Raw genomic sequence first — 57,671 nt, forward strand, 5'->3', positions numbered from 1 at the left:
CCGATCTATCGTGATGGTGTTACTACGATGAATGATTTACAGGAAATTATGCTTGGATACTCAGATAGTAATAAAGATGGTGGAGCGGTAACTGCGAACTGGGAACTACGTGTAGCATTGAAACAAATCACAGCAGCAGCTGATGAATTCAATGTGAAACTTAAGTTTTTTCATGGGCGTGGAGGTGCACTAGGACGTGGAGGAATGCCACTTAACCGAAGTATCTTGGCTCAACCTGCATCCACTGTCGGCGGTGGAATAAAGATTACTGAGCAGGGTGAAGTTATATCATCACGTTATTCACTACAAGGTATTGCATATCGTAGCTTAGAGCAGGCGACATCAGCTTTGGTAACGGCAGCCATTAATGGTCGTTGTCCTCATGATGAAGCTTATACGAAGGAAGAAGAAGCATGGGATATGATTGCAAAAGGAATCTCTGAGGTTTCTCTTACGAAATATCAGGATTTAATATTCCGTGATCCGGATTTCCTAACCTTCTTTAAAGAATCAACACCACTAGCCGAGGTTGGAGAACTGAATATCGGCTCACGTCCTTCTAAACGCAAGAACAGTGACCGATTTGAGGATCTTCGGGCAATTCCATGGGTATTCGCTTGGACTCAAAGCCGTTACTTACTACCTGCTTGGTACGCTGCGGGAACAGGCTTGCAAAGCTACTATCAGGATAATGAAGAGAATCTACATGTTCTTCAGGAGATGTATCGTAGATTCCCATTCTTTACATCACTTATTGACACATTACAAATGGCTATGGCTAAGGCAGATCTATTGATCTCCAAAGAATATGCTAACATGACTAAGGATGAATCATATCGTGATCGTATCTTTAACCTGATAGAGGAAGAATATAAATTAACGACGGATCTGATTCTCAAAATAACAGGGCAAAGGGAATTACTGGATAATGTTCCAGTAATTCAGGAATCGATTCGACTTCGTAATCCGTATGTTGATCCACTTAGCTATCTTCAAGTTCAACTCATTAGTGAACTACGTGAATTCCGCGAGCAAGGTAAGGATGATACGGAATTACTACGCGAAGTTTTACTTACGATCAATGGAATAGCTGCAGGTCTGCGTAATACGGGCTGATATAAGAGATTATAAAGGTATTAAAATAGGTTACAAAAGTCGAGTGTTCTTTGCGGAACCTCGACTTTTGTTTGTTTTATATGATAATGTAAATGAAGTGGTATTGCATTTTGGACAGACATGAATTACGATTCAAGTGATGTTCTAATAACCTATTAATACCCAACAGCAAGTCTGGGGGAATCGTGTTGGATCAAATAGAAAAAAGATTAACGAAGCTTGCTCTAAAAGGTGATCAGCAGGCATTCGCTGAAATTGTTGGGTTGTATAAAGATAAAATATACCATTTAGGGTATAGAATGCTGAATAATCGTCATGAAGCAGAAGATATTGTTCAGGAGACTTTTTTACGTGTGTTTAAAAGCATGGATCGCTATGATCCAAACCAGAAATTTTCTACGTGGATCTATAGGATTGCCACAAATTTATGTATTGATCGATTGAGAAAAAGAAAACCGGTATACTCGTTAGATGCAGATATGAATGATCAAGAAGGTTTAGATGGGTATTCATTAATCCCAAGTGATGATCGTACACCTGAGAGTGAATTAATGATCTCCGAGACTAAGCAACTTATTTATGATGCCATTGAAAGTTTGCCAGTTAAGTACAAATCAGTGATGATTCTGAGATACCTACAGGATATGTCTCTACAAGAGATAAGCGATGTACTTGGTATGCCAGTGACAACGATAAAAACACGAGTTCATCGGGGAAGAGAATTTTTACGTAAAAAGTTAGAAACTAAATTTTAATTTTGCATTTTTTTTTGAAACAATTAAAGAACTCCTACGTATGTAACTTATCCAGATTAGAATTTTAGCTATTAATAATTGGACATTATATGATTGATTGAAAGGACTGGCTCATATGGATTGCAAATTAGCCGTCTCTTTAATGCATGATTACCTAGATGATGACTTAGCCAAGGAGCAAAATATGATGCTGAAGGCACATTTGCAGTCCTGCGCTGATTGTCACATGCGTTTTAAAGAACTTGAACAGACTGAGATGGCGTTGTATTCACTTCCTCGACATATCCCTACTGCATCCAAGGAACTAACAGAGCGCATTCTGAATACTCTTCCTAAACACAAGGAACCGCAGATATGGGTTAAATGGATGAAGAGACATCCAGCAGCAACAGCTGCCGCATTGTTCTTGGTAGTTATGCTCCTTAGTGTTATAAATGTTTTTAATCAAGACAGTCAATTAGTGGTGCAAGGGAATAACTTGGATCAAATTGTGATTGAGGGCAATACAGTGATTGTACCTGAAGGTAATGTTGTCTCTGGTGATTTAACGATTGAGAACGGTAAGGCAGAAATATTCGGAGATGTTGAAGGCAACTTAACTGTTATCGACGGCTCGTTGTATACTGCTTCTACTGCTCAAATATCAGGACAGGTTAAGAGTGTTGATCAGGCACTAGATTGGATTTGGTTCAAACTATCGAATGTGTTCTCTGAAATAGCGTACCGTTAATGTTCTGAAGGTGCCTCTTTATATAAAGATGGCATTTTTTTTTGAAAAAATATTAATTTAGTGAATATTGGAAATTATAGTCGCTTTTTGTGAACCTTTGCTTGCATCATGAGGTAGATCGTTATAACCTATATATTAGGGACATTATAAAGAGAGAACTACCTTATTGAAGGAATTAAACGGGGGCCAAAGGATGAGTTATTTTACAGACATGTCTTGGAAAGATTCCTTGAAGGATATTATTGATATCGCAATAGTCTCTTATATTATATACCATGCCATTTTACTGGTTAGAGGTACAAGAGCGATTCAGCTATTAAAAGGGATTCTGGTGTTAGTTATTATTTGGGCTCTTAGCACTTGGTTTAATTTATATACACTCAAGTGGCTAATGAATCAAATGTTTACGTTTGGTGTCTTGGCGATCTTTATTATCTTTCAACCAGAATTACGTCGTGCTCTAGAGCAATTAGGGCGAGGCAAATTCCTTGGACGATCATCTGCTGAGGATGAAAAATTCACGAAGTTAATTAGTGAGGTTATTAAGGCTGTTAATTATTTAGCACGTAGAAAAATAGGGGCGTTAATTGTTTTTGAACGTGAGACAGGTCTAAATGAATATACTGAATCTGGAATACCTATGCATTCAATGATAAGTTCTGAACTTATTATTAATGTGTTCATTCCTAATACACCATTACATGATGGGGCCATGATTATACAATCTAATCAAATAGCTGCCGCAGCGTGTTATTTACCACTGTCGGAGAATCCTTTTATCAGTAAAGAGCTGGGAACTCGTCATCGTGCAGCTATAGGGATCAGCGAGGTAGGGGATGCGGTGTCTGTCATTGTATCAGAAGAAACGGGGCAGATATCATTAGCCATTGATGGCCAAGTGGTAAGGGATATTAAAGAAGAATCATTGATATCGAAGTTATATGAAGAATTACGTCCTAAATCCAATAGTAAAGAAAAGCGTCCTGCATTCTGGAAACGGAAGGGGGATGGTAATCGTGGAGAGATGGATTAAGAATAATACAGTAGTCAAAATTCTTGCCATTGCTGTAAGTATATTGTTATGGGGCATGGTACATATAGAGGATGATACAACTACGCCCACCTCATCTATGGATTCAACTATAATTGAGAATGTAAAAGTACAGCATTATGGCTTGGATGAATCATTATATGTTTTGAATGCTATAGACACAGAGCGTGTTAGGATTGAAGTCGAGGGTAAGCGTTCGGCCATTACGTCTATCTTTAATGATGATTACAAAGTAATGTTGGATCTTACTGAAATGAAAGAGGGGACATTTACAGTACCTCTCTCTTACGAACTTCCTTCAGGTGTACAACTTGTATCAATGAGTCCATCTAAAGTAACTGTAACCATTGAAAAGCAAACACAAGCTTCATTTCCAGTGACTATAGTAACTACGGGATCAGTAGCTGACAATTATGTCATGGGTGAACCGATTATTGAACCTAATCAGGTGAAAGTGACTTTACCTGATAGTGAATTGGATGGTGTTATTAAAGTACAAGGAAAGATAAAACTTGAAGGATCCACGGAAACTATCAGTGATAAGAAGGTCACCTTAATAGCTCTGGATAGTAATGGACAGCAAGTAAAAGATGCTCTTATTGAACCTTCTGAGGTTTCAGTTCAAATCCCAATCATTCCCCCATCAAAAATTGTTCCATTGAATATTCAATATAGTGGTAGCCTGCCAGATGGATTGGTACTATCGAGTACACAGCCTAGTGTAAATAAAGTCACAGTGTATGGTCCTATGGATACTCTGTCAAAGATCGAATCATATGATGCTGCAACTGTCGACCTTAGTCAAATAGACGCAGTAGGTAGCTTTACGTTAGATGTGGAATTAGTCTTACCAACGGGTGTCGTAAAGATTGAGCCTAATCCCATTCAGGTGGTATTCGAGGTAGTAGCTGTTGGAGAGGTTACATTAGACAATATTCCTGTTGAGATTGAAGGTGTGAGTGAAGATACGGTGGTAACTGTCGTGAAGCCAGAGGGAAAGATGGTTAGTCTGACTTTATCAGGTGCATACACATTACTGAATAATCTAGAAATTTCAGATATTCATGTATCAATAAATGCTGAGAATTTAAAGCCAGGCGTACAAGAGGTGCCTCTGATAGTCTCCCTCCCACAGTTCATTACACTTGGAAGTGAACAAGTGATGACTGCGACAATTGAAGTGACGGATAAGAACGCTACACCGACAATAAATGATACAGTATTACCAAATGATGATGACATTGAACCGGTTGAAGAGGGAGAAATGGGTGAAATGGTGGATCCTACGGATCCAGTAAAAGATAGCATAGATGAAGTGGAATCCTCTGAAACACAAACCGGCACGGATATAGATAAGGCAGATCCTAATACTGAAACTATTCCGTGAACAGGACATTACATGGTGAAATATAAATAGATGAGACAACTTAATTCAGAAGAGTTGATACAAAAGGAGAAAATCATGGGGAAATATTTTGGTACAGATGGTGTACGTGGAGTTGCTAATAAAGAATTAACAGCTGAAATGGCTTATAGCATTGGTCGATGTGGTGGTTATGTGCTTACAGGGAATGTCGAGAAGCCAACAGTTGTTATTGGTATGGATACTCGAATCTCTGGGCTTATGTTGGAGTCAGCATTAATAGCAGGTCTATTGTCGATTGGAGCTCATGTGATTCGTTTAGGGGTTGTGACTACACCCGCAGTAGCATATATAACAAGATTATTAAAAGCGGATGCAGGTGTTATGATCTCTGCTTCGCATAATCCCGTTGAAGATAATGGTATTAAGTTTTTTGGAGGAGATGGGTTTAAGCTATCCGATGAAACAGAACTAGAAATCGAAGCATTAATGGATGCAGAAGTGGATTCTTTACCACGTCCAGTGGGCGCAGATTTAGGGAATGTTATCGTAGATAATGAAGCGAAATATAAGTATTTAGAATTCTTGAAAACAACGGTTGATCATTCATTCGCGGGACTTAAAATCGTCTTAGATAATGCAAATGGTGCCGCATATGAGCTTGCTCCGCAATTGTTCCGTGATCTTGGTGCTGAAGTTATTACTATAGGATCAGAGCCGAACGGACTGAATATTAATGATCATTGTGGTTCAACACATCCAGAGAAACTTAGAGAAGCCGTATTGATTCACAAGGCAGATCTTGGGTTAGCCTTCGATGGCGATGCAGATAGACTTATTGCTATAGATGATCTAGGTGAGGAAGTCGATGGAGATTTCATTCTGTGCATCTGTGGAGAATCTATGAATCGTAATGGGAAATTAAAAGATAATACGATTGTTTCAACGGTCATGAGTAATATTGGGTTCTATAAAGCATGTGAAAAATTACAATTGAAAACCTCTAAGACAGCTGTAGGAGACCGTTATGTCATGGAAGAGATGCGAAGAGGTGGGTATAACTTAGGAGGAGAACAGTCTGGACATGTTATTTTCTTAGATTATAATACAACAGGTGACGGCCTACTTACGGGGATTCAGCTTGTGAATACATTGAAGCAGTCAGGTAAGAAACTTAGTCAGACTAAGATCATGATGAAGAAATATCCACAGGTATTGGTAAATGTACGTGTAGAGGATAAGAGTAATTATGAAAGCAATAAAGCGATCCAAGAAATCATTGCCTCTGTAGAGAAAGAATTGGCAGACAATGGCCGCGTTCTAGTGCGTGCATCGGGTACGGAATCATTGATTCGTGTAATGGCTGAAGGACCTGATAAAGTAAGTCTCGATCGTTACGTAGCTGAAATTGTTGAAGTTGTGAAGCGGGAATTGGTATAAACTATCCACAATACGACAAATGTTAAGCCCGATGAGACGAGAAATTATGCGTAACATCGGCCTTAACAGTATTATAAAAAGCTAATTATCATTGCCAAATCGTCATAAGATGCATATAATAAACAAATGTTATTCAAAAATAGAAAGTGAGGGTTGGGTGGTTAACTTTTTATTAAGCGCCAGAACTTGACTAGCGCGGGATGTGTGAAGATTAAACACAACGGCAGATCAAGTTGACGAGGTGGAGGTGTTCGAAATGTTCGGCGGGGGCCTCCCGGTGATACACCAGAGCCGTGAATCAATAACGGAAAATGAGTGGGCGACTGTTCATACAATGTTATGATGGGTGTAATTTAGACTAAAATTCATGAGTGTACGAGATTTGGGATTACGGTAGTGAACTGGAATGTATATTTGTGAGTGAACCTTGTATAACTTAATACAGAGTTAGTTTGTTGTGCATTCTCGAACATACCTAACACAAAACTCGTACACTTTTCAACCAAAAAAGTAGAAGTGAACGGGAGGATTTAAATATGTGTGGTATCGTTGGATATATTGGAAATGGAAGTACTCAATCCGTCTTAGTTGAGGGACTAAAGAAATTAGAATATCGTGGGTATGATTCAGCAGGAATTGCTGTATTTACAAATAAAGGACTTGAAGTTGTTAAAGCACAGGGCCGTCTAGTTAATTTGGAAGCGAAGCTAGAGGATGAGCCATTAGTAGGTACAGCTGGAATTGGTCATACACGTTGGGCGACTCACGGAAAACCATCGGATGCCAATTCACATCCGCACACGGATGAAAGCCAGAAATTCTCCGTTGTTCATAACGGGATTGTTGAGAATTATCTGGATTTGAAAGATGAATTGATTGCTCAAGGTCATACCTTCACTTCAGAGACAGACACCGAGATTATTGCACATCTTATTGCACGTGCCTATGATGGTGATATTGTTAAAGCAGTACGAGAAGCAATTACTCATATGCGTGGTGCTTTTGCATTAGGCGTATTAACAGAGTATGAACCAACTAAATTAGTTGCCGTTCGACAAGCAAGCCCATTAATTATCGGTCTTGGAGATGGAGAGAATTTTATCGGTTCTGATATTCCAGCTATTCTCGAATATACGCGTAATGTGTATATTCTGAATGATGGTGAAATGGCCGTATTGACCCAAGATTCCGTCGAATTAATGACTATTGAAGGGAATTTTATTTCTCGGGAAATGATTCATGTCGATTGGGATGCTGTAACAGCAGAAAAGGGCGGCTTCGAGTATTTCATGTTGAAGGAAATTCATGAACAACCCAAAGCTTACCGTGATACTATGCTTGGCCGGATTGATGAACAAGGGGAGAAAGTTATTCTTCCTGAGTTGAAATTAACACCGGACCAGATTATGAATATACGTAACATACAGATTATTGGCTGTGGAACTGCTTATCATGCAGGTCTTGTCGGACGTAATGTGATTGAGACATTGGTACGTATTCCTGTGGAGACAGATGTAGCTTCAGAATACCGTTATCGCTCTCCAATCGTTTCACCTGATACTTTAGTTATTGTTGTTAGCCAATCAGGAGAAACAGCAGATACACTTGCGGCATTACGTGAAGCAAAAGCGAATGGTGCTCATGTATTAGCTATTACTAACGTTGTAGGTAGCTCTATAGCGCGTGACGCAGATGATGTGATTGCGACATTGGCTGGACCTGAAATTGCCGTCGCTTCGACAAAAGCTTATACATCCCAATTGATTGCATTCTACTTATTGGGACTATATTTAGCTGAAGTTCGTGGCACACAGACGCCAGAAGCGGTTAAGGAAATGATTCAAGCAATGCAAGCATTGCCTGAACAATTAGATATGATGTTGGAGCAATCCGAGTCTATTAAAGCCTATGCAGAACAAATTTCACATCATGAACATTTATTCTTCATTGGCCGCGGGTTGGATTTTGCAGTAGCGCAAGAAGGATCCTTGAAACTCAAGGAAATCTCATACATTCACTCTGAGGCATACCCAGCGGGTGAATTGAAACATGGAACGCTAGCGTTGATTGAAGACGGAACACCTGTTATTGCTTTGGTAACTCAAGAATCTGTTCTGGAAAAAACGGTTAGCAATATTAAGGAAGTAAGTGCTCGTGGAGCGGATATCATGGTAATTACGTATGAAGAGCACGCAGCGACCCTTCTGAAGTCCGTAGATCAAGTCTTTGTCATTCCTAAGACATTGCCACTCCTAAGCCCAGCATTAGCTGTAGTATCACTACAACTGCTGTCTTACTACGCATCCCTTGCACTAGGTAATGATGTAGATAAACCACGTAACTTGGCGAAGAGCGTGACTGTAGAGTAGTAGAGTTGGAATCGACAACATGTTGTGTTCAGAGACATTAATGTTGGTACCTAAACATTATAGTTAGTGTCTTTACACAAGAGTTAGTACCTTTACAATAAAGTTAGTATCTGGTGTTCGGTGTTAAAATAGACGCAAACCGTTTGCGATGGTTTAATTCAAGGTACTAAGAAGATAATTAACAGCAATTTAATACACTTAGAAAAGTCCCGATGATAATGTCGGGGCTTTTCTTTTTTTTGAATGGTGACGAAAAGATAGTTGGTGGAAATATTTTTAATATGCAATATATGATAAGGATGAGATTTGAAAATAAAGTGTTAGACTCATCATTAAGCTCACGGGCAGGATAGTTAATAGATAAATTTTCTCTTTTCCTAAATCTTAAGATAAATGCTAATCTAATATGGCTTCGTGATTAAACGGGAGTGATTCGAGTAGGATTTTATGGGGCATATTATTGGTCAACTGATAGGGTATTAAGTGATATAGTAAATATAGAAAGAATGGTACGAGTTATTGAATATCTCATTGAGGAGGGGAATCTATGGATGATGAAAAACCCACTGATCATATTAAAAATAATGAGGTTCAATTTTATTATGACAGAATATTGCAAAAGGTTTCTTCAAATATAAGACACAAATACAATTCTAGTGACTACATCTATTTAGGACAAGAGGGCAAGTATATAGCATTAGTTATGTTTGATGACTACAAAATTTAATTTTATAGTGCTATATCTTTGACTTATAGATGTACTCAAAATCCGTTAAATCAGTTTGAATATCTTGATATAGCATCTATACATAAAATTCTTATACAAGTTTAATGTTATTATATAATCACTACGCAAATTCGGATAAATTCAGTAAAGAATCAATGCTTGTTCAATTATTTGAATTTAATTTACCGCAGTTTTAGTCAATAACTATGTAAAGCTTATGAAATTGCTTTGTTAACTGAATTTTATACACTTGCTCTTAAAAATCCGACTGACACTATTTTATAGTACAATGTCTCAACTAACGGGCAGCTTAGTTTAAGATCATACTCGGTGAACTGTATCACAAGTTGTGGTAAATCAGAAAGTTGAGTTGAGAGTAAAAGCAGCAATGTTAAAAATTGCAGATTGTTGTTTAAGTTACGGGAGTCGACACACATTGAATGCTACGTGAGGATTGAAAGGCTGAAAGATTGATGAATAAAGGGATGCAGGCGATTCGCAAAGCAAATAAGCGATCCTAATAAAAGATGAGGTATATGTGATGCCAAAAAACGATAATATGCTGGCAATCCTATGGATGCTGAATTCGGGCGTTAAAATGACCGCAAAAAAAATATCCGAAAAGTTAGAAATAAATATAAGGACAGTCTATCGGTATATTGATGCGCTAGGTGCCAGTGGAGTGCCTATAATATCCGACACTGGTCATAATGGCGGGTATAGCTTGCTGAATAATTTTATCAGAGCACCTCTGCTATTTGATATTGAAGAAAAAAAAGCACTTCTTCAAGCTGCTGTTTTTGCAAAAGAAGCCGGATATCCTTTGAGTGAGGCATTAGATAATGCGACATCCAAATTGAAAATGTATTCGAATCAGGAACAGGAAAGTGTTCTCAGCCGTCATTTAGCCGGATTTGAAGTTATAAACCGTATGGGAGACCCATCTATTCAGCCAGTATTGGCGGAATTGGAGCAAGCTGTAGCAAACGAATTCTCTGTAGAAATTGATTATCGCACACGTCGTGATGATCAACCCAAGACTAGGGTGATAGATCCCTATGGAATGGTTTACTGGAACAATAAATGGTATATTGTTGCCTTTTGCCACCTGAGAAATGAGATCCGCAGCTTTCGGGTAGAACGGATTTTACAAATCAAGCGTACTCAAAACATATTTAAGCGTTCCGAAGCTTTTTTGGCTCGGGAATTTTTTTTGCGAAATCTATTACCTGATTTAGTCGGCAAGGACGGGTTAATTGCTTTAATTATCGAAGGTAGGTCAGAGGCGTTGGATGACTTATGCCTGCATTGGTTTTTGGGGCATCATCTGAAAGAGCGTACATCAAATCAAGCAATCTTTTTACTTGAGGAAAAATCAATTCATACCTATGTTCCTAATTTTCTCTTATCCTACGGGAAATCTATTCAAGTAATCGAACCACAGAGTTTGAAGGAAAAACTTGTTGGTGTCGTGTCGGAGTTAATGGAATATTATCAACTTTAATAGCTTCACTGACAGCGGATGTCAGTGAAGTCGTTTTATAATGATGATAATCATTGATTACCGATGGATGGTTGGTATCACTTGATGAATTGTAAAATAAGGAGAACTTGCAAATGAATAATACGGTATATCTTTATGTGTTTGACACAATGGCAGACTGGGAAATAGGCTACTTAACTGCCGAACTGAACTCGGGAAGATATTATAAAAAGGGGCTGGCCCCATCAAAAATAGTTACCGTGGGAATTGATAAGACTCCAGTAACTACAATGGGCGGATTGAAAATACTGCCTGACATCAAATTGGATGAGTGCAGCATTGAAAGATCAGATCTATTGATTTTACCCGGTGGAGATACATGGACAGAAACCATTCACCACCCTCTCTTAAAAATCGCTGAGAGGTGTTTAAGGGAAGGTATATGGGTTGCAGCGATTTGTGGTGCTACAATGGGACTTGCCCAGACAGGATTGCTGAATTCACGTGGGCATACAAGCAATGATCTGGAATACCTTAAAATGATCTGTCCCACTTATACAGGAGAAAAGTATTACAAAATGGAGTCTGCTGTAACTGATGGAAAACTGATCACTGCATCTGGAATAGCTCCGTTGGAGTTTTCTGTACACGTCTTGAAAGCTCTGGGTGTGTTTTCTTCAAAAACATTAGATGCCTGGTATAGTCTTAATAAGACTCATGAATCCAAATATTTCTATGAGTTGATGAATTCAATCCAATGAAGGTAAGGATATTACTGAATATCCTGATGGAAATGGCAATAAAATAAGTGTCATGCGGAATTAGATTTTGGGAGGTGTAAAATGATCTATTTAGAAACCTCGAGATTGCAATTACGTGACTGGGAAGAAACCGATTTAGAGCCATTTAGTCGACTAAATGCGGATGAAAAGGTTATGAGGTATTTTCCTAAAACCTTATCAATCGAAGAAACAAATGTGTTCTATAAATCAATTATATCCGAGTTTAAAGAATGTGGGTTTGGGTTGTATGCAATTGAAGCAAAGGAAAATAAAGAGTTTATAGGGTTTATAGGATTTCATAGGGCAACATTTGAGGCTGATTTTACACCGTGTATAGAAATTGCATGGCGACTGAAAAAAGAAGCTTGGGGAAAAGGATATGCAACTGAGGGGGCGACAGCCTGTTTACATTATGGATTTAAAGAATTGGGTTTTAATGATATTTATAGTTTTACAGCCGATGTTAATCAGCCTTCGAAAAACGTAATGATAAAAATTGGTATGAAATTTATTAAAACTTTCAATCACCCGAAAGTTAAGAAAGATAGCCTATTAAGAAAACACGTTCTATTTCATATAAATCAAAAATAAATTTGCTAAAGGGAAACCTTGGTTTAAGAAAGGTATTGTGTCGTAGTTCGAACATGTTGTTCAATAAATATAAACCTTTTCTTTCTTAATCGGGCCTTTAATGAAGTAATGAAAAAGCCTAATTTCTCTATTAATTGGTTTATTCTGATGAGTTTTTATGTCCATAGTAGAGGGTGTTATGTCTTCTTCAACTATGGGTGATTTAGTGAAACAAGACAATCTAAAAAAAGTCGGATCCTTAGCGTATGGGAATTCGACTTTTTTAGGCTAAAATTTGCTTAGCGTACAAAAATTCCACACTTGCAACATACGTAATTGCACTAGATTAATATACAATTGATGATTTTACAACACAAAGGAAACATAATAGACTCCTTAGAAAGAAGGGTATATGACTACTTATAAATCGGAAAAGAAATTGGAGTATGGTCAAATTGTTGACCCAGCCATAAACCTCCTGCCGAATCATTTGGAAATGGCTATTAAACATGTATATGAAGCTATTGGAATGACAGTGACGAAAGAGGCTATTCGAGAACCAGAATGTGCTGAGTATGGTGCTTGCAGTCTTGAAATCGAAGGTAAAGATATCGTTTTTCGTGAAGCAAAGACAACACCAGTTAAAATAGGTCAATTCGTAACAATATGGAAACGTCCGATCGATGAAATTATTCCGTTTGATAGCACTGATAATGTGGATTTTATCGTGATAGGTGTGAGTGATTCACAAAATCAAGGCCAGTTTGTTTTTGATAAAAGAATACTCATCGAGAAGGGGATTATGTCTCATAATGGAAAAAAAGGAAAGACGGCTTTTCGTGTCTATCCGCCGTGGACTAAACCTGTAGTCAAACAGGCTGTTAAGACACAGCAATGGCAACTCCGTTATTTTTTTCCTTTTGGATCAAATGTAGCTATTGATCAAGAAAGCATACGTAAACTTTTTAATCCCTAATGGTTTAATTCTCCGCTGCTTGCAGCGTAACCAAGTAAATTGAATTTCTTAGCGTAGGAAAAATCGGCTTTCTCCATGTCGAAATTTGCTTAGCATACGTTATCAAGACCTAAATTGTATAAAGTCATAGAAAATAAAGGATGATACATATTAGTCATGTACAATATGTATCATCCTTTAGCTTCCGTTCAATAAGTTCAACAAAAAGAAGCGTTAATCCTTTTTGAATTAACGCTACCCTTTAACACCATATTATTATAGAGGTGGATTTTCCACCCCAAATTGAATCCAATCTTCTTTTGGCGGTCCATAAACTCCGAAAGGTTTTATTCCTGCTTGGCGCATAAGAACAGTAACTTGTCCACGGTGATGAACGATGTGCTTGATAAGTCCCATAATAATCGTAGCATTTGATTGTTCTCTTCGAAATGCAGTTTGTACTTCCTTTAAGGATTCGTCAGTCCATTGTTGTTCAATGACTTTGGTTGCATTTGAACTTACATTTTTAAAGGTTTCAGCAATTTCTTTAGCAGATGTTGGGACATCTTCTGCATTTTTTACTACATCTATCTTCAACCCGAATTCAGCCAAGTATTCTGGAATACTTGTTGTTAAATGCCATGCAATTCTTCCTAGTGTACGACCTTCTGAATAAACTTGTTGTTTCAATGAGTCATCTGTCAAACCATCTAAAACGTTTTGAGTTAATATAGCTTCCTTGTTCCATTCATTAATGAAATTTGAAATTGTTACATACATATATAATCCCTCCATAATTTATTTCCAAAGACCTTTAATGAAACGTTTTTCCTCCTTATTCTTTATCTATTTTTCATTATATATTATAATAGTGACAATCTTTGTCACTGTTATTTATTAGGAGGTATGCATGTCTAAAGCAAAAAGATTAAATGAAATGATCATGATGGTTAATCGAAAAAAAAGATTTACAGTTAGAGAATTAGCACAAGAGTTTGGGGTATCAAAAAGAACTATTTTAAGAGACTTGCAAGAATTGAGTGAGATGGGGGTACCATTATACTCTGAAGTAGGTCCACATGGAGGTTATCAAGTCTTAAATGAAAGAATTCTTCCTCCCATCGTATTTAGTGAGGATGAAACTGTTTCGATATTTTTTGCCATTCATGCATTAAGACATTATATTTCTCTTCCATTTGATATTGAGTATGAATCAATAAAAAAGAAATTTTATTTAAATCTTTCCGGTGATATTAGAGACACAATTGATCGAATGCAAGATAGAATTGATTTTGTATCTATACATCAACAAGAAAAAATCCCATTTTTAAAACAGCTATTAGATGCGGCAATTCAACAAGACCGTCTAATAATTAGTTATGAAACAAATGGAAAGACTAGCATAAGAAGTATTCAACCGATTGGTATTTATGCAAATGAAGGAAAGTGGTATTGTCCATCTTATTGTTTTTTTAGAAAAGAATATCGAGTTTTCAGATGTGATCGTATAAAATCGGTAGAACGTGATGAAAAAAATGATCCCATTGACTTATCGAATATTAATTTAAAGAATCGTTTTTCAATTATTAATCAGAGTAAGGAAACGATGGAAATATATGTGGAGTTAACTGAAAGTGGAGTAGAAAAATTTCAATCTGTTAATTGGCCAAATATTCATTTAAGAAAAAGGGAAGATGGATCAGGATTTATAAAAGGTATGATTGCAAAACATGATATTAACTTTTTATCAAATTACTTTATCGCATATGGAGAAAATGCGATTATTAAGGAGCCTTTTGAATTAATTGAAAGTACAAAAGAAATATTAAACAAAGTATTAAATCTGTATAACTAATTCAGTTCCTAAATTACACTTAGAATAAAAAGTTTGATTTAAATTCAAAAATAAAAGAAAAAACTTGTGAGGTGCAAAAATTTAGCTTTGCTAATTCCTGCTTCTTCTGCAACACTATTAAAGTTAATTTTACCATTGGCTCAGATGAGCCTTTGAATCGCATCATCAACTGTTTTACGAGTCTTTACTTTTCTTGCTTCATATACTTGTTTCAAATGCTCTATACGGTCATATTTAGTGACTGCTATATGGATTCCGTAACCATCCGATAAACTCTGCTAGGTCGTGTAAGATAATCTCCATGTAATCGAACCATCGATTCAATATGGCGAATAGAGTCCGCAAAGCTTACCTGTTCTTCTCATGGATCAGAACCGGGCCGAGTGGGATCAATTGCTAATTCGCCGTAGATTAACGGCTCTCGAGCGAAGCCAGAAGCTTGGACGACCACTCGGACCTTACTCGATGCAGGCTGCGATTTCGGCTTGTCATGCACAGGCACATACCGCGACAGAGACTGATTGGATCCGTATTGCAGCCCTTTATGAAGCACTATCGAGAGTTGCACTTTCGCCAATCATCGAATAAAACAGGGCAGTTGCCGTATCTATGGCGTTTGGTCCGGCCATTGGGCTTCAGATTATCGACGAGCTCTATGCCGAATCTTCCTTAAAGGGATATCATCTACTACCGAGTGTTCGTGGGGATCTCCTAGTGAAGCTTGGGAGAGTTGACGAAGCCCGTAAAGAATTTGAATACACTGCATCTATGACAAGGAATGAGCGTGAACGTGAACGTGAACTTCTACTGAACCGGGTAGCTGAATGTGATTCTCGCACATCGAAATAATTTTTTTTACCGCATTGTCGATTACAGAGTTGCCCAATCGTCTTTATAGTAAGGGAAGAGTTGTGGCAGCTAATTGCCCTTAAGTGATCTTCCCCATGAGAAGGGAAACAGTAATGCGATTTATGTTCATTGTCAAGGCGACCGGGTAATCGGAAGCAGGGGTAAATTGTAGCCGCTCCATCCAAGCTCAACCGGGATAAGGATAACGTATCCAACGGATAGTGGAAAACCGGAATTACTAGTCGGTCCGTTTCCGGTAGATCAAGAGCTTATTGCGGAGTATACCGTAATCGAGGTCAACTCAGAAGTTGAGGCGCTCAATTGGGCTCTACAGATACCGGTTTGGATTGGTCGAGGCGAGTGTAAAATCGAAGTTCGGAAGCTGAAATTGGATTGGGGTTTCTTACGAGACTTAGGAACTCTGGTCATGGAAGCCGATTTAGAGGACCAACTCAACATGCTAAAAAAGTTTTTTCCTTTGTCGATTTCACCAATGTATATTCGTCGTATTTATAGAAGGACAAATTAAAATGGAATGGTTGTTGAAAAATGGGAGCACAATTAGGGGGCAATTCTGCAAAATAAGTGCAGTACCACTTCTGCCTAACGATTTACCATTATCGGGCGCTTTAATGACATAAGGATCACAGAAATGATCGAACTTTATTTCAAAATTACAACAAAATGTTTGTTATCGTAAAAAATAATCGTTGCCAAGTAAAATAACTTGTTCTCTGGGCAAATATAACTGTTTCCTAACACGAGTCGAAATTGGATTATCCATCCAGTTCTCCTCGTGTTCTTTGTTTTAAAAAGCGAGGAAAAATCCTGAAAAGAGCCTGAGAAAGGCATGAATAAATGCGGGAGTAAAAGCCCGATAAAGCAACGATTTGAAGAAAGAAAGCAAGAAGAAAAGTGAGAAAAAGGCAGGAGGAAAGGCAGGAAAGGCAAGGAATTGGGTAAAAGGGCGAGGGAACGATTTGAGAACTACATCCACTCAACCAACGCCCCGAATCCCTTGATATATCAGGACTTTTCTCGATTCATCATTCCGTTTATTTTCCCGAATTCCAGCGCTCCCAATGTTTTCCCAGCTTTTACATCAAACTTATTTGGAGGGGGAAAAGTGAACTAAATATTATTATTATATTCACAATAGTGTGCGTCATACAGTATAATAAAAATAGGAGTTGATCAAATGACTGATGTGAATGAAACAATTAACGGTTTGTTAAGCGAACTGAGGCGCGGGACAATCGTCATCAGTGTGCTCAGTCAATTGTCCAAACCACAGTATGGATACTCTCTTGTTCCGGTATTGGCTGAGAAAGGGATACCCGTTGATCCAGGCACCCTGTATCCATTGTTGCGAAGGTTGGAGAAGCAGGGACTGTTAGAGAGTAAATGGGACACAAATGAAGCACGCCCTCGGAAATACTATTTACTTAGCCCGTTTGGAAGGAAAGTTTATGCGGGATTATGTCGGGAATGGCGCAAATTAATTATCAGCATGGAAGACATCATTGATGACAATGAAGGGGGATAAGAAGATGGAGATCATTGATCGTTATATTTATGCGGTAACACAACGTTTGCCTGAACAGCAGAGGGCGGATATTAAGCAAGAACTGCTTGGATTGATCGAAGATATGCTGGAGGAGCGGAGTTTGGCTGGCCAAGCGACCCAAAAGGATGTGGAAAGTGTATTACTTGAACTTGGTCATCCTAATGCATTAGCTGCGAAATATCGTGGATATGATCAGTACTTGATCGGTCCAATGTTGTTCTCGCCATATATTACCACGCTCAAAATATCTCTTATCTCAATAGTCATTACTATGACTATTTTGTTTGCGATTGATATGATCATGGAACCTCTAGAAATTCTTGCACATTTCACAAGTTATCTCGTATCCCTGATGACGATAGTAGTCCAAGGTTTTTTCTGGGTCACAATCATATTCGCATTGATTGATAACTATCACCAGAAGAATGCCGCCGTCATAAACAACAACAGTAAAGGGTGGAACCCGTCTGATTTGCCGCAAATCCCCGATATAAAAAAGCAAATCAAAATGAGTGAACCGATTACAGGCATCATCTTTACAGTGTTGTTTACAGTGTTATGTGTATACTCCATTGATCTGCTCGGCATATGGAGGTTTAATGACGGAGTGCGGATAAACATTCCGTTTTTGAATGCAGACGTATTCTACGACTACTTGCCGATGATATGGATAATTGCCGCACTTGGCATCTTAAAAGAAAGCATCAGAATCATCATGCGCCAAAGAACAGGTAAAATGCTAGCGTTTCACATCGTAATATCGGTTGCATCTACAATATTAGTATGCGTCATGCTTGCCAATACAGCCATTTGGAATCCTAATTTCATCACACAGATGGAGTCAGCAGGACTCTTGTCCGTCGGTGGAGAAGGATATGACGCAGTTGTATCGATATGGAATGGAATATCTGATGGACTCATTTATATCATTGCATTATTCGCATTAATCGACATCGTATCCGAAACGTATAAATGGTACCGTGCAAAAACTTTCGCATGAAAAGTTACATCATTCAAAAATATTTTTTTGTTATTTAGAGCCAAAAATTTCTTGGAATCAGCCTATGATTACCGATCACGGCATATATATTATTGGCTAAAAATAACTGTTCCCTAACACGAATGAAATTGGATTCCTCATCCATTTCCCATCGTGTTTTTTTGTATTAAAAAGTGAGGATATATTTAACAACTACAGTGGTCTCTTTAAAAAGCTTTATATTCTAATTTAACTGCATGTCTCCAAAATGGATCACCTTTATGAAGAATAAGAAATGAAGCTTCCGGCCGATTCATGCTATTATATAAATTATACAAAGTATGAAAATTATACAAATTGAATAGTGGTTTGGGGGAAAATAATTGAACTTGGGGAGAAGGGAATTCGCGCGAAGTGTGTCATTTCGATGGATCGTATCGTACGCCGTGATCTTATGCATACCCGTCATTCTTAGTATAATAATATATAGCCAGACTCGGGGGATCGTACAGTTCGAGATAGAACGGGCGAGCAGCGCGATGCTACATCAAGTGAAATATATTGTGGAAGGTGAGTTGCAACAAATGGAGAGTCTAGCTACGCAGCTATCCATTCATCCAGAAGTTCGTAGCTTGTTGGCTACGCCAGTTAATGAGAGCGCTTACCAGATTTATAAGATGAAACAAGAGCTGAACAAATTGTTATCCACGAACGATTTTATTAAGGATATTTATGTTTATTCAAAACCTCTGCAGTCGGTACTCTCCAGCGAAACGTATGTAAAGGCGCGGCTGTTTTATGAGATGAAGCATCAGACGCAGACGTTCACTTACGAGGATTGGGTTGAGTTGATAACCCAGGATCAGTCGGGAAGTTATGTGTTGATTCCGGTCGAGAACCAAGGAAAATTCGCATATACACCTACATATATTCGGTCGTTGCCAATACAAACGGGGGGCGATACGTCGGGTAAGCTTCTCATACCGCTTAATACCGAGAAAATTATGACCATGCTCGCAAACATCGATTGGGTGAAGCAAGGGCAAGTGTTCATTATGGATACGAACGGACAAATTTTGATTAGGAACACCGAAGAAGGGACAATCGAGCCTTCTTCGTACAAGGCGTGGACGGAACACAGGTCGGGCGCCTTTACTGATTCGTTTCAAGGAATCAAGTCAATGATTACGATCGAGTCATCAGATATAACGGGATGGAAGTACATTAGCGTATTTCCAACCAACGTCTTCTGGGAGCGTGCCGAGGCCATTCGGACGATGAACATACTCGGGCTATTACTTTGCTTTGCGATTGGCGGCGCGGTAATTTATTATTTCGCTCGTAAAAACTATGATCCGGTACGACAATTGGTGAACGTCTTTTCCCGAAGTTCGTTGCGAGAGAATAGACCGGACTTGGACGAATATACGTTCATTCGGAGAAGTGTGCTTGAGACAATTCGAGAGCGGGATGACATAAACAATAAACACGTACAACAGCTTCTGGTATTACAGAATTACTATCTAGGAAGGCTACTGAAAGGTCAGACAGATCGGAACGTCCCATTGAAGGAATTGGCGAAAGTGCACAATTTACCTTGGACAACCGATCATTTCGCAGTACTGTTGTTCTATATTGATAGCAACGAGGGGGATATAAATGATCTAGCCTTGTCGCAGTTTATAGTGTCCAATATCGTCAAAGATACTGTAGGCAGGCACTTAACGATACATTTCGCAGACGTAGACGGTATGCTTGCGGCGGTTATAAATATCGATCCCGATCGCACGGAGCAATGGAAGGAAGATATAGAGGATGATTTAGCGCAAGCTTATGAATTCATCTCGTTTCGATACAAGCTTAGGTTCACGTCGGTGGGGAGTGAGCTACAAATCGGGTTGAATGGTGTACATCAGGCTTTCCTTCAAGCCTTAGAAGCCCAAGAATACCGTATGGTGCTAGGGGAAGGGATGTTGATCTGGTACGGGGATATAAAACCGAGCGAGAGCAGTTATTTCTTTACTGTGAACGATCAGATGATTCTGATCAATTACTTGAAAGCTGACGAGTTCGAGAAAGCGAAGCATATGATCGACAACGTCATACAACACGCATTCCAGAAGGAAATGTCTCATGAAATCGCGAAGTGCGTCCTCCTTGACGTAGCGACGACACTGATCAAGACGATTCCTGACCAAGATCAAGCTGGCATCGCGTGGGATGAATGGCGCCCGCTCAAGCGACTGTTGTCATGCTCGACGAAGATGGAATTCCGTCAAGAGCTTCTTGATATATTTGATCGGGTATGCCATGTGATCCGTAGCAAGCAGAACGGACAGACGAGTGCCGGAATCGGTGAGAAAGTAACCAAGTTCGTGGAAGAAAATTTCAGCGACAAAAACCTAAGCGTATCGCTGATCGGAGATCAATTCCGACTGACGCCACAGTATGTATCCCGATTGTTCCGCGAACAGATGGGGCAGGTGGGCTTGCATGACTTTATTAGTCAAACCCGCGTAGAAGCTGCCAAAGTACTCTTACTAGAAGGGGCTAGCATCGATGATACCGCTGCTCGGGTTGGATTCGCAAGCAGTCATGCGTTTATTCGTGTATTCAAGAAATACGAAGGCATCACGCCCGGAAAGTACAAGATGATCCAATAAAAAGTGCAACAAATAAAGGAGGCAACTTTACCATGGAAGCGCGAAATTTCGGTTTGCTGAGGATGAGTTGGATCGCGATCGTCGGATTAACCATATTCACGGCTGGATGCTTCGGAGGGAATAGCATGGAAGAGAGCTCATCGACAAAGATACACACAGAGTCTACAATTTCGGGAAGCAATGATCCCGCAACGACCAGAGAACCGTTCGAATATCCTATGCAAGGACTTCCGGAACTGACGTTAATGACAGAATTCCCCGACATGGGGATGCCGAATGAGGGTCCTATCGATGAGGAATACGAGAAAAGAACTGGCATCGCGATTAGACATCTCGGTGGTGTCCCTATGCAGGATAATAAATTCAATTATCTCCTTGCCTCTGGAAACTTACCGGATATCTTTATGAATAACTGGCTTCAATTTCCGGGAGGACCCGAGAAGGCGATCCAGCAGGGGGATATTATGCCTCTGAACGAAGTCATCGATAGGTATGCGCCGAATTTCAAGCGTGTACTCGAAGATAACCCCGAGATCGATAAAATGGTGAAGACGGATAGCGGCATTTATTACGCGTTCCCATTCATTCGCTCGGAAGAGGGCAAGGTGTACGGTGGACCGATCATTCGCAAGGATTGGCTTGACGAGTTGAAACTCCCTATCCCTACGACGATCAATGAGTGGTACAAGACCTTGAAGGCATTTAAGGACAAGAAGGGGGCAACGGCACCGTTGACGTTCCGAACCCTATTCTTGGGTGAACGAACGGCAGGTTTCGCTGGAGCGTTTGGTGTCATGGGGAATTTCTACGTTGAAGACGGAAAGGTAATTTACGGTTATCTGGAACCGGAGTATCGTGACTATTTGGAGACGATGAGCAAGTGGTATCGAGAAGGGTTGATCGATAAAGATTTTGCTGTTCTGGATTTGGAATCCGTGGACAAGAAGATGTCTTCTGGATTAAGTGGTGCAACAATCGGCTGGTTTTCTTACATTGAAAAATATAACCTCGCGGCGCTGGACAATGACTCTACAGCTAGATATACGGCAGCACCTTATCCGACGTTGAGAGAAGGGGAGATTCCTAAATTTGGACAGCTTGATAACGCATATGCAGGTACCAGTTCGGCTGCGATCAATGCCACGACGAAGAATCTGGAAGCGGCAGTTCGGTGGTTGGATTACGGGTATTCGGAAGAAGGGAGTCTGCTCAACACGTTCGGCATTGAAGATGTAACGTATACAATGAAGAATGGCCATCCGGTGTATACAGATTTGGTCGTAGAGAATTCAGACGGAATATCAAGTGACCAAGTGATGCTTCAATACGCGCACCAAACGAACTTCCCGATGATCCAACGCTATTCACAATTGGAGTGGAGGTTCGAAGAAACGAATCAAGCTATAGAAGTTTGGAGAAACACGAAACACGAAGACTACTTGCTGCCGCCAATTACGCCAACGTCAGAAGAAGCCAGTGAGCTATCCACTTTGATGGACGGGATCGACGAATACGTAAAAGATTCGGAGCTCCGAATTATCCTGGGTGTGGATTCCATCGACGCTTACGACGATATGGTGAACCAACTGAAGTTGTTGGGGATTGAACGGATATTGGAAATTAAACAAGCGGCATATCAACGATATGTAAATAGATGACCTCTAAGCACTTGGAGGTCGTCTTTTTTGTATTCCATAACGCCTGATTCAGGAAAATGTCACTTCGTTTCAAGATATCACTCGTAGTTTTCTCGATATCGTACATCATATTCGTTTTTGAACATTGATGGCCAAGGATGTTTTTCGATACATTGTTGGAGCAACATGATTACTTGGCAGAGATCGAAGACGCAACTAATGAAAGCGATTACAATTTTCGTAAGGAAGTGATGATGGAATGGCAGCTCATACGCAAGATAAGGCTGTAAATACAAGTTCGCTTTGGAAACATGTAAAAAAGGAATGGAAGCTTTATTCGTTTCTAGTCATACCGGTAATCTACTTCATCATCTTTAAGTATGCGCCGATGCTCGGTAGCATTATCGCTTTCCGGAAGTATAGAGGCGGACCGAATATTTTCGGTTCGGAATGGGTCGGGTTCACGTATTTTGAGATGTTTATGAAGGATCCGACTTTCTGGAGAGCCTTCTTCAACGATCTTAGCTTAAGTGTCAGTTACCTTCTGGTTAAATTCCCCATTACCTTGCTGTTCGCGTTATTGCTTAATGAATTGCGGAGAGTCAAGTTGAAGAAATTTGTCCAAACGGTATCGTACCTTCCCCATTTCATCTCAATGGTCATCGTGGCGGGGATGGTTAAGGAGATGGTTTCCTTATCGGGACCGATTAACTATGTATTGTCTTCACTCGGTTTCGAGAAGATTTCATTTATCTCATTGCCGGAATGGTTTCCAACGATTTATGTCACGTCCGGCATTTGGCAAAGTCTCGGATGGGGAACGATTCTTTATTTGGCGGCGATGACGGGCATTAATACGGCGCTCTATGAAGCAGCTAAGATTGATGGTGCAAACCGATTACGATTGGCGATGCATGTTACGATTCCCGGAATTCTGCCGACGATCATGGTTCTCTTGATCTTGGATATCGGTAGCATCTTGGGTTCGAATTTCGAGAAAATCTTGCTTCTGTACAATCCTCTGACTTATGAAACAGCTGACGTCATCTCTACATACGTCTACCGAATGGGGATTACTGGCGGTAACTTCAGTTATGCGACGGCAGTAGGGCTGTTCGAAGGTGTAATCGGATTGATATTAGTGACGATCGCTAACCAAGTATCGAAGAAGACTACGAAATCAAGCTTGTGGTAGAAAGGAGTCGATCTAAGTGAAACGAACGCCAGTGTTTAACACTTTCAATATTATAAACGGATTATTCATGATACTGATTGTCTTCTTTACCTTATATCCGTTCGTCTATCTTGTGGCGCAGTCCTTCAGCTCTGAAGCCGCCATTTATGCCGGCAAGGTGACGTTCTTTCCAGTCGAATTTACGACCAAGACGTACGAAGTCATATTGAGCAAGCCTGATTTCTTCCTATACTACTGGAATACGATTGTTTATTCAGTGGTAGGTACGTTTATCGCGGTAGCCGCGACGGCAGTCATGTCCTATCCGCTATCAAAAGATAGACTGCGGCTTAATAAATTCTTCATCCCGTTCGTACTGTTTACGATGTATTTCGGCGGTGGTCTCATTCCGAACTATATCCTGGTTGCGAAAGCATTAGGCATGAGAGATACGATCTGGGCTATTGTCATCCCGGGGGCGATCAGCGCCTTTAATGTCATTCTGATGAAGACGTTCTTCGCCGGCATACCTCACGAATTGGAAGAAGCGGGACGAGTCGATGGTCTAGGTGTATTCGGAATTTTTACAAGAATTATACTTCCTTTATCGAAGCCGATATTGGTAACGATTATGTTGTTCGTTATGGTGGGCATGTGGAATAACTGGTTTGGACCTTCACTCTATTTGCAATCGAAGGATAAATGGCCGGTTGCCTTGTATTTGAAACAAATTATCGACAACGCGGTCAGTCCAACCGAAATCGGAGCCTCGTCTGATCAGACGAGTCAAATTGCGGCAAGCGTCAAATCGACGGCTATGGTTCTCACCTCGTTGCCAATTATTTGCATCTATCCTTTCGTGCAGAAGTATTTCGTGCAGGGGATGATGATCGGAGCTGTCAAGGGTTAATCGATATAATCGGAGGGGCTAAGCCATTTCCGTTATATATAAAATACAAGTACTGATAAAGGGAGGCAGGAGTATGAACAAATTCAGTAAGGTGGCATTCATGGTAATGCTGGTATTGATGGTAGTATTGACGGCATGTAGCTCGTCTGGAAACGAAGGTGCTTCCAAGAACGAATCGCTCACACCATCAGCTAATACAGATTCAAAAGATGAGACGGGTGCAGCATCAGATTACACATTCGGGGAAGATCAGACGTTCCACTCCAATGAAGCGGTATCTTACTCCATGATGTATAGTGACCATGAGAACTATCCTTATAAGGAGGACTGGAGACTTTGGAGCGCCATTCAAGAAAAAACGAATGTAACATTCGACTTGTCCACCACGGCTAGAACGGAATATGAAAATCAAAAGTCTTTATTGGTGAACAGCGGAGATGCGCCTTACATTATCCCTAAGACTTATGATGAATCCGCATTCGTGGCGTCAGGTCAAATTGTATCTGTCAGCGATTGGGTGCAATACATGCCGAACTACATGAAAGCCGTAAAAGATTGGGGTATGGAAGAGGATCTGAAGGCTAAGCTGAAGGAAGACGGGAAATATTACGTTCTTCCAGGTATGTGGGAGGTTGCAGGCGGTGGATATTCCTATATCATACGCAAAGACGTTTTTGAAGCGGCGGGCGTAGATGTTGAGGGACAACAAGCGAATTGGACTTACGATGACTTCGCTGCAGCGATGAAACAAGTTAAAGATTTTACCGGTAAGCCATATGTATTCTCTGATCAATTCAAAGGTGATTCCACCTTGAACATCGCCGCAGTTCAATATGGTGTCACAGCCGGTTGGGGAGTATCCAATGGTATGGTCTTCGATCACGAGAAGCAGCAATTTACATTTGCCAATGGATCGGATGACTTCAAGAATTATCTTGGGTATTTCAATAAGCTTGTAAACGATGGTATTATGGATCCGGAATCTTTCACACAAGAAGACGATGTAGCACAAGCTAAGTTTTTTAAGGGAGATTCCTATGTGATTAACTCCAACTATCAGCTATTATCAGATTTCAAGTCCAAGATGCAAGAACCGAACAGTGAACTGTACATGATTACTGTTCCCGGTGGACCGAAGGGCATGAGCCAAGTTGAAACTTCCCGTCTAGAGAATGGTATTATGATCAGCCAGAACGCACTTGATGATCTCGGAGAAGAAGAATTTATCAAGATGCTACGTTTCGTCGATTGGTTCTGGTATTCCAACGAAGGACAGACCCTCAGCTTGTGGGGAGTAGAAGGCGAAACTTATACCAAGGATGCAGAAGGAAACATCGTGCTTAATTCGGATATCTATTTCAACGGATTGAACGAAGGTGCAACGAAGCAATTAAACGTTGATTATGGATTCGGCAACGGGATGTTCGCATACGGGGGTAACGCAGAGTTGAAGATGTCAAAAATGTCGGAAGGCGAGAGGGACTATGTGAATCGCATCCAGACGACTCGGGAGCCTCGCAAGCTACAACCACCAATCATGGCTACACCTGAGGAGACCGAACAGATGAATCTCATCGCGACTCCACTTATAGATTACGTGAAGACGATGACATTAAAGTTCATTACCGGTCAAGAAAGCTTCGAAAAATGGAACGAATATACAGCACAGGTCGAGGCGAATGGCAGTACGCGCTTTACGGATATGGCAAATGATATTTTCCAAAAGACTAAGAGCTTGTTAGGTTATTAATTCTGATTATTGATTCTTTAAAAACTAGGCTAGGTATGTGTTCTTCTAAAGAAGGATACATGCCTAGCCTTTTTATCAACCGAATGGAGAAAGTCATTGATAATGTAAGCGTAAGGCAATATACGTTTGGAAAGAAGCTTCAGTATCACAACTAATTTTTCTATTCAATTTTTGTAGGCATGATCCGATATAGGTTAAAGGAATGCCTAATGTTAAGAAATCAAAAGTTGAAGGAAGTGACATCATGAGTGAAAAAAAAGGGATTTTAAACCGAATTCGTAATATGTCGTTGACTATTAAATTACCGCTATTGATCAGTCTATTAGTAGTTATCGTACTATTGGCTTCATCCATAGTTTTCTACAATGTAGGATCGAAATTGCTATTGCAAAAAAGTAAGGATGAAATCACAGCAAATGCTGATCGGATTGGAGAAGGGCTGTATACAGCTGTTCAACTTCAATCGGAGGCTGCTTACCTAAGTTCGAATCATAGTACATTTCGAGATATATTGAAACTCAGAGAGCAAGGTACAATGTCGGATGCTGATTTCTTGTCAGCAAAAAATCCATACTTTAATAAGGCAAATGAAACATTAACAAGTAGCTTTCAAGGTACAAACGGTACGGATTCATTTTTACTAACGGATTCCAAGGGACTAATCGTTGCAAGTAGCAAAGCCGAGACCATTGGAACTTCACGCTCAGATCGTGAATATTTTATTGAAGCATTGAAGGGTAAAGCCTTTATCAGTGATGCGATAGTTTCGAAGAGTAGCGATAAACTACTGATTGCCTTCTCGCAACCAATTAAAGACGAAAAGGGAAATGTGATTGGGGTATATGCTTCTACTGTAGACAGTAGGTTTTTTACTGATAAATTAGGAGATATCAAAATCAATGCCGAGGGACAGATTGAAATCTTGAGCCGTGGTGGGACAGTGCTTTTCAATTCATTAGATGATTCAAGAGTCGGAGTGAAATTGGAAGGAATGGATGAAGCACTTAAGGAAAGGGCAACTGATAAGGTGATCCAAGCGGATACAGATCTTGGGACGGAGTATCTCCGATTCAACAAAATTCCCAATGCAGATTGGATGGTTTCTGTCATAGATAGTTACGAAGATATTAATCGACCTATCCGATCAATGCTCATGCAAATAGTTCTTATCACGGTTCTAGCTATCACAGTTGCTGTGGCTTTAGGAATTTTACTATCACGTTATATCAGCAAACCGATCATTAAGCTCACCCAATTATTCAAACAGCTTGCTTCTGGGGATTTGACAGTCAATGCCAGTGGTAAGTATGACAGTGAATTTAAAGATTTGGCAGATAGTTTCAATAGCATGGTTGATCATAATAAAGAATTAATTTCAAATATGAATAAATTCATTTCAATTCTAAATATCAGTACAAATGAATTAGATGTTACATCTAAACAAACCGCACAATCGGTTAACGAAACCTCGGTAACATCAATGGAGATTGCTAGGGCGATGGAATCACAATCTCAAGATACGGATCAGATCGTAGACAAATTCTACGGCTTTGGAGAGAAATTTGTGGCAATGAATGATAAAGCTCAATCAGCGAAGGAAAGAGCCGAAGCGATTGTGGAAGTATTCCTTGTCAGTAATCAAGTCGTTGAGAACCTAATACAGATCAATGACAAGAATGAAGAAGAGGTTCACAAAATTTCAGTAATAACATTAAAACTTCAAGAAAGTTCAGCTAATATTAGTAAGATTACGGAGGCTATCAGCGAAATAGCTAACCAAACGAACTTACTTGCACTCAATGCATCTATTGAAGCTGCGAGAGCTGGAGAACATGGTGCTGGGTTTGCGGTTGTCGCCTCTCAGATTCGCAAACTTGCTGAACAGAGCTCGAAGCAATCCAATGAAATCAATGCAATTGTTCAACAGAACCTTATGTTTGTAGCGGAAAATAATGAGAGTGTAAATGAAATTCACAGTATTTCCGTTAAACAAGATGAGTTTGTTGGTCAAACGCAACAAGCATTTACAACGATCTTAGAGAATGTTACCGAAATAACGGAACAAATTAAGGCAATGGCTGATGATCTGTCTGATTTGGAGAAGGATAAAGACGAAGTTCTTGAGACGGCACAGAGCCTTTCAGCTTCAGGAGAAGAGGTATCTGCATCAGTAGAAGAAGTGACAGCAACGATGCAGGAGCAGTCGACAACTGTACAACAACTTGCTGACATGGTGGAGACAATAGGACAACTGACGCATGAGCTTGCTCTAGCGGCTTCCAAATTTAAACTTCAATAAAGTTGAACAGAGGTATTGTGTTTAACTGCAAGATAATTGAGCGACTTCACGATATGAAAGAGGCTGCCGAGATGATCTCGGCAGCCTCTTTTTATTAGAAGCCGTAATAAAACTCCAAATATTTCTTATGAGTTAGCATGAAAATCAATGTCTTTCTTGAATTTAGGACATATGTCCTTCCCAACACACTAGGAAATATCATTTAATGAAATAGAGAAACTTAATCGGGGAGAGAGACAATGTTAGGGATTATATTTGCATTTTTGGGTGGAGCATTTATTACTTTACAAGGTGTAGCGAACGCACGGATTAGTCAAGATATTGGGACATGGCAAGCGGCAACAATAACGCAGTTAACCGGCTTTATTGCTGCAATGGTTATTATGCTATTCGTCAGAGATGGGAGTTGGCGCAGGTTTAAGCTAGTGAATCCGTTATATTTAAGTGGTGGAGCATATGGAGCGATCATCATTTTTACGGAAGTCACAGCCATTCAGCAGATTGGTGTTACGATGAGTATATCTGCCCTAATGATTGCACAGTTGGGAATGACCTTTCTAATTGATATCAATGGATGGTTCGGTGTGGAGAAGCAGACCATGAGGATGCCACAGTTCATTGGGTTCGGAATGATGATCGCTGGTGTAGTAATTCTAGGGATTTGATCGTACGAATGGATTAGATTAACGTATAGGTAAAAGGCTGGAGATGAGACTTAGCAATGGAAGAAATAAAGGATCGTGAACTGATGGATTCATATTTATATGAACATCACTTGGAATCCGTATTTAATGAACGATTACTCCCATATATGACGTTGTATAGCTTTGAGCAAGGAGAATTCATCTGCTCTCAAGGAGATCCTTCACAAATGCTATATGTACTAGTGAAGGGGAAGGTGAAGATATATACCACTTCGGTGGATGGCAAAACACTTATTCTCTCTTTTAAGAAGCCCCTAGAGGTCATTGGAGACATTGAGTACGTCCAGGGGATTAACATTATCAACACGGTTGAGGCAGTATCATCAGTTAGTATGATCGGTATTCATCATCGGTGGTTGAAGAAATATGGAAATGATGATGCACCATTGTTACAATTTTTACTGAATATCATCACTCGAAAGTTCCAGATTAAAAATAATACGTTGAGCTTCAATCTGATGCATTCGGTGGAAGTGCGGCTGGCAAGCTATATATTGTCTGTCTCCTTCGATGAATCCGATTCGCTATTTCATGGGGAGACCAACACCATTAATATAAAAGATGCGGCGAACTTTATTGGGACTAGTTATAGGCATTTGAATCGGATCATTGGACAGTTCTGTAATGAGGGTCTGATTGAACGTACCAAAGGGTTCATTCTTGTGAAAGATATAGAAAGATTAAGAACACTATCCACACATAATATCTATGAATAGACTTCATGGATCATAGAATAAGATCCAGCAAATAGAGGAGTAAAGGTAATGATTATAGGATTAGTATTGGCGATTATCGCAGGTTCACTAGTAAGTTTACAAAATATTTTCAATAGTAAGGTTAATGAACGAGCGGGATCATGGGCGACGACTACGTTAGTTTTAGGAATGGGATTCATAGCTTCACTGGTGATCGGTCTGATCTTTGAAGGGCAGAATATGTTTACGTTGCAGAATATGCAGACATGGTACTGGTTCAGTGGTTTGATTGGAGTAGGTGTAGTGATCTGCATGGTCCAAGGAATGAGATTGCTTCGCCCTACATATGCGATAGCGATTGTTCTAACATCCCAGCTCGGGTTTGCGTTAATATGGGACTCACTAGGTTGGTTAGGTCTGGAGAGGGTTCCTTTTACCCCGCAACAGTTAATTGGTGTATTAATTATCGTAGGTGGCATTTGTATATTTAAATTAGGTGGTGGACGTGAGTCTAAGAAGTCGAAGTCGCCTAACATGGGTTAGAGATACGTTGAGGACATGGAGTGATCATAGTGAAGAAATATCGAACGTTATTATTTGATGTAGATAATACATTATTGGATTTTGGTGCAGCAGAGGACTTGGCGTTATGCTTACTTTTTGAGGATCAAGGAATTCCTTTAACCACTGAAATCGAAGCACAATACAAGAGAATCAATCATGGTCTGTGGAGATCCTTTGAAGAAGGAAAGATAGATCGTGATGAGGTAGTGAATACTCGGTTTGCTATTCTTTTTCAGGAATACGGACAAGAGGTAGATGGATCCTTACTAGATAAGAAATATCGTAGCTTTCTAGAAGCGGGGCATGATCTAGTTGATGGAGCCTTTGAATTGATATCGGACATACAACATAAATACGACCTATATATTGTTACTAATGGTGTTTCGAAGACTCAGCATACACGATTACGCAATTCAGGCTTATATCCGTTATTTAAAAATATTTTTGTCTCAGAAGATACGGGTTACAATAAGCCAATGAAAGAATATTTTGATTATGTTTTTGCGCGAATTCCTAATTTTTCTGTGGAACATGGATTGATTATCGGGGACTCCTTAAGTGCGGATATTAAAGGAGGACAGTTAGCTGGTATAGATACTTGTTGGTTCAACCCTGGTTTGCAACCTAATGTCACTGGCATTGTGCCAACTTATCAAATACAAAAGCTTGATGAGCTGTATCGCATTCTAAACGTTAAAAAAGAATAGGTAACTATAATGACAATTCAGCCTTTTATCCTTATGGAGGCTGTGTTTTGTCATATTAAAAATAATCCTGCCATTCGTATTTACATGTGTACATTTAGTACCTAATTAGCTTTTATGAAATCCATTTCATTAGACCAAAACTTCTGTTATCATTAATGCAATTAAGAGATAAGTCATTATTTTATGAAAAGGAATGAATCTTATGAAAACGATTACTATATATGATATAGCAGAGGAAGCGAATGTTTCAGTTTCTACGGTTTCTCGTGTACTAAATGATACTGCCCCTGTAAAAGCAAGCACTAGGGAAAAGATACTGAAAGCTATAGAAAAGCATCAATTTCAGCCCAATGCTCTAGCCAGAAGTCTTCTGAAGAAAGAAACGGGTACGATTGCCATGATTTTACCGGATATCACTAATCCATTTTTTCCTGAGGTGTTCTGGGGGGCAGAGAATGTTGCAAGAAGCAAAGGATATACTTTCTTTCTATGCAATACAGCAGGTGATTACAGTCGTGAATCTGAATATTTGAGTATTCTCCGTGAAAAAAGAGTGGATGGAATCATCTTTTTGGGAGGCAGAATAAATTTATCTAATTGTCCGCCAGAATTGTCTCAGGAAGTGATTGAAATGGCAATGAGAGTTCCGATAGTACTTGTGAACGGAAACCTACCTAAGAGTGGATTGCATCGAATTTATACAGATGAAGCAGAAGGTGCAACTATAGCAACTCAGCATCTAATTGATTTGGGACATCGAGATATTGGATTTATTGGTGGTTTGGATTATACTTCAACAACTTTAGTAAAGGTAAAAGCAATTAAGAAAAAGTTAAAAGAATACGGAATAGATTTGAAAAAAGAATGGATCCAATCAGGTGAGTTTTCAGTGCAAGGTGGTAGAGATTTGATGAATAAAATGCTGAATCAAGTGCGAAGACCTTCGGCTGTTTTATGTGTAAATGATTTTACGGCAATTGGAGCCATCAAAGCAGCATTTGAGCATGGCCTTCGAATTCCTGAAGATATTTCTATTGTCGGATTTGATGATTCACCATTGTCTACGGCTGTTATTCCTGAATTAACAACAATCTCTCAAAATACAAATCAGTTGGGTGAGCTGGCAGTAGAGATGCTAGATCAGATTATTAATGGTAATAACCCCAAGAAACAAATTGTTCTGAAGCCATACTTAGTAATGCGGCAGAGTACGGGGCCATTCAAAAAGATATAAAAGGAAGTATTGACAGTTAAAAAGTGTAGTAATATAATAAACCCACAGCTAATGAAAGCCTTTTCATTAGCTGAGTAGTAGATTAAATGAGACCCGAATTGTAGACGGGTATTTTTTAATCGCATTATGAAACCGATTTCATGAAATCGGTTTCATAATCTTTAATCGAACACAACATTTCTAAAATTTAAGGGAGGTTGAAGGAAATTAAACAGAAAATTGGTATATTGATGGTGCTTATGCTTCTAGTTGTTGGTGTTCTCGCAGGATGTAGTGGTAATAAGGATAATTCACCAAGCAACACAAGTAATGGGGATGTGAAAGCAGATCCCGACAAAAAGGTGAATTTGCAGCTAACGATGTGGGGATCTGAGGAAGACAAGAAGGTTATGCAAACGCGGTTAGACATTGTAAAGAAAACCCATCCCAATATTAATGTTGATGTGCTTCTAGTTGCTGGTGACTATGATCAGAAGGTCCAGACCATGATTGCTGGCGGTACTCCTCCCGACATTATGATGATAGCTGAGAATTATCAAGTATACGCAAGTAAAAATCAAATCATTGCGCTAGATGATTTAATCGCTGCTAACGGTGTAGATATGAAGGAGAGATACTCCGAAGATATCGGTAGCATTATGAGTTATGAAGGTAAATACTATGGTATGGTCGATCGTGCAGGTGCCATGGTTGTATTCTATAACAAAGACATGTTTGACAAAGCTGGTGTTGCTTATCCTTCAAAAGATTGGACGCAGAAAGAGATGCTTGACGCGGCCCAAAAACTAACAGTAAAAGAAGGGGATAAAACGGTTCAATGGGGTTACTATCCTGGTTCTTGGTGGCCTCAATGGATGCAGTTAGTATATCAGAATGGTGGTTCACTATTCGATGAGAATAACAAACCAACATTTGATACCCCAGAGGTTCGTGATGCACTTCAGCTCTTAAATGATATGAGTTTTAAATATGGCACATCGCTAACGCCAGTAGAAATTGCCGATTTAGGTAATATCGGTGCAGATCCATTGTTCGCACAAGGGAAAATTGCAATGGAAACAACAGGTTTCTGGAATATAGGTTCTTTGTCTAAGGTTGAAGGGATAAATTGGGATATCTCTCCAATGTGGGGAGAGACCAATGCTTTCTTTAATGGCTTAACGATAGTGAAGGATTCTAAGCATCATGAAGAAGCATTCAAGGTTATTGAAGCGCTGACTACATTAGAAGCCCAAATTCCAATTATCGAGAGTGGGCAAGATGCTCCAGCTACAAAAGCAGCAATAACAAGTGATCAATTTATAAATGCAGAGTATGGCGGTAAAAAAATTAATATGAATGCATTTAGTGAATCTAAGATTTACAAACAACCACTTAATCCAAAATGGAACGAAATGATGAAAGTTATTGACGACAAGTTGGGAACCTATTTCACGAATAAAGCAACACTCGATGATACGGTCGTGAGTATCCAAAAAGGACTCGATAATCTATACAAATAAGTTGATGAATCATATATTCATTACGTATTACGGCATGGGATTAGCTGTCTGAGGCTGATCCCTGTTTGTCCATAATGATTAACTACTGCTTATGAGTATTGTAGAATCCCTGGAGGTGTATTGATGAAGAAAAGAGAGGGATTATGGTTCTATACATTCATTTCTCCTTGGTTAATTGGTTTTCTAGGTCTGACTTTAGGACCCATTATATTTTCTATTTATATGAGTTTTACAGATTGGGATCTATTTCAATCACCTAACTTTATCGGGATTGAGAATTATAATTCACTATTAACCGCAGATCCGATATTTTGGAAGTCCATTGGTAATACATTTTTTTATGCTCTGATTGCAGTTCCGTTAGGGATGGCAATTTCATTATGGATCGCTTACTTTTTGAATAAAAAGCTACAGGGAATCACCTTTTTCCGAGTGTTGTTTTACTTACCTTCAATCGTACCAGTTGTGGCAACTTCGTTACTATTTGTTCAATTGTTCGCACCTACAGAAGGGATAATTAATCAAATATTAGGTTTGATTGGAATTGAGGGACCTCATTGGTTGCTTGATAGTCAATGGGTAAAACCTGCATTAATCCTCATGTCGTTATGGGGTGTAGGTGGAGGTGTTGTATTACTATTGGCTGGGATGAAGGGAATTCCACCAGAATTTTATGAGTCCGCTGCTATTGATGGAGCTTCAAGCAGACAAAGCTTCTTTAGTATTACGTTTCCGATGCTGACACCTGTTATCTTCTTTAATTTAGTTACGGGTATCATAGGAGCGCTTCAGACATTCGCACAAGTCTTTATCATGACGTCAGGTGGGCCGGATAATGCCAGTCAAATGGTTGTACCGTATCTGTTCCAGAATGCTTTCCGCTTCTACAAGATGGGTTATGCTTCTGCAATAGCATGGATACTTTTCATTATCATCTTGATGTTGACGCTTATTGTGTTCCGTTCGTCGTCATTATGGGTGCATTACGAGGAGGGGAAAGAGAATGGGTAGAATATCCAAGATGGAGAAGAGTATTTCCTATCTAATATTGTGCTTGGTGGGTGTCTTGTTGTTTGTACCCTTCGTATACATGTTATCTATAGCATTTGCGAGTGATGCTACGACAGTAAAAGCGGCGTTTACATTCATTCCACTTGAGTTTACCTTCAACAACATAACAAGAGTTTTTACTGATTATCATATGGGAACGTATTTAAAGAATAGTATCATTATTACATTATGGACAGTTGTTGGTTCTGTTATATCGGCCTCGTTCGTATCGTATGGTTTTGCTCGATTGAAAGCCAAAGGAAGTGGGATTTTATTTGCTGTATTGCTTAGTACAATGATGATCCCAGGTGAAGTCACTATGGTGCCACAATTTATCATTTTCAAAGAGTTAGGATGGATTAATACATTCTTGCCACTCATTGTACCTAGTTTTTTTGCTGGAGCTTTTAATGTATTTCTAATCCGTCAGTTCGTTATGGCTATTCCTAAATCGCTAGATGAAGCAGCAATGATTGATGGCATGGGGTACTTCGGTATATATTCAAAAATTATACTTCCAATGACTTACCCTATACTTTCTGCGATTGCTATATTTTCATTCTCCTATAACTGGGGTAACTTTATGGGTCCGTTAATTTATATCAATGATCCAGAAAAAACGCCGTTAGCACTTGGAGTACAACTGATAAGTACTGCTGCGGGTGGGCAAGTACCACCGTGGAATATGGTAATGGTCGCTTCATTATTTCTGACTCTACCCATGCTTATTGTGTATATATTTGGTCAACGTTTTATATATGAAGCGAATATTAGTGGAGGTAGTGCTGGTATTAAATAGATTCATTGTGAGTTGTCATGCAAATATTCAGGAGTTGAGAATATATGAAAAGACGTGTAAGGGTAGGACTGTTATTGAGTGTAACAGTGATCACTCTTGGAATAATAGGAGGAATAATAATGAATCAATCGCAGTCAGAGACAAATACGTTGAAGTTTCTTGAGTTGGATTCATCAACCATTCATGTACAACCTGAGGATGGATATGATGGCTTTGAGGGTTGGGGGACTTCTCTTGCCTGGTGGGGGCATGTATTAGGGCAATGGACAAATAAAGAGAAGCTAAATGAGGTCATGGATCTGGTGTTTGATCCTAATAAAGGCCTTGGACTTAATATCGTTCGCTACAATATCGGTGGCGGGGAAGATCCCAATATTGAGAATAATACGCTTCGCCCGGGTGGCGATGTTCCTGGCTTTCAGCCTAATGAAGGACAGTGGGATTGGGATGCAGACATAGGACAACGTGCTGTTCTGCTAGCTTCACTACAACGTGGAGTAACGATTGCAGAGGCGTTCTCCAATTCACCACCGTACTGGATGACGAATAGTGGTTCTGTGACAGGAGCAGTCGATGGTGGGAATAATTTGAAGGATGAATATTATGATGCCTTTGCCGATTATTTAACTGAAGTCGTTAAGCAGTATGAGGCAAGATGGGGAGTGACATTTCGGACGTTGAATCCGCTTAATGAACCCGCTTCGAACTGGTGGAAGAAGGGCAATATTCAAGAGGGTAGCCATTTCAGCGTGGATAAACAGATAGAGATCATTAATAAGGTCTCTGAATCACTGCAGTCCAAAGGACTTTCAGGGACAGCGATCAGTGGCCCCGACGAGAATAGTGTAGATGAAACGCTAGAGATGATACATGGTTATGATGAAGCAACAATTCGCAACATTTCCCAAATAAATACACATACGTATAATGGTGCGAACCTTGAGGAACTTCGGAATTGGACAGCAGAAAGAGGATTAAAGCTATGGATGTCTGAGTATGGAACAGGAGGCAGTGAGCCACATAATCATCAGGATATTAGCAGTGTTATGGAATTATCGGAGCGTATTATATACGATTTACGAATTCTTCAACCAGCTGCTTGGGTATATTGGCAAGCCGTTGAAGATGAGAGTGCAAATAATAATTGGGGATTTATTCACTCTGATTTTTTGGGAGAAGAGAGCTATGAGATAACGAAACAATATTATGCGATGGCTAATTTCAGTCGATTTATTCGTCCTGGTAGTCGGATCATACGTACAGATGATGGTCGTACAGTAGCAGCATATGATGCTCAGAAAGAACAGCTTACCATCGTCGTGCGAAATGAGCAGGCGGAGAAAGAACTTATTTATGATTTAACATCGTTTGAGTTCGATAGTGAAAAGGCAGAAATTTATCAGACTTCAGAGACTGACAATTTGACTAGATCAGAATTACCACTTTATAAAAATGGAATGAAGTTGACTGTTGGACATCAATCAGTAACGACAATAGTTATCTCGAATATACAAATTAAAGAGTAGGACAACGAGGAGTGTAGAGAATGCATAGTAAAGAAGAGATTGTACAATATGACTCTAAGAGTTATAGAATCAACGGGAAGCAGGTCTTCCTGAATAGCGGCGCTATCCATTATTTTCGTATGCCAAGAGAAGAATGGCGTGAGGTGCTTGTTAAGGCTAAATTGGCAGGTATGAACTGTGTTGATACTTATTTCGCATGGAATATTCATGAACCTGAAGAGGGTAAATGGAACTTTGAAGGAGATAACGACTGTGGAGATTTTCTCGATTTATGTGCGGAATTGGGACTGTGGGTAATCGCTCGTCCGGGACCCTACATTTGTGCGGAGTGGGATTTCGGTGGATTTCCATGGTGGCTGAATAATAAAAAAGATATTAAATTTCGAACTTATAATAAACCCTATCTAGATTATGTAGATCGTTATTTCGATAAAATGATTCCCATTATAAGTGATCGTCAGGTTACAAATGGTGGGGCAGTTATACTTGTCCAGGTAGAGAATGAATATGGTTATTTAGCTGATGATGAAATTGCAGCCGATTATATGCAACATCTGAGAGAAGGATTGATTCAACGGGGGATTGAGGTACCCTTGATCACCTGTGTAGGTGGTGTAGAAGGAACAATTGAAGGAGCAAACTTCTGGTCGAACGCCGACCAGCATTACGATAATTTACGCACAAAACAACCGGATACACCTAAGATCGTAACTGAATTTTGGACAGGTTGGTTCGAGCATTGGGGAGCGATGTCAGCAACACAGAAGACAGCGGCGCTTTATGAAAAAAGAACGCTGGAGGTACTCCGCGCTGGATACAGCGGAATTAGCCATTATATGTTCTTTGGAGGAACCAATTTTGGCAACTATGGAGGAAGAACGGTTGGTGCAAGTGATATCTTCATGGTGACTTCCTATGATTATGATGCTCCACTGAACGAATACGGGAGAGTTACGGAGAAATATAATGTAGCCAAAAAGCTTGCCTACTTTGTTAAAGCGATCGAGGGACTTCTATTGAATTCAGTGGAAGGTGTATGTGAAGATATTGAGAGTAGACTAAGTAAGGGATTCACAGCACGCTATAGGGAGCAAGAAGACCAGCGAATCTGGTTTGTAGAGAGTGAAAAGGATGAGAGGGAGACGACGTATCTTACATTAGCCAGTGGGAATACAATTCCAGTTACGGTTAAGCCGGGAGCTATCACACCAGTACTTGAGCGAGTAGAGATTGTACCAAATGTACGTTTAACAAGTAATACTTATCTTCTCAGTAATGAAGAGGTTGAAGGGATTCACACTTTGATAATTGCTACTGACAATGGAGAGCGTTCATGGGTCGAATTAGAGTCTGAACAACCGATTCAACTAGACGGTCTTGTATCACAACAGATGGACTTCAGTACTGACGGAAAAAGGCTTACACTGGATAACTATCACTTCAACGAGACACAAGTCATCTCTTTGATCATTGCCAAAAAACAGTTCCAACTCATATTCATAAATGGTGAAATGGCGAAAAATACATGGCGTGTGGATGATCATAAAGGTATCCGCTGGGCACTAGGATATCCAGATATGAATATCTTAGAAGACGGGTCTATTAAAGTCGCCCTAAGCAGAAGTGGGAATGGAGTACTTCATCTAGGCAAATGGGATACTCTTGAAGCATTTAGTGATGGATCTGTAGGCGTATCACCATATGTGCATCTAGATGCACCTGAAGTAAATGTGCTGACAACACAAGTGGCAGAATTATCCCTACGTGCTGGTGGTACAAGTAAAGAGGCACCGATAGGCTTCTCCGAATTAGGACAGCCGTACGGACACATTCTGTATACTTGCGATTTCGAACAAGGAGAAAATGAGAAAAGAACGGTAGTCATCCCGGCGGTTCAAGACACCATTAGAGTCTTTGTGAACGGAAGGAATCAACATTTGATTCGAGAAGTGGGTGCAGTTTGTGTACTCCTAGATCTTGTGCCTAATCAGACAAACCACTTACAATTTCTTGTGCAGAACATGGGGCGGTTGAATTTCTCTCCATATCTTGGTGAAATGAAGGGTATAGCAGGCACTATTTACCTTGATGGGAGTACTGTTGATATACGCGATCAGTGGCAATACGAGAACACAAGTATTCATCTTGGTAAAGTCTGCAAGGTTGAACCGGGAAAGGTGATTCATCGGACATTTACACTTAAGGATCAAGATCGAGCTATACTGGTTGGAGCGATGATCGATAAGCTTAGAATTAATGGGCAACAGATCGTGACTAATGGTATTCAGGATGGGGTCTCATTCCAGACGGCAGATATTTCCTCACACATTAGGGAAGGCGTTAATGAGATTGAAATGTGTTATATGAAATCTCCGATTGATCGTTTGGAACTTATCGCCTATCATTCGAGAAACGAACTTAATGATTGGCATATGCAGGATGTAAGCACACTGGAACGCATTGAAGATCACAACAGGGAAGTCTGTGGAGTACCTTCATGGCATACATTGCAATTTGCAAGATCTACATTGCCGGAATATGTTCATGCTAGACTAAAGCTTCGATTGACGGGGATGAGTAAAGGGATCGTAAAGCTGAATGGGATACACTTAGGCCGCTACTGGCAGATTGGACCGCAGGAGGATTATAAAATACCTATGGCATGGTTACAGGACATGAATAAGCTTGAATTGTTTGATGAAGAGGGTAGAAGTCCTCTACGAGTTCGATTGATATATGATCTTCAGTCTAGTGAGAGATGGATATCGATTTAGTTATCGACTCGCTAGCCGGGGGGTTAATTATAATTCAGTGTGGATGATAATATTGGATTCTTTGAATGTTCCATCTTGAGATATGAGATATTTTTTCTCTATCTCTTTTTTGTTCAGGAGTAGATCATTCATGTAGTTATCAACCTGATGTTTTAAATTTTGTATAATACCCATTTGTACCTTGTGAATTTGATCTTCCATACAGAATGCTGAACAAGATAAGAATCCATTGGAGTAATGATGAGTATCATTGTATATAGTATTGATCTTCTCTTTATAGATTCTTTTTACTGTACCTTCGGTATGTTTGATTTCATAGTATCGATTGGTTTCAATAAGGAGTCTCCAAATATCGACTTTAAATTTAAAATCGTCCTTTAGTAATTGTCCTATTACATGATAAAATCGAACGTTCCTAGTCATGAGGTTGGTTCCTCTCGTTGTAAAGTATAAATAAGATGAAAGTCAACGCTTGTCTATACGATAGTAATTATAGCATAGGTAGGTTTTTATTATTCGTAGAAAGTTATCCAATTTAACAACAAGGTTAGTACATTGTATACTAGTCGATAGTCAAGTAAGTTCGAAACGGATACATACTAAAGAGTTACAGAAGGAGATCAATCACTTGCATCAACTTGCCAAGGTGGATAGTAGACATCAAGAATTAACGGTGTATGAAGCGAATCACTTGTATGGGAAGATTGGAAAATATCGATTCTTACAATTCTCAGATCATGCGGTCCAAGGAGCGATAGATTTGAGGGATCCGAAACGCATCGTGTTGGAGTATCCGAGAGCAATCATACATATCATGGAACGTAATAATCCGTCATTTGATCAAGTATTTGTCATTGGTCATGGTATAGGGACTATTGCTGGACATTATCCAGACAAGCAATTTACGGTAGCCGAAATCGATGAATTAGTAGTGGAATTAAGTAGAGAATATTTTGACTATCAAAGGGATAATATTGTGGTTGGGGATGGGCGAGAGATCCTTAAGAGTCAAGAACGACATCGATTTGATTACATTATTCTCGATGCTTTCACAAAGGATGGAACTCCAGATCATTTAACAACATTGGAATTCTTCGAAATGACGCTAGAGAAACTTAACTCCATGGGATCTATTATCATGAATTTGATGGGTAGAACGAAGAACGATAAACTGATTAACGCTATTTATACGACACTTAGTGAAACATATTCCTATACTAAGGCTTTTTCCTTGCCGAGTAGCGATTTCTCTGAAGTAAAGAATATCATTGTTATCGGAAGTCACGAGCAGATCCATGTCGAACCATATTCTATGGCAGGATTTATTGAAATTCAATTAGGACAAGGGCATATTATCAAAGATAGGATTCAGTATAAAACATAAAAGAAAGGGGAACATTACTGAAGTAGACGCGAAAAAAGAATGGAGTGATACCTAATGGACATCACACTGGGTGCAGATGATGTTATAGAGCGCATCAGGCAACTTCAATCCAATGGCGAGACAGTAAACAAGAAGCAAGTGAAGCAGAACGATCCCGAGTTAATGCGGAGTGCATTATTCTACTTCCCAAGTTGGGATCATGCACTGAAGAACGCAGAGACCATGTAATTGCATGAAGGCATAAAGAAAAGTCGAGTGAAATCAGATTAGTAACTGATTTTCACTCGACTTTTCTTTAATGAAGCACTGCTATAAACCAAACATAACGTTAATTTGCACAATTTCAGCTCGACTGCCTATGCGAATAGGAGGACCCCAAAAGCCAAATCCTGAGGTTACGATAGAGTGGAATTGATGTTTCTGAAGAAGTCCCCAATCGTTCTCAAATAAGCGTTGTGTTATCAGATTGGCAGGTGCGATCTGTCCGTGATGGGTATGACCTGAGACCATAAGATCGATTCCTTGTTGCTGTGCAATATCGAAATCCTTTGGTTGATGATCTAATAGGATCATTGGTTTCGAGAGATCTAGATCTTTCATAATGTCAGAAAGTAGAATTCTGTCGGGGTCACTATGATCTTTCCTACCAATGAGTGTGAAGCGATCGTCGATTGTAATGGATTCATCATATAATACATGAATATTACTTTGTTCGAGGATATCGATGAGCTCCGCCATCGTACCTTCGTACTTGTCGTGATTGCCTAGCGAGGCATATACCCCGTAAGGAGCTTGTATTTTAGCTAGAATTGGTCCTATTCCTTGATCTATATACTGCTCGACCTGATCGTCGAATATATCTCCCGGAAACAACACAATATCTGGATTTAATGCATTAATCTCATCTACCATTCCAGTCGCATGATTCTTCCCAGATAGAACACTGAAATGCATATCGGAAGCCATCACAATCTTCAGTGGTTCGGAGGATGTTGATTTTTTGGCAATGGTAATATCATAGGTACGGATGATAGGACTGAAAGCATTAAATGAACCGTACGAAAGTAGTGAGATCAGTAGAATCAATGTGATGACTCCAGACCATTTTAGGACATGATGTCTAGGAAGCGACGTCAATCGCAGCAACCAGACGGTGATATGTACGAGTGGCAATAGCAGTAATAACAAACTGAATAAAGCTAGCCAATACGAACCAATAATACTGATATATAGATTATTAAATAATCTTGCTAGTATAAATGAGCTAGATAGAAAAATGATAGTAAATATATAGAGGAGTTTAAATTTGAGCGAAAGTGTCGGCTTCATCCACTTCCAGCCACTCCAACCAATATAAAAGACGAGTAATGCATATAATAAAATAAAGATAACACCTATAAGAATGAACATAATAATCTCCTTTCATCTTTTATTATAACAATCGCTGTGCTAGAAGAGAAATGCTGTCTATGTTGACTTGACAATAAACTTTCGAACAGTTATCTTTAAATAGAGATATACAAAATAAAGAATAAGTAATTTAATAAACCTGACTAGTAATCTTATTGTTGTGCGAACTTTAGAGGAGGAAGAATATATGATACACACTTTTGAAAAAGGAACTAATCCTGCTGCACCAACACTACTTCTATTACATGGAACAGGTGGTTCGGAACAGCAGCTGCTACCTGTTGGAAGAATGATATCTCCGGAATCTTCTTTACTCAGTGTTAGAGGGAATATTCTAGAGAATGGCATGCCAAGATTCTTCAAGCGGTTAGCTGAAGGGATCTTCGATGTGGAAGACTTAATCTTTCGTACCAAAGAGTTAAATCAATTCTTAGACCAGACTGCTGAACAATATCAATTCGACCGCAGTAATGTAGTGGCTGTTGGTTACTCTAACGGTGCTAATATTGCAGGAAGTATGCTATTTCATTATGATATGGCGCTAAATGGAGCAATTCTCTTCCATCCGATGGTCCCACTTAGAGGAATAGAATTACCTAATTTATCTGGGAAACCTGTGTTCATTGGGGCGGGCAGTAACGACCCGATTTGTGCTCCTCAGGAAACAGAAGACCTTCAAGAATTGTTACTAGGTGCGGGTGCGGATGTTTCAGTACATTGGGAACATTTTGGACATCAATTAACTCAAAGCGAAATAGAAGCGGCGAAGGTCTGGTTTCAGCAACAGGGAAAATAATAACGTATAACTATGAACCGAGTGATATTGAGGGATCTATCCCTTAGTATCACTCGGTTTTTATGTGTCTAAAGAGAATGTTAAGTTGTGGTTTACTTACGGAATTCGCAAAAAAAAGTGGATTAATAAAGCTTAATGATGCGGTATTTACATGGTGAACTAGCGCAAGTTGTTTGTGGTAAATAGCATCCTAGTTTTCGGTGTGAAATTAGAAACTATAGATTAATATGAAATCAAAGGAAACAACAACAAGCTAAACACCAGAAAGTGAGGAGTTGGAAAGATGTTCAGTCTATCATTCGGCAATGGAATTACTCTTGTTCATTTCGAACAGCAAGTGACTCGAATCTTCGAAGCAAGTGACCATCTAGATTGTCAATACATAAGAAGTTACTTTAAGAAGCAAGGAACAGCTACTGCACAATATATTCAATCTAATTTATCAAATCTATATGACACGGTGGAGGACTTAATCGGACTAGGTAACGGGATAATGGCATTTCATGTTACCTATGCGAGTTATCCATTGTGTAAGAAGTTAACATACGTATTAAAGGAACTAGATGACAGAATTCGGATCGTTTGGTTCGGAGAGATACCATTACGTAATTCTAAAGAAATACTGAAGCAAACGGAAGTTGATGGTTGTGTTATATGGGAACCAGAGCAGACACTTCATTCACTTTTGAATCTTGAAGTAGACAAATGGTGGAAAATACCAGGGGTTTCTAGTAGATCAGAATTGGAGCAGGGGCAGCAAGCTGAGAAGATAATGATTGATAAACAAGATGAAATGATAGATGTAAATGAGTTGGATCAACTACCAGGGTCTTGGGAGGAAACGACTGGGAGACATACAAAGATGGTGTCAGTGAAATGGGCCGATCGTCAAGGGAATCCAGCAAAATCATCCAAAGGGCTCCGTACACATTCACCAGAACGGCTGAAGCGCGATTTAGAACATATAGTTAGGCATACTGTGCATGCACAACCATGCTTTAGCATAGAAGGCTTCAATGAAATAAAAGATCCATTAGCCAAGGAAGAAATGCTGTCTGTTCTAGAAGAAATGAAGCACTTAGTGAGTTATCAAGTAACTATTACAATGGAAGAGTTGAAACTTCCTTTCTTGAGGCGGCTCGCTAAAGCAGGTATGGTTCGATTGAATATCAAAATCCCAATGTCAATCGGTGTGGAATCTTCCTTGAATTATGAACATACGAATTATATGAGAGCTTGGAAGCAATCTGATGAACGCGTGTCTTTCACAGTTACGCTAGTAGAAATGAAGGAAGAGTTTGAGATTGAGGAACCTATCTATACCGCTATGCTACTTCAGAAATGGATAGAGAATGGACTTGTTGAAGTGAATGATATTAGAGCGGAGTCAGAGGTAGCAGATAAGATACTTAATCGAATAGAACTACCCGAACCAATAGCTGAGCTCATATTCGAACAGCTAGTCAACAAATCGGAAAAGGCACAGATTAATGGGTATCTGGCCTATATGACAGGCCATTATCCGCAACAGACTATTGGTGGTGGAGTGAAACATATTGGGTTTACAGATGGAGATTGGCCAGCGAAATTTGCAGATCGTCTAGGGAATCTCACAGGCTTGAATAGTGCCCTTCTATTTGAGGAAAACCAGGTAATTCCAGATGGGAATAAAGATTTGATTTATTATGATCAAGATGGTGTATGGAAGCAAGAGAATTCTAAATTTAATCAGTTAATAGGGGAAGCATCAATGGGCGGATATTATTTGTCCAATGCGCATCAAATGAATCGGTTGGGTGAATATGACTATCAGCTACAGATGAATGATTTTCTACATACGGAACCCATTTATATCCGTCAAATGGATTATTTGCAGGCAGAAGAGCGAGATTTAGCTACTGAGGATAGTGATGTTGAATTCCAAATGTTAGCGATCAATACTGAGAGTGATTTGGAAATTTTCCTACAGGATGTGGAATGGTTCAGTCAATCAGGAACCTTTCTCCACGGATATGAGGTTGAATCTTACCTTGTGGATAGTTGCCGTTGGTCTGGAGACCAGCATTGTCGAGCAAAACATTTACCCAGACTATTTGTAGACGAACATGCACAAGTATCAAGTTGTCGTGGTTGTAGTGCCATCGGTAGTCTTAATGATTCATTAGATAGCTTGCTCACGAAAACAGCTGTGATTACGGAACAGGAGCAGTTACTAAGGGGATGTAGTACTTGTGAGATCAAGAATACTTGTTCCAAATGTACGTTTCTTCCATCTTATATGAATCGTCAGCAATATTGTGACATTCGTAAGAAGCATAAGTTGCTTCATCGTTATATGCAAATGATTCGTTTACTTAAAGGATTACGTCAATATTCACAAGTCTTAAATGGAATTAGTGTTCATGATATACGAGTGTCATTACAGACACGTACACATCTATGGCCTCGATCTCTTAAAGGTAGTGGACAGTCAATCGTAGTGGAAAATGTATTCCTCTTTTTCGCCGGTGATTCCCCAATGATTTATCATGATTTCACTCAGAAAATGTTGGAGCTTAGTGAACCTATGGCTCTTATATTAGAAGCCTTAATTATAGGAGTAGATGAGAGAGAAATTAAGCAAGAACTCATGATGCGTTACTTACTTGATTCTACAAATGCTGCTTCAGTATTTTCGCAGGCTAAAGATTTATTTATAAGAGAAGGTTGTTTGAAAGTGTCCGTAGGTACTATTTGAAAGAGGAATAAATCATTTGGAATAACAACGAGGATGTGATCAAAATGCAGGAGAATTATATCGGTTGGCATTCCAATATTAATTTTAATCATGATCCCAATTTGGATGTGTTGATACGTTTACGGATGAAGATGCTGAAGAGCCTATTTACCCGAATGAATATTGAAGAAACATCTGATAAACATTATTACACCACAGAGAGGTATGGACTGACTACATCTGAAATGGACAACCATCCATTTGTTGTAGAATTGTTGATGGGACTATCCAAACATCAAGAAAAAGTTAAGCCGTTCATCGATTATGAAGCCATGAAGGCATTAAGTAGAGAACAAGATGGACCAGAGGTATATGTTCTTTCGCTGAATCAGACTACCTTCAAGTATGAATTGTTCTACTGTAGTATCAATAAATTTGAGGTAGAACGTGTGAAAGAAGTGAAATTGGAAGTTTGGAAGAAATGCTTTGAGGCTATTCATTTACAAAAAATTGAAACAGGTGTTGTTTTCATTACAGCTAGTATCCCACGTTCTATCAAGTTATTTGGAGAACATAGTTATCGTATTAATCTATTAGAGGGTGGAAGATTAACAGAACGCCTAGCCATGTGCGTATATAGGGATGGTTGGGAGCTTCAACCTCTAATGACATTCAATGATCAGCTAACGAAGGATCTTCTGGAAATTGATGGCCAATATGGTGTCGTAATATCTTGTCTTATCATAGATCGTAAGGAAAACAATGGATAAAACTTGTCGAATATATTAACATGGAGAATATAGGGATTAATTAGGAGGTTATGAAATGGACGGTTTCATGGACAAAATGGAGAAGGAACTACAATCCAGCTTTCAAACCTATTTTATCGAGCCTTACCTCTATGAGCAGGCGCTTGCATGTATAGTGGATAAACATCAGGAATCTATGCTTTTTGGTAAAATGACAGTCTTGCATTATCGGATGTTTGGTGGAGAGGGAGACGATATTTATCGTGCGGCAGCAGCGGTTGAATTAATGATTCTTGGATTAGATATGATCGATGATTTACAAGATCAAGACAATAAGGGAATGGTATGGAACCAACTGGATCCTGCGATCACGCTAAATATAGCTATAGGAATGTTAACTCTTTCGCAGCAAATGTTGCTTACAAGCCCATTTCCCTTAGAATGGAAGCATGAGGCTACCCAAATCATGTGTCAACAGACGCTAACAGCTATTAATGGACAGACGACAGATATTCTAAATGCTATCGACAATGAGGATGATTATATCCACATGGTTGAACAGAAGTCTGCGGCGTTACTTGTATCAGCATGTATGGTGGGTACGATGCTTGCTACAGGCGAGAGTGAGCTGATTCAGTTGGTTAGAAGTTATGCTGAAGAACTTGGTATTGCAGCGCAAATTAAGAATGATATCCGTGATCTAGTCAATTGGGAGAATAAGAATGACTTCCTAAACCGCAAGAAAACACTTCCAACATTGTTTCTACTACAGTCATTATCGGATGAGGATCGTTGGGTACGAGAGTATTTCGAAGGACGGTTGCAGCTTGAAGATGTAATTCATCGCCAAGAGGATGTAGAAATGATCATTGAGAAATCAGGGACATTGCTCTACACATCTGTTCGAATGAGAACTCATTATTATAAGTATCTGGATCTGATTGATAAGCTGAATATGGAACCCTATTGGAAGGAGCAGATGCTTGCTCTAGCAGAATAACTAGGAAGACATATCATAGACGACATCTATCACCGCAATGACACGCAATGGACCGCAATACGAATTGTGGTAAATACGAGGTATAATTTCGTTTCTATTAATAGGACATGCTGATATATTGGAATTAAGAGGAAAACAACTCATATAAACCGAATGGAGGAATTATTATGTTGAAAGAATTAGTTCAAATGCTAGTAAAAGATCAAGGTGCTCGTGTTGCTTTACAAGGTGGTCAACTTCAATTGGCAGGAATCAGCGATGTGGAACATAGAGCTTTAATAGATGTATTGAAGAATGGAAATAAGAATGAACCAATGAAGGCGAATATTTGGTATTAATAACCTACATATAATCTGGAGGCACAGTCATTGTTAAACAAATTAAGAGTAACGGTGTTCGGATTGCTCATCATTGTGCTCACGAGTTACTTGTCATATTCCATATTAAACTATCAGGTTATAGGAGTTACAGTATCGGAAGATGAGATGGGTCAGTATATTGTGACGGAAGTTTCAGAAGAAGATTGGGGATATGGACGTATACTTGTTGGGGATGTCATTACGAAGATTGATAGTCAACCAACTTCTTCTAACTTCACCGTTAGGAAGTACTCTCATATAGAAGCTGCATCCGCTATTCAATTGATTCGGGTAGAACAAGATGGAGCTAAGCAGTTCTCACTTTCTGTAGAAGAGGGAATACCTACAGATAAAGTCATATTTCATTTTGTTCTTCCAATTTCAGCAATGATTCTGCTTTCAGGATTTTCTGTACTAGTGTATTTGAAGAAAAAGGATGATCAAGCTGCCGATTATCTGATTTTGTTCTTTCTATCTATTGGACTAGCTTATTTGAGTGCTTTCTCATCTGGAAGATTGAATCCCGTTGGACAGCTGTCGCTAAGTGTGACGTTCATGCTAGTACCTGTCTTCTTTATGCAATTTATGAATCAGTATTTAAAGAGATACGGGGAATGGTTCGTGTCTAGAGGACTGCTTAAGGTTCTTTATACTAGCATTGCGATAATTTTATTTTACCTTCAAGGTAAGGTATTAACAGGTTATCATCCTATCTATCAATATGCTTCACTTCTTATGATGCTCTTTTTCGTAATTACCAATGTTTATATTGTATATAAACTAATCCGTAAATATATAAACCATCGAAATGATAATCTTCGGTCCTTATTTAAATTTTCTTTAATCGGTCAAGCGGTCGGTTTTTTGCCATTTTTGCTTTTATATGCAATCCCTAGTCTAATGGGAGTCGTATTAGTTCCCGCAGAATTAACGGCGATCTTCTTGCTAGCTATTCCAATCGTGTATATGTATATGTTCATGACCAAGCAGTTGTTCGATGTGGATTTCTTATTGAATCGTTTTTTTTATTATGTCTTGATTGCATTCATTCCAACATTGATTATTACCGGTCTTGCAGTACTCATCATGAGTCATGATAACTATTCCTGGGTGAAATGGGTACAGATGTTCCTTACTGTCTATATGATGATTACACTCTTTTTATTCGGTAAGGAATTTGCGGATATTCGCCTACGACCGAGATTTAATAAAGATTTGTACAATTTTCAAGGAAGCTTAGATCGCTTCTCGAAGCGCATATCGCGTGTCATGAAGCGGGCTGATCTAGAGAAAGTGTTGGAACAAGAGATTCTTTCCATACTGCCAGTGAAACAGATTGCCTTTCTGGAGTTGAATATTGACAAGGAAGGTCATCATTCAAGTGTCAATGCCAACCTAGAGAAAGTGAACCTCGAGTTGATAGAAGCCTTACAAACTTCAACCCAACGATTGAGTATTGGAATGACCCTATCGGTTCCACAGGGGTTATGTATAGTGATTGGTTATAAAAGTTCGACTTATCATGTGCTTTGGATTGATGATAAGGAGAATCAGACAAAGTTTAACGTTGATGAGCTGGGATGGTTAAATACATTAGCTAATTATAGTGCTATCGTTTATGAGAATTTGTACTTAATTGAAGGCTTGTTGTCAGATTTGGAATTGGAAATTCAGAAGCAGAAGGGCGCATCACCTTGGGTACTTCGGCTTATTTTCAATCTATCAGAGAACGAACGACGCCGATTAGCATCAGATCTTCATGACTCTGCACTACAAGATCAATTGATCTGGTATCGGAGGCTGGAAGAAGCTATGAAGTCATCGATTATGCCAAGTGATCTTTATTCAGAGATGGATACAATTCGCGAAGGCTTACTAGATGTGATCCATCAGATTAGAGAGACATGCAATGAGTTGAGACCGCCTCTATTGAAAGAGATGGGGATTATCGAAGCTTTAGAGAGGTTGTTCGAAGAAGCGCAAATGCGCTCGAATTTTGCTATCGACTTTAAGGTCAAGCCTTTCCTAGAAGAGCTGAGCGATGAACAAATCCTCGCCGTATATCGGATGGTACAGGAACTGCTACGTAATGCTAGCAAGCACGCAGGAGCATCATCTGTTCTAATTGAGTTAGAGCAGAATGACGTTATTCGGCTTTATTATAAAGACAATGGTATAGGCATGGATCTAAGAGAGTTCGATAATTCATTCCAGCATATGGGGTTAGCTGGTATTCAGGAGAGAGTACGTAGCTTGGAAGGGGACATTTACTTCCGCTCTGAAGTTGGAGCAGGCTTCGAGGTGCTTATCACGCTACCAATGGAGACTGAGCTTGGACATATACAGATGAGTGAGGGAGGTGACGTAGATGATACGAATCTTGTTAGTTGATGATCATCCTTCTGTTGGTGAAGGAACGAAGAATATGATCGAACAGGATACAGATATGCAAGTAACGGTTATTCTTTCAGGAATAGAGGCATTGGAGATTGTTAAGACTGAGAAATTCGATGTGATGCTCTTTGATTTAAACATGCCAGGGATCAATGGGTTGGAGCTTACGAAAAGAATGATGAATGCGAACCCGGACAGTCGAGTACTGATTTATACAGGGTATGAAATAAGCCCACATTACAATCTACTTAATGATTCGGGAGTATCTGGATTTGTGAACAAGACAGCATCTCGTGAACAATTACTTAACGCAATTCGCTGTGCTCTTAGGGGAGAAGCTGTTATTCCAATTACACTTCTCCGTCAATTACGTCGTAATGAAATTCGAGTGAATCAATCCAGAGATGATAAGACGATAGATGAAGTATCTATCAATGAGCGCGAGCAAGAGATTTTACAGGAAGTATCTAAAGGGAGTAGCAATAAAGATATCGCGACTAAGCTGATCATGAGTCAACGGACGGTGGAGTACAATCTGACACGTATCTTCGAGAAGCTGAATGTTCGTACAAGATCAGAAGCTATTGTTGAAGCGAAACGGTTAAGTCTAATTCATTCAGGTGAATTTGTATAACGATATCTTAGAACATAATTTAATAGTAGAAATGATCACGATTCCTCCTCTAAGGTGGAATTATTTTTTTTGTTGATAATTTTAATGGATTAGATTATTATATAACCAATCACTTATATAATGAAATGGTTATATATCTTGAAGGAGGGATTGATTTGGATATGCTGGTTGATATAGCAGATGATTTGAAACTTCTTGGCGACAAGACTCGTCTTACGATGCTATCTCTTTTGAAAGAAAGAGAATGGTGTGTATGTGAATTTGTTGAAATTTTTGATATATCACAACCGGCCATTAGTCAGCATCTAAGAAAAATGAAAGCACAGAATCTGGTTAAAGAGAATAAACGAGGGCAGTGGGTCCATTATTCATTAGATGTGGATAATAAGCCTCATATCCAAGCAGTTCTTGATCAAATGCCGGATTCAAGAACAATTCTAACAAATTTAAATAAAGAATTAATTATCACTGAGTGTAAATAATGGTATAGAAACACAAGTTACTGGAGGTTTGGAGTGTGGAGTCTGTATTTCTAGCAAGTATTATTTTTATTATTACATTAATTTTTGTTATTTGGCAGCCTAAAAACTTATCGATTGGATGGTCTGCTTGTGGTGGAGCGATTCTTGCTTTGCTTGTGGGTGTCGTAAGCTTTACTGATGTTGTAGATGTAACTTTGATCGTCTGGAATGCTACTTTAGCATTTGTTGCTATCATTTTAATCTCATTGATTTTAGACAAGATCGGATTATTCGAATGGGCGGCTTTACATATGGCTCGAGCTGCACGTGGGAATGGTGTTCGAATGTTCGTCTATGTAACGATTCTTGGGGCGGTTGTAGCAGCATTCTTTGCAAATGACGGTGCAGCATTAATTCTAACTCCTATCGTATTAGCTATGGTTAGAGCACTGAAATTTGATGAGAAGAGGGTTTTTCCATTTATTATTGCTAGTGGGTTTATTGCAGATACGACCTCGTTACCGCTTGTAGTCAGCAATCTAGTTAATATCGTATCAGCTGATTTCTTCGGGATTACCTTTATGGAATATGCGGGTGTCATGATTGTGCCTACGATTTTCTCATTAGTTGCGAGTATTCTCGTATTGTATTTCTTCTTCCGCAAGAGCATTCCTAAGCATTTCGATGCTACGCAACTTAAAAATCCAGCAGATGCGATTAAGGACAAGAGAATGTTTCGATTGTCATGGATTGTGCTAGCGATACTCTTGATCGGGTATTTTGTCAGTGGATTATTGCATATCCCAGTTTCTTTTATTGCAGGAATCATTGCAATTTTCTTCTTACTAATGGCAAGAAGAAGTCCTTATGTACAGACGAAGGAAGTTATTAAAGGAGCCCCATGGGCAATTGTATTCTTTTCCATTGGAATGTATGTAGTTGTGTATGGATTACGAAATGCTGGATTAACCGATTTGTTGGCAGATGTAATCCAATCTGTAGCTGATCAAGGTTTATTCGCAGCAACCATGGGGATGGGCTTCATAGCAGCTGTAACTTCATCTATTATGAATAACATGCCAACGGTGATGATTGATGCTCTCGCTATTGATGCTACGAATACAACGGGAGTGATTAGAGAAGCACTGATCTATGCGAATGTCATTGGTTCTGATTTAGGACCAAAGATTACACCAATTGGCTCATTAGCAACTCTATTATGGCTACATGTATTAGCTTCTAAGAATGTGAAGATTTCTTGGGGGACGTATTTTAGAACGGGAATTATATTGACGATACCAACATTGTTTATTACTTTGCTAGGTCTGTATCTATGGTTAATGATTCATTAATTGATGTTAAGAGGAGAGATTGTTTTGGATAAGCAAACATTATACTTTTTATGCACTGGTAACTCTTGCCGTAGTCAGATGGCTGAAGGATGGGCGAAGAAATATTTAGGGGACACTTGGAATATTTATAGCGCAGGAATTGAGGCGCATGGATTAAATCCCAAAGCTGTGAAAGCCATGAGTGAGGTAGCTATTGATATCTCTGAGCAAACATCCGACATAATAGATTCTAATCTACTGAACAATGCAGATTTAGTTGTTACTTTATGTGGGGATGCAGCGGATAAATGTCCAGTTACGCCACCACAAGTGAAACGTGAGCACTGGGGATTTGATGATCCAGCGAAGGCACAAGGAACGGATGAAGAGAAATGGGGAGTATTCCAACAAGTTCGAGATCAGATTGGAGAGCGAATTCAACAATTCGCCAAGACAGGTCAATAGGAATGCGATAGTTGTATAATAAGAAAATCAAAATAACTCCACCGATGTCTCTAGTCATTAATATGAGTCATGGTGGAGTTTTTAGTCATTATAGAAAAAGTTATTGTCCATGAACAGAAAGAATAATGAATGCACTATAAAATAAGGAATAAAAGACTCCAATTCCAACAAAGACAAGAAATACTTGGCTTTCACGTTTGCTTTTAGGGGTTATCATATAAAGTCAGCTCCTTATCATTAAAGTTACAAATGTGAACTTTCTGTGACTTTGTATTAATTATTGAACATTTTGTGACAGAAATCAATCTGTATTTGAGAATGGTTGGAAACGGATTCAACAATATCATCAAAATTAATGAAGATTTACAGGGTTATATATCCAAGCTACTCACCTTTATTATTCATTTAATATAAGCAGGAGGTGAGATCATGAAAAAGACAGTAACTATTAAAAGAACAAGTGCACAGATTAAAAAGGTAAGAGTCATCGCCAATAAAGGTAAGGCAACACAAAATCTAGGAGATGGTTTTTTTCGGTTTGTCTATAACCGCACGATAACTCCAAACACTTTCTTCACATTTACTTTTAGTGGAGGTACTTTGAAGCCAGTGAGTGGGGGATGGTGGATTGATAGAAGTAACTCATTACCTGCGTATGCTACTGCCAATTACTCACTAAATGATAATCAATGGGTGGTAGTGGTCTATAACCCTACTACAGTGACAAGACGAATCGCATTTACGTTTATAGCTAAAACATAAATCATAAATTCAGCAGGAGTTCTACGATAGGAGAAGGAGGCACCTTCCAAGCGGGAGATGCCTTCTTTTTATGGTGAAAAATCAATCATAATCCATATATGCCCATAAACATTTATCATGCTTTGAATACAATACCTTATCTCAATGGGAAAAGGTGATGGGTATTGGCTACTTTTTCAACAGCACATGCGATGAAGAAGCGTATAGCTAGAAGTATGTTAACAAGATCGGATGTTCATGGAATTGGTGTAGGATATAAGGACCCTAATGATCCTAAGAAAGGTGCTGCGGTCATTATTTATTCTAATAAAAATTCATCCACGTTCCTCGGACATTCTTCAAGGCTTACTACAAAGGTGAAGGGTAAAGCAACAACCGTGCCTGTGCGGATTGTAAAGTCAGGCAAGTTACGTTCCTTTGTAGACTATAAAAGCAGAATAAGACCTGTTCCTGCCGGATACAGTATCGGGACTACAGGTGGTTCAGGAACCGTTGGGTTAATCGTCACGAATGTTCCTAATGCCAAGCAGCGCTATATACTTAGCAATAATCATGTGTTGAATCCTACAAATTCCAGTGCCAACACAGAGACGATCCAGCCAGGCGGAGCGGATGGGGGACAATCGGGAAGAGATCGTGTTGGTCGATTATCAAGGTACGTTCAGTTAAGACAAAATCAAAACAATAGAGTGGACGTGGCACTTTCAACTCCTGTAAGAAATAGATTATTAAGTCCTAGCTACGCCACAGTGGGTATTCTTCCTGGGTATGTTACCACATATCGTGTAGGTGAACGACTGAAGAAGGTTGGTCGTACAACTGGATTAGTCTCAGGGATTGTGGATTCCGTGGATACAGATATTCTAGTCGATTATGGTGAAAGTATAGGTGTGCTTAAGTTTGTGAATCAAACGGTTATTCGGGGGGTTAACCCTGTTTCTTTACCGGGAGATTCTGGCTCTGTATGGCTAAGACAGGTGGATAATTATGCTGCAGCAGTGAATTACGCAGGTAGCGCGGACGGCATGACCTCGATTGCTTTTCCTGTGAATTGGGCGATGCAGATCTTCAGAACAGGAATTGCAAGGAAGGTTGGAACAGGAAAGATCAAACGTGTGAAGACCAATAAGTCACCACTAGCTTATGTACGGCAGCTTACACCGAAGGAACTAACAAGGTTGAAGGTTCTTCAAGTAAGAAGAATAAAGAAATAAGGATACAATACCTGGCTCATGTAGCTGGGTTTTTGTGGTGTAATGATGGACAGGTATAAATAGGGGAACTATACTATAAGAATTGTGAACAAGTGTATGTGAAGACATACCAAGGGAGTTAGTGATGAAGAATCTGCTAGTAACAGGTTACCGTGCACATGAGCTTAATATTTATGATCAAAAGCATAAGGGCATCTCCTATATACAAAAGGCTATGGTTAGAAAGTTAGTTCCTCTCATTGAAGATGGACTGGAGTGGATTATTACTCCGGGACAGTATGGGGTTGATTTATGGGCGTGTGAAGTAGTAATTTCGTTGAAAAGACAATATCCTCATCTGAGATGTTCTATTATTACGGCATTTGTGAATCAAGAGGAGAAATGGAAAGAAGATAAGAAGGAGTACTATAATCAAATCCTGAGAGATGTGGATTATTACGCTGCTGTTAGCAACCAACCCTATAGTGGTAGCTGGCAATTCACAGCAAGAGATGACTTATTGCTAAGGAAAACAGAGGGTATTCTACTGCTGTATGATGAGGATTCTGGTGAGGGAAGCCCTAAATATATGAAAGAGAAAGCCTTAAAGAGGCAACAACAAGAAGGATATGTATATATGAATATTTGCTCGGAGGATATCCAAAGTATAGCGGACGAAGAAACCTATGAGATGGACTAAATAAAATAGGTAGTAGTGGTTTTCTGATTAAAGTCTGACGGGATGTTGTTTTGCGGTATAATAGATAAAGAGCTTGAAAATTTATGCTCCACCCGAGAGGGATATGAAAGGATGAAAATATGCTAACTATTACGAATCACACTGTCAAATTAATAAAGGACCCGTTCAATATTTTGACCGGACAACGTTACGAATTCATTCTTGAGATTGATGTAGCAGAGGATGATGAATTGTATTTAGAGAACGGCTTAAATGTTAGAGTTATTTATACAGTTGACGAAAGTCGAAGCGGGATCGTGAAATATGAGCTTTTGGAAAGAACATCAGAGGCTTATGTCGAATTTGATTTAGAAGATGATGAGATTGAAGTGGTAGATGCTTATTGCAAAGCATATTTAGCTGAGTAATTTAGGTCATGTCCTAGGTTGTTAAAGGTGAAATTTAGGGCATACTAGTCACAATCTTGCTAGAGGAGGGAAAGCATGCATCGGAATATTCAATCCGTACCATTTGGTTATGAGCCTCCAGTGGAGAAACGTAAAGGTACATTAATTTACTATGATACTTTTGAGCAGACGACAGAGGTAGAATTAGATCTTGCAGTGAAGAGTATGGAGCATTATTCATTTGATAAGCTCGTTCTGTACCCTTTGCACGAGGAAACGGTTAGACGGATGTTGAATGAACCGGTAAGTGCTTTTCACAAGCGAGAAAAAAGACTATTTCAATGGAGAAACG

General features: G+C 39.3%; 51 protein-coding genes and 1 pseudogene (2 of these 52 cut by a window edge). 49 read left to right on the top strand and 3 right to left on the bottom strand.

Annotated elements, in window-relative coordinates; genetic code table 11:
- The 12 genes from ppc to LPB68_RS15155 all read left to right on the top strand — a co-directional run.
- Positions 1-1,116, top strand: the end of a protein-coding gene (gene ppc / locus LPB68_RS15100) for a phosphoenolpyruvate carboxylase (RefSeq protein WP_068656934.1). 1,686 nt of this gene lie to the left of the window's left edge; only the last 1,116 of its 2,802 coding nucleotides appear in the window; its start codon lies beyond the left edge, outside the window; the stop codon is at positions 1,114-1,116.
- 188 nt (positions 1,117-1,304) lie between these two features.
- Positions 1,305-1,871: an RNA polymerase sigma factor SigW gene (gene sigW, locus LPB68_RS15105; RefSeq protein ID WP_068656932.1), complete on the top strand. Its 567-nt coding sequence runs from the start codon at positions 1,305-1,307 to the stop codon at positions 1,869-1,871.
- Between the two features lie 115 nt (positions 1,872-1,986).
- A complete protein-coding gene (locus LPB68_RS15110) occupies positions 1,987-2,601 on the top strand; it encodes a zf-HC2 domain-containing protein (RefSeq protein WP_068656930.1) in 615 nt (204 codons plus the stop codon).
- Between the two features lie 193 nt (positions 2,602-2,794).
- Positions 2,795-3,634, top strand: a complete 840-nt coding sequence (cdaA, locus tag LPB68_RS15115) for a diadenylate cyclase CdaA (protein ID WP_068656928.1) — start codon at positions 2,795-2,797, stop codon at positions 3,632-3,634.
- Entirely contained in the window at positions 3,618-5,039 is a 1,422-nt protein-coding gene (locus LPB68_RS15120; protein WP_162274315.1) for a CdaR family protein, read from the top strand. Before cdaA ends, LPB68_RS15120 begins: the two co-directional genes overlap by 17 nt.
- 75 nt (positions 5,040-5,114) lie before the next feature.
- Positions 5,115-6,455 (top strand): phosphoglucosamine mutase, encoded by a 1,341-nt coding sequence (gene glmM, locus LPB68_RS15125; protein WP_068656927.1) that lies wholly within the window; start codon positions 5,115-5,117, stop codon positions 6,453-6,455.
- Positions 6,456-6,991: 536 nt separating this feature from the next.
- On the top strand, positions 6,992-8,824 hold the full coding sequence (glmS, locus tag LPB68_RS15130; protein ID WP_068656925.1) for a glutamine--fructose-6-phosphate transaminase (isomerizing): 1,833 nt from the start codon (positions 6,992-6,994) through the stop codon (positions 8,822-8,824).
- A gap of 547 nt (positions 8,825-9,371) precedes the next feature.
- The gene (locus tag LPB68_RS15135; RefSeq protein ID WP_068656924.1) at positions 9,372-9,551 is read left to right on the top strand and encodes a hypothetical protein; all 180 of its coding nucleotides are present in this window, start codon (positions 9,372-9,374) and stop codon (positions 9,549-9,551) included.
- 541 nt (positions 9,552-10,092) lie between these two features.
- Positions 10,093-11,055, top strand: coding sequence for a helix-turn-helix transcriptional regulator (locus LPB68_RS15140; RefSeq protein ID WP_068656922.1), 963 nt, complete (start codon positions 10,093-10,095; stop codon positions 11,053-11,055).
- 113 nt (positions 11,056-11,168) lie between these two features.
- Entirely contained in the window at positions 11,169-11,795 is a 627-nt protein-coding gene (locus tag LPB68_RS15145) for a type 1 glutamine amidotransferase family protein (RefSeq protein ID WP_068656920.1), read from the top strand.
- Positions 11,796-11,876: 81 nt separating this feature from the next.
- On the top strand, positions 11,877-12,407 hold the full coding sequence (locus tag LPB68_RS15150; RefSeq protein WP_068656918.1) for a GNAT family N-acetyltransferase: 531 nt from the start codon (positions 11,877-11,879) through the stop codon (positions 12,405-12,407).
- 391 nt (positions 12,408-12,798) lie between these two features.
- On the top strand, positions 12,799-13,362 hold the full coding sequence (locus LPB68_RS15155) for a MepB family protein (RefSeq protein WP_068656917.1): 564 nt from the start codon (positions 12,799-12,801) through the stop codon (positions 13,360-13,362).
- 255 nt (positions 13,363-13,617) lie between these two features.
- Here LPB68_RS15155 and LPB68_RS15160 read toward each other — a convergent pair whose 3' ends face one another.
- The gene (locus tag LPB68_RS15160; protein WP_068656915.1) at positions 13,618-14,121 is read right to left on the bottom strand and encodes a DinB family protein; all 504 of its coding nucleotides are present in this window, start codon (positions 14,119-14,121) and stop codon (positions 13,618-13,620) included.
- 130 nt (positions 14,122-14,251) lie between these two features.
- On the opposite strand from LPB68_RS15160, the gene LPB68_RS15165 reads away from it, so the two are divergent.
- The 20 genes and pseudogenes from LPB68_RS15165 (at position 14,252) to LPB68_RS15260 (ending at position 40,579) form a co-directional block, all read left to right on the top strand.
- A complete protein-coding gene (locus LPB68_RS15165) occupies positions 14,252-15,196 on the top strand; it encodes a helix-turn-helix transcriptional regulator (RefSeq protein WP_068656913.1) in 945 nt (314 codons plus the stop codon).
- Between the two features lie 342 nt (positions 15,197-15,538).
- A pseudogene (locus LPB68_RS15170) lies at positions 15,539-16,045 on the top strand (RNA polymerase subunit sigma-24); the annotation flags it as partial.
- A 1,198-nt stretch (positions 16,046-17,243) separates the two neighbouring features.
- The gene (locus tag LPB68_RS15175) at positions 17,244-17,591 is read left to right on the top strand and encodes a PadR family transcriptional regulator (protein WP_068656911.1); all 348 of its coding nucleotides are present in this window, start codon (positions 17,244-17,246) and stop codon (positions 17,589-17,591) included.
- A 4-nt stretch (positions 17,592-17,595) separates the two neighbouring features.
- Positions 17,596-18,612 carry a hypothetical protein gene (locus LPB68_RS15180; RefSeq protein ID WP_068656910.1) on the top strand — a complete coding sequence of 339 codons (1,017 nt, stop codon included), beginning with the start codon at positions 17,596-17,598 and terminating at the stop codon, positions 18,610-18,612.
- Positions 18,613-19,130: 518 nt separating this feature from the next.
- Positions 19,131-21,254, top strand: coding sequence for an AraC family transcriptional regulator (locus LPB68_RS15185; protein ID WP_237087894.1), 2,124 nt, complete (start codon positions 19,131-19,133; stop codon positions 21,252-21,254).
- Between the two features lie 32 nt (positions 21,255-21,286).
- Positions 21,287-22,912, top strand: coding sequence for an extracellular solute-binding protein (locus tag LPB68_RS15190; protein WP_068656906.1), 1,626 nt, complete (start codon positions 21,287-21,289; stop codon positions 22,910-22,912).
- Between the two features lie 238 nt (positions 22,913-23,150).
- The gene (locus LPB68_RS15195; RefSeq protein WP_068656904.1) at positions 23,151-24,086 is read left to right on the top strand and encodes an ABC transporter permease; all 936 of its coding nucleotides are present in this window, start codon (positions 23,151-23,153) and stop codon (positions 24,084-24,086) included.
- Positions 24,087-24,153: 67 nt separating this feature from the next.
- Positions 24,154-24,975, top strand: a complete 822-nt coding sequence (locus LPB68_RS15200) for a carbohydrate ABC transporter permease (RefSeq protein WP_418303839.1) — start codon at positions 24,154-24,156, stop codon at positions 24,973-24,975.
- Between the two features lie 73 nt (positions 24,976-25,048).
- Positions 25,049-26,725: an ABC transporter substrate-binding protein gene (locus LPB68_RS15205; RefSeq protein WP_068656901.1), complete on the top strand. Its 1,677-nt coding sequence runs from the start codon at positions 25,049-25,051 to the stop codon at positions 26,723-26,725.
- Positions 26,726-26,969: 244 nt separating this feature from the next.
- Positions 26,970-29,024, top strand: a complete 2,055-nt coding sequence (locus LPB68_RS15210) for a methyl-accepting chemotaxis protein (RefSeq protein WP_082865653.1) — start codon at positions 26,970-26,972, stop codon at positions 29,022-29,024.
- Between the two features lie 239 nt (positions 29,025-29,263).
- Positions 29,264-29,689 (top strand): DMT family transporter, encoded by a 426-nt coding sequence (locus LPB68_RS15215; protein ID WP_068656899.1) that lies wholly within the window; start codon positions 29,264-29,266, stop codon positions 29,687-29,689.
- A 56-nt stretch (positions 29,690-29,745) separates the two neighbouring features.
- A complete protein-coding gene (locus tag LPB68_RS15220) occupies positions 29,746-30,444 on the top strand; it encodes a Crp/Fnr family transcriptional regulator (RefSeq protein WP_068656897.1) in 699 nt (232 codons plus the stop codon).
- A gap of 48 nt (positions 30,445-30,492) precedes the next feature.
- The gene (locus LPB68_RS15225) at positions 30,493-30,966 is read left to right on the top strand and encodes a DMT family transporter (protein WP_068656895.1); all 474 of its coding nucleotides are present in this window, start codon (positions 30,493-30,495) and stop codon (positions 30,964-30,966) included.
- 29 nt (positions 30,967-30,995) lie between these two features.
- Positions 30,996-31,694: a YjjG family noncanonical pyrimidine nucleotidase gene (locus LPB68_RS15230; protein WP_068656893.1), complete on the top strand. Its 699-nt coding sequence runs from the start codon at positions 30,996-30,998 to the stop codon at positions 31,692-31,694.
- A 202-nt stretch (positions 31,695-31,896) separates the two neighbouring features.
- Positions 31,897-32,928 carry a LacI family DNA-binding transcriptional regulator gene (locus LPB68_RS15235; protein ID WP_068656892.1) on the top strand — a complete coding sequence of 344 codons (1,032 nt, stop codon included), beginning with the start codon at positions 31,897-31,899 and terminating at the stop codon, positions 32,926-32,928.
- A gap of 197 nt (positions 32,929-33,125) precedes the next feature.
- Entirely contained in the window at positions 33,126-34,430 is a 1,305-nt protein-coding gene (locus tag LPB68_RS15240; RefSeq protein ID WP_232510192.1) for an ABC transporter substrate-binding protein, read from the top strand.
- A gap of 123 nt (positions 34,431-34,553) precedes the next feature.
- Positions 34,554-35,441, top strand: a complete 888-nt coding sequence (locus LPB68_RS15245; protein ID WP_068656890.1) for a carbohydrate ABC transporter permease — start codon at positions 34,554-34,556, stop codon at positions 35,439-35,441.
- The gene (locus LPB68_RS15250) at positions 35,434-36,279 is read left to right on the top strand and encodes a carbohydrate ABC transporter permease (protein ID WP_068656888.1); all 846 of its coding nucleotides are present in this window, start codon (positions 35,434-35,436) and stop codon (positions 36,277-36,279) included. The genes LPB68_RS15245 and LPB68_RS15250 overlap by 8 nt, the downstream gene beginning before the upstream one ends.
- Before the next feature lie 119 nt (positions 36,280-36,398).
- Positions 36,399-37,805 carry a glycoside hydrolase family 30 protein gene (locus LPB68_RS15255; RefSeq protein WP_068656886.1) on the top strand — a complete coding sequence of 469 codons (1,407 nt, stop codon included), beginning with the start codon at positions 36,399-36,401 and terminating at the stop codon, positions 37,803-37,805.
- 20 nt (positions 37,806-37,825) lie between these two features.
- Complete coding sequence (locus tag LPB68_RS15260; RefSeq protein ID WP_068656885.1) at positions 37,826-40,579, top strand: glycoside hydrolase family 35 protein; 2,754 nt, start codon at positions 37,826-37,828, stop codon at positions 40,577-40,579.
- A gap of 27 nt (positions 40,580-40,606) precedes the next feature.
- Here the strand turns inward: LPB68_RS15260 and LPB68_RS15265 are convergent, their stop codons facing one another.
- The gene (locus LPB68_RS15265; RefSeq protein ID WP_068656883.1) at positions 40,607-41,002 is read right to left on the bottom strand and encodes a hypothetical protein; all 396 of its coding nucleotides are present in this window, start codon (positions 41,000-41,002) and stop codon (positions 40,607-40,609) included.
- A gap of 205 nt (positions 41,003-41,207) precedes the next feature.
- On the opposite strand from LPB68_RS15265, the gene LPB68_RS15270 reads away from it, so the two are divergent.
- Together LPB68_RS15270 and LPB68_RS23160 are read left to right on the top strand one after the other, a co-directional pair.
- On the top strand, positions 41,208-41,963 hold the full coding sequence (locus LPB68_RS15270; protein ID WP_068656882.1) for a spermidine synthase: 756 nt from the start codon (positions 41,208-41,210) through the stop codon (positions 41,961-41,963).
- 54 nt (positions 41,964-42,017) lie between these two features.
- On the top strand, positions 42,018-42,191 hold the full coding sequence (locus LPB68_RS23160; RefSeq protein WP_198402136.1) for a hypothetical protein: 174 nt from the start codon (positions 42,018-42,020) through the stop codon (positions 42,189-42,191).
- Positions 42,192-42,272: 81 nt separating this feature from the next.
- Here the strand turns inward: LPB68_RS23160 and LPB68_RS15275 are convergent, their stop codons facing one another.
- Positions 42,273-43,373: a metallophosphoesterase gene (locus tag LPB68_RS15275; protein ID WP_068656881.1), complete on the bottom strand. Its 1,101-nt coding sequence runs from the start codon at positions 43,371-43,373 to the stop codon at positions 42,273-42,275.
- Between the two features lie 187 nt (positions 43,374-43,560).
- Between LPB68_RS15275 and LPB68_RS15280 the strand changes: the two genes are divergently transcribed.
- The 15 genes from LPB68_RS15280 to LPB68_RS15345 form a co-directional block, all read left to right on the top strand.
- Complete coding sequence (locus LPB68_RS15280) at positions 43,561-44,169, top strand: alpha/beta hydrolase (protein ID WP_068656880.1); 609 nt, start codon at positions 43,561-43,563, stop codon at positions 44,167-44,169.
- 283 nt (positions 44,170-44,452) lie between these two features.
- Positions 44,453-46,906 carry a hypothetical protein gene (locus tag LPB68_RS15285; protein ID WP_068656879.1) on the top strand — a complete coding sequence of 818 codons (2,454 nt, stop codon included), beginning with the start codon at positions 44,453-44,455 and terminating at the stop codon, positions 46,904-46,906.
- 44 nt (positions 46,907-46,950) lie between these two features.
- Positions 46,951-47,655: a hypothetical protein gene (locus tag LPB68_RS15290; protein WP_068656878.1), complete on the top strand. Its 705-nt coding sequence runs from the start codon at positions 46,951-46,953 to the stop codon at positions 47,653-47,655.
- 55 nt (positions 47,656-47,710) lie between these two features.
- Complete coding sequence (locus tag LPB68_RS15295; protein WP_068656876.1) at positions 47,711-48,634, top strand: polyprenyl synthetase family protein; 924 nt, start codon at positions 47,711-47,713, stop codon at positions 48,632-48,634.
- Between the two features lie 167 nt (positions 48,635-48,801).
- Positions 48,802-48,972: a competence pheromone ComX gene (gene comX / locus LPB68_RS22850; RefSeq protein ID WP_157756170.1), complete on the top strand. Its 171-nt coding sequence runs from the start codon at positions 48,802-48,804 to the stop codon at positions 48,970-48,972.
- A 30-nt stretch (positions 48,973-49,002) separates the two neighbouring features.
- Positions 49,003-51,384, top strand: a complete 2,382-nt coding sequence (locus LPB68_RS15300) for a sensor histidine kinase (protein ID WP_068656875.1) — start codon at positions 49,003-49,005, stop codon at positions 51,382-51,384.
- The gene (locus LPB68_RS15305; RefSeq protein WP_068656873.1) at positions 51,362-52,021 is read left to right on the top strand and encodes a response regulator; all 660 of its coding nucleotides are present in this window, start codon (positions 51,362-51,364) and stop codon (positions 52,019-52,021) included. Before LPB68_RS15300 ends, LPB68_RS15305 begins: the two co-directional genes overlap by 23 nt.
- Positions 52,022-52,182: 161 nt before the next feature.
- Positions 52,183-52,503 carry an ArsR/SmtB family transcription factor gene (locus tag LPB68_RS15310; protein ID WP_418303840.1) on the top strand — a complete coding sequence of 107 codons (321 nt, stop codon included), beginning with the start codon at positions 52,183-52,185 and terminating at the stop codon, positions 52,501-52,503.
- A 35-nt stretch (positions 52,504-52,538) separates the two neighbouring features.
- On the top strand, positions 52,539-53,834 hold the full coding sequence (locus LPB68_RS15315; protein ID WP_068656870.1) for an arsenic transporter: 1,296 nt from the start codon (positions 52,539-52,541) through the stop codon (positions 53,832-53,834).
- Positions 53,835-53,858: 24 nt separating this feature from the next.
- Positions 53,859-54,278, top strand: coding sequence for an arsenate reductase (thioredoxin) (gene arsC / locus LPB68_RS15320; protein ID WP_068656868.1), 420 nt, complete (start codon positions 53,859-53,861; stop codon positions 54,276-54,278).
- A gap of 429 nt (positions 54,279-54,707) precedes the next feature.
- Complete coding sequence (locus tag LPB68_RS15325) at positions 54,708-55,040, top strand: hypothetical protein (RefSeq protein WP_068656866.1); 333 nt, start codon at positions 54,708-54,710, stop codon at positions 55,038-55,040.
- Positions 55,041-55,204: 164 nt separating this feature from the next.
- On the top strand, positions 55,205-56,254 hold the full coding sequence (locus LPB68_RS15330; RefSeq protein WP_232510191.1) for a S1 family peptidase: 1,050 nt from the start codon (positions 55,205-55,207) through the stop codon (positions 56,252-56,254).
- A gap of 124 nt (positions 56,255-56,378) precedes the next feature.
- Positions 56,379-56,933, top strand: a complete 555-nt coding sequence (locus tag LPB68_RS15335; protein WP_068656864.1) for an SLOG family protein — start codon at positions 56,379-56,381, stop codon at positions 56,931-56,933.
- A 119-nt stretch (positions 56,934-57,052) separates the two neighbouring features.
- On the top strand, positions 57,053-57,340 hold the full coding sequence (locus LPB68_RS15340) for a DUF6509 family protein (protein ID WP_068656862.1): 288 nt from the start codon (positions 57,053-57,055) through the stop codon (positions 57,338-57,340).
- Positions 57,341-57,415: 75 nt separating this feature from the next.
- Positions 57,416-57,671 carry the beginning of a hypothetical protein gene (locus LPB68_RS15345; RefSeq protein WP_068656860.1) on the top strand. 272 nt of this gene lie beyond the right edge of the window, so only the first 256 of its 528 coding nucleotides appear in the window; it begins with the start codon at positions 57,416-57,418; its stop codon lies beyond the right edge, outside the window.

This window comes from Paenibacillus crassostreae (genome assembly GCF_001857945.1).
In the GTDB taxonomy this organism is placed as follows: Bacteria; Bacillota; Bacilli; order Paenibacillales; family Paenibacillaceae; genus Paenibacillus_AQ; species Paenibacillus_AQ crassostreae.

Bases quoted from the DNA above. Each gene is read 5' to 3' on its own strand.
- LPB68_RS15265 (WP_068656883.1), bottom strand. From the start codon at position 41,002: ATGACTAGGAACGTTCGATTTTATCATGTAATAGGACAATTACTAAAG.
- LPB68_RS15310 (WP_418303840.1), top strand. From the start codon at position 52,183: ATGCTGGTTGATATAGCAGATGATTTGAAACTTCTTGGCGACAAGACT.
- LPB68_RS15290 (WP_068656878.1), top strand. From the start codon at position 46,951: ATGCAGGAGAATTATATCGGTTGGCATTCCAATATTAATTTTAATCAT.
- LPB68_RS15285 (WP_068656879.1), top strand. From the start codon at position 44,453: ATGTTCAGTCTATCATTCGGCAATGGAATTACTCTTGTTCATTTCGAA.
- LPB68_RS15280 (WP_068656880.1), top strand. From the start codon at position 43,561: ATGATACACACTTTTGAAAAAGGAACTAATCCTGCTGCACCAACACTA.
- comX (WP_157756170.1), top strand. From the start codon at position 48,802: ATGTTGAAAGAATTAGTTCAAATGCTAGTAAAAGATCAAGGTGCTCGT.
- LPB68_RS15275 (WP_068656881.1), bottom strand. From the start codon at position 43,373: ATGTTCATTCTTATAGGTGTTATCTTTATTTTATTATATGCATTACTC.
- LPB68_RS15185 (WP_237087894.1), top strand. From the start codon at position 19,131: ATGCTACATCAAGTGAAATATATTGTGGAAGGTGAGTTGCAACAAATG.
- cdaA (WP_068656928.1), top strand. From the start codon at position 2,795: ATGAGTTATTTTACAGACATGTCTTGGAAAGATTCCTTGAAGGATATT.
- LPB68_RS15210 (WP_082865653.1), top strand. From the start codon at position 26,970: ATGAGTGAAAAAAAAGGGATTTTAAACCGAATTCGTAATATGTCGTTG.
- LPB68_RS15165 (WP_068656913.1), top strand. From the start codon at position 14,252: ATGTCTAAAGCAAAAAGATTAAATGAAATGATCATGATGGTTAATCGA.
- LPB68_RS15250 (WP_068656888.1), top strand. From the start codon at position 35,434: ATGGGTAGAATATCCAAGATGGAGAAGAGTATTTCCTATCTAATATTG.
- LPB68_RS15160 (WP_068656915.1), bottom strand. From the start codon at position 14,121: ATGTATGTAACAATTTCAAATTTCATTAATGAATGGAACAAGGAAGCT.
- LPB68_RS15175 (WP_068656911.1), top strand. From the start codon at position 17,244: ATGACTGATGTGAATGAAACAATTAACGGTTTGTTAAGCGAACTGAGG.
- LPB68_RS15195 (WP_068656904.1), top strand. From the start codon at position 23,151: ATGGCAGCTCATACGCAAGATAAGGCTGTAAATACAAGTTCGCTTTGG.
- LPB68_RS15260 (WP_068656885.1), top strand. From the start codon at position 37,826: ATGCATAGTAAAGAAGAGATTGTACAATATGACTCTAAGAGTTATAGA.
- LPB68_RS15220 (WP_068656897.1), top strand. From the start codon at position 29,746: ATGGAAGAAATAAAGGATCGTGAACTGATGGATTCATATTTATATGAA.
- LPB68_RS15190 (WP_068656906.1), top strand. From the start codon at position 21,287: ATGGAAGCGCGAAATTTCGGTTTGCTGAGGATGAGTTGGATCGCGATC.
- LPB68_RS15245 (WP_068656890.1), top strand. From the start codon at position 34,554: ATGAAGAAAAGAGAGGGATTATGGTTCTATACATTCATTTCTCCTTGG.
- LPB68_RS15145 (WP_068656920.1), top strand. From the start codon at position 11,169: ATGAATAATACGGTATATCTTTATGTGTTTGACACAATGGCAGACTGG.
- LPB68_RS15305 (WP_068656873.1), top strand. From the start codon at position 51,362: ATGATACGAATCTTGTTAGTTGATGATCATCCTTCTGTTGGTGAAGGA.
- LPB68_RS15205 (WP_068656901.1), top strand. From the start codon at position 25,049: ATGAACAAATTCAGTAAGGTGGCATTCATGGTAATGCTGGTATTGATG.
- LPB68_RS15235 (WP_068656892.1), top strand. From the start codon at position 31,897: ATGAAAACGATTACTATATATGATATAGCAGAGGAAGCGAATGTTTCA.
- LPB68_RS15295 (WP_068656876.1), top strand. From the start codon at position 47,711: ATGGACGGTTTCATGGACAAAATGGAGAAGGAACTACAATCCAGCTTT.
- LPB68_RS15155 (WP_068656917.1), top strand. From the start codon at position 12,799: ATGACTACTTATAAATCGGAAAAGAAATTGGAGTATGGTCAAATTGTT.
- LPB68_RS15215 (WP_068656899.1), top strand. From the start codon at position 29,264: ATGTTAGGGATTATATTTGCATTTTTGGGTGGAGCATTTATTACTTTA.
- LPB68_RS15135 (WP_068656924.1), top strand. From the start codon at position 9,372: ATGGATGATGAAAAACCCACTGATCATATTAAAAATAATGAGGTTCAA.
- LPB68_RS15225 (WP_068656895.1), top strand. From the start codon at position 30,493: ATGATTATAGGATTAGTATTGGCGATTATCGCAGGTTCACTAGTAAGT.
- LPB68_RS15255 (WP_068656886.1), top strand. From the start codon at position 36,399: ATGAATCAATCGCAGTCAGAGACAAATACGTTGAAGTTTCTTGAGTTG.
- LPB68_RS15340 (WP_068656862.1), top strand. From the start codon at position 57,053: ATGCTAACTATTACGAATCACACTGTCAAATTAATAAAGGACCCGTTC.
- LPB68_RS15335 (WP_068656864.1), top strand. From the start codon at position 56,379: ATGAAGAATCTGCTAGTAACAGGTTACCGTGCACATGAGCTTAATATT.
- glmM (WP_068656927.1), top strand. From the start codon at position 5,115: ATGGGGAAATATTTTGGTACAGATGGTGTACGTGGAGTTGCTAATAAA.
- LPB68_RS15200 (WP_418303839.1), top strand. From the start codon at position 24,154: ATGATACTGATTGTCTTCTTTACCTTATATCCGTTCGTCTATCTTGTG.
- LPB68_RS15150 (WP_068656918.1), top strand. From the start codon at position 11,877: ATGATCTATTTAGAAACCTCGAGATTGCAATTACGTGACTGGGAAGAA.
- LPB68_RS23160 (WP_198402136.1), top strand. From the start codon at position 42,018: ATGGACATCACACTGGGTGCAGATGATGTTATAGAGCGCATCAGGCAA.
- LPB68_RS15180 (WP_068656910.1), top strand. From the start codon at position 17,596: ATGGAGATCATTGATCGTTATATTTATGCGGTAACACAACGTTTGCCT.
- glmS (WP_068656925.1), top strand. From the start codon at position 6,992: ATGTGTGGTATCGTTGGATATATTGGAAATGGAAGTACTCAATCCGTC.
- LPB68_RS15110 (WP_068656930.1), top strand. From the start codon at position 1,987: ATGGATTGCAAATTAGCCGTCTCTTTAATGCATGATTACCTAGATGAT.
- LPB68_RS15140 (WP_068656922.1), top strand. From the start codon at position 10,093: ATGCCAAAAAACGATAATATGCTGGCAATCCTATGGATGCTGAATTCG.
- LPB68_RS15325 (WP_068656866.1), top strand. From the start codon at position 54,708: ATGAAAAAGACAGTAACTATTAAAAGAACAAGTGCACAGATTAAAAAG.